The organism is Shewanella sp. T24-MNA-CIBAN-0130, from assembly GCF_040310185.1.
Lineage (GTDB): Bacteria > Pseudomonadota > Gammaproteobacteria > Enterobacterales > Shewanellaceae > Shewanella > Shewanella psychromarinicola.
The window spans coordinates 57672-102640 of record NZ_JBEOPP010000013.1; the positions used below are offsets into that span (position 1 = coordinate 57672).

The 44969-nt window shown below is 43.9% G+C and carries 62 protein-coding genes and 1 pseudogene (1 of these 63 only partly in view); 31 read left to right on the plus strand and 32 right to left on the minus strand.

The window, feature by feature from the left end; genetic code table 11:
* From AAEZ02_RS07740 to AAEZ02_RS07855, 25 genes are all read right to left on the minus strand, one after another.
* On the minus strand, window positions 1–813 hold the 5' portion of the coding sequence (locus AAEZ02_RS07740; RefSeq protein WP_351122566.1) for a N4-gp56 family major capsid protein. 198 nt of this gene lie to the left of the window's left edge; 813 of the gene's 1011 nt are visible here — the first part of the coding sequence; the start codon lies at window positions 811–813; the stop codon falls past the left edge of the window.
* Window positions 814–824: 11 nt separating this feature from the next.
* Window positions 825–1718, minus strand: coding sequence for a hypothetical protein (locus AAEZ02_RS07745; protein WP_351122569.1), 894 nt, complete (start codon window positions 1716–1718; stop codon window positions 825–827).
* 69 nt (window positions 1719–1787) lie between these two features.
* A complete protein-coding gene (locus tag AAEZ02_RS07750) occupies window positions 1788–1985 on the minus strand; it encodes a hypothetical protein (protein WP_351122572.1) in 198 nt (65 codons plus the stop codon).
* A complete protein-coding gene (locus tag AAEZ02_RS07755; protein WP_351122575.1) occupies window positions 1985–4192 on the minus strand; it encodes a portal protein in 2208 nt (735 codons plus the stop codon). The genes AAEZ02_RS07750 and AAEZ02_RS07755 overlap by 1 nt, the downstream gene beginning before the upstream one ends.
* 5 nt (window positions 4193–4197) lie before the next feature.
* Window positions 4198–5700 (minus strand): hypothetical protein, encoded by a 1503-nt coding sequence (locus AAEZ02_RS07760; RefSeq protein WP_351122578.1) that lies wholly within the window; start codon window positions 5698–5700, stop codon window positions 4198–4200.
* Window positions 5701–5704: 4 nt separating this feature from the next.
* Window positions 5705–6256 (minus strand): terminase small subunit, encoded by a 552-nt coding sequence (locus AAEZ02_RS07765; RefSeq protein WP_351122581.1) that lies wholly within the window; start codon window positions 6254–6256, stop codon window positions 5705–5707.
* On the minus strand, window positions 6246–6554 hold the full coding sequence (locus tag AAEZ02_RS07770) for an HP1 family phage holin (RefSeq protein ID WP_351122584.1): 309 nt from the start codon (window positions 6552–6554) through the stop codon (window positions 6246–6248). Before AAEZ02_RS07770 ends, AAEZ02_RS07765 begins: the two co-directional genes overlap by 11 nt.
* Window positions 6538–6789, minus strand: a complete 252-nt coding sequence (gene lysC, locus AAEZ02_RS23725) for an Rz1-like lysis system protein LysC (protein ID WP_502959587.1) — start codon at window positions 6787–6789, stop codon at window positions 6538–6540. Before lysC ends, AAEZ02_RS07770 begins: the two co-directional genes overlap by 17 nt.
* Window positions 6692–7117: a hypothetical protein gene (locus tag AAEZ02_RS07775; RefSeq protein ID WP_351122587.1), complete on the minus strand. Its 426-nt coding sequence runs from the start codon at window positions 7115–7117 to the stop codon at window positions 6692–6694. The genes lysC and AAEZ02_RS07775 overlap by 98 nt, the downstream gene beginning before the upstream one ends.
* Window positions 7107–7586 (minus strand): lysozyme, encoded by a 480-nt coding sequence (locus AAEZ02_RS07780; RefSeq protein ID WP_351122590.1) that lies wholly within the window; start codon window positions 7584–7586, stop codon window positions 7107–7109. The genes AAEZ02_RS07775 and AAEZ02_RS07780 overlap by 11 nt, the downstream gene beginning before the upstream one ends.
* Window positions 7586–8158, minus strand: a complete 573-nt coding sequence (locus tag AAEZ02_RS07785) for a DUF2829 domain-containing protein (protein WP_351122593.1) — start codon at window positions 8156–8158, stop codon at window positions 7586–7588. The genes AAEZ02_RS07780 and AAEZ02_RS07785 overlap by 1 nt, the downstream gene beginning before the upstream one ends.
* A gap of 143 nt (window positions 8159–8301) precedes the next feature.
* Window positions 8302–8835 carry a hypothetical protein gene (locus AAEZ02_RS07790; protein WP_351122596.1) on the minus strand — a complete coding sequence of 178 codons (534 nt, stop codon included), beginning with the start codon at window positions 8833–8835 and terminating at the stop codon, window positions 8302–8304.
* A gap of 19 nt (window positions 8836–8854) precedes the next feature.
* Window positions 8855–9061, minus strand: a complete 207-nt coding sequence (locus tag AAEZ02_RS07795; RefSeq protein WP_351122599.1) for a hypothetical protein — start codon at window positions 9059–9061, stop codon at window positions 8855–8857.
* 2 nt (window positions 9062–9063) lie between these two features.
* On the minus strand, window positions 9064–9360 hold the full coding sequence (locus tag AAEZ02_RS07800; protein ID WP_351122602.1) for a DUF3850 domain-containing protein: 297 nt from the start codon (window positions 9358–9360) through the stop codon (window positions 9064–9066).
* 409 nt (window positions 9361–9769) lie between these two features.
* Entirely contained in the window at window positions 9770–10342 is a 573-nt protein-coding gene (locus AAEZ02_RS07805) for a hypothetical protein (protein ID WP_351122605.1), read from the minus strand.
* Window positions 10339–11001: a hypothetical protein gene (locus AAEZ02_RS07810; RefSeq protein WP_351122608.1), complete on the minus strand. Its 663-nt coding sequence runs from the start codon at window positions 10999–11001 to the stop codon at window positions 10339–10341. Before AAEZ02_RS07810 ends, AAEZ02_RS07805 begins: the two co-directional genes overlap by 4 nt.
* Before the next feature lie 105 nt (window positions 11002–11106).
* Window positions 11107–11694, minus strand: a complete 588-nt coding sequence (locus AAEZ02_RS07815) for a hypothetical protein (RefSeq protein ID WP_351122611.1) — start codon at window positions 11692–11694, stop codon at window positions 11107–11109.
* Entirely contained in the window at window positions 11688–12188 is a 501-nt protein-coding gene (locus tag AAEZ02_RS07820) for a hypothetical protein (protein ID WP_351122614.1), read from the minus strand. Before AAEZ02_RS07820 ends, AAEZ02_RS07815 begins: the two co-directional genes overlap by 7 nt.
* On the minus strand, window positions 12178–12630 hold the full coding sequence (locus tag AAEZ02_RS07825) for a hypothetical protein (RefSeq protein ID WP_351122617.1): 453 nt from the start codon (window positions 12628–12630) through the stop codon (window positions 12178–12180). Before AAEZ02_RS07825 ends, AAEZ02_RS07820 begins: the two co-directional genes overlap by 11 nt.
* On the minus strand, window positions 12627–12911 hold the full coding sequence (locus AAEZ02_RS07830) for a hypothetical protein (protein WP_351122620.1): 285 nt from the start codon (window positions 12909–12911) through the stop codon (window positions 12627–12629). Before AAEZ02_RS07830 ends, AAEZ02_RS07825 begins: the two co-directional genes overlap by 4 nt.
* On the minus strand, window positions 12889–13596 hold the full coding sequence (locus AAEZ02_RS07835; protein WP_351122623.1) for a replication protein P: 708 nt from the start codon (window positions 13594–13596) through the stop codon (window positions 12889–12891). The genes AAEZ02_RS07830 and AAEZ02_RS07835 overlap by 23 nt, the downstream gene beginning before the upstream one ends.
* Window positions 13586–14401, minus strand: a complete 816-nt coding sequence (locus tag AAEZ02_RS07840) for a hypothetical protein (RefSeq protein WP_351122625.1) — start codon at window positions 14399–14401, stop codon at window positions 13586–13588. Before AAEZ02_RS07840 ends, AAEZ02_RS07835 begins: the two co-directional genes overlap by 11 nt.
* Before the next feature lie 72 nt (window positions 14402–14473).
* Entirely contained in the window at window positions 14474–14683 is a 210-nt protein-coding gene (locus AAEZ02_RS07845) for a hypothetical protein (protein ID WP_351122628.1), read from the minus strand.
* 236 nt (window positions 14684–14919) lie between these two features.
* Window positions 14920–15402 carry a phage regulatory CII family protein gene (locus AAEZ02_RS07850; RefSeq protein ID WP_351122631.1) on the minus strand — a complete coding sequence of 161 codons (483 nt, stop codon included), beginning with the start codon at window positions 15400–15402 and terminating at the stop codon, window positions 14920–14922.
* 16 nt (window positions 15403–15418) lie between these two features.
* Window positions 15419–15598 carry a Cro/CI family transcriptional regulator gene (locus AAEZ02_RS07855; protein ID WP_351122634.1) on the minus strand — a complete coding sequence of 60 codons (180 nt, stop codon included), beginning with the start codon at window positions 15596–15598 and terminating at the stop codon, window positions 15419–15421.
* A 124-nt stretch (window positions 15599–15722) separates the two neighbouring features.
* On the opposite strand from AAEZ02_RS07855, the gene AAEZ02_RS07860 reads away from it, so the two are divergent.
* The 23 genes from AAEZ02_RS07860 (at window position 15723) to AAEZ02_RS07970 (ending at window position 27161) form a co-directional block, all read left to right on the plus strand.
* Window positions 15723–16598, plus strand: coding sequence for a S24 family peptidase (locus AAEZ02_RS07860; RefSeq protein ID WP_351122637.1), 876 nt, complete (start codon window positions 15723–15725; stop codon window positions 16596–16598).
* Between the two features lie 21 nt (window positions 16599–16619).
* Window positions 16620–16874 (plus strand): hypothetical protein, encoded by a 255-nt coding sequence (locus AAEZ02_RS07865; RefSeq protein ID WP_351122640.1) that lies wholly within the window; start codon window positions 16620–16622, stop codon window positions 16872–16874.
* 174 nt (window positions 16875–17048) lie between these two features.
* Entirely contained in the window at window positions 17049–17381 is a 333-nt protein-coding gene (locus AAEZ02_RS07870) for a hypothetical protein (RefSeq protein WP_351122643.1), read from the plus strand.
* Window positions 17345–17668 (plus strand): hypothetical protein, encoded by a 324-nt coding sequence (locus AAEZ02_RS07875; protein ID WP_351122646.1) that lies wholly within the window; start codon window positions 17345–17347, stop codon window positions 17666–17668. The genes AAEZ02_RS07870 and AAEZ02_RS07875 overlap by 37 nt, the downstream gene beginning before the upstream one ends.
* Before the next feature lie 2 nt (window positions 17669–17670).
* The gene (locus AAEZ02_RS07880; protein WP_351122649.1) at window positions 17671–18918 is read left to right on the plus strand and encodes a PD-(D/E)XK nuclease-like domain-containing protein; all 1248 of its coding nucleotides are present in this window, start codon (window positions 17671–17673) and stop codon (window positions 18916–18918) included.
* A gap of 10 nt (window positions 18919–18928) precedes the next feature.
* Window positions 18929–19330, plus strand: coding sequence for a hypothetical protein (locus tag AAEZ02_RS07885; protein ID WP_351122652.1), 402 nt, complete (start codon window positions 18929–18931; stop codon window positions 19328–19330).
* Window positions 19320–20177, plus strand: a complete 858-nt coding sequence (locus AAEZ02_RS07890; RefSeq protein WP_351122655.1) for a hypothetical protein — start codon at window positions 19320–19322, stop codon at window positions 20175–20177. The genes AAEZ02_RS07885 and AAEZ02_RS07890 overlap by 11 nt, the downstream gene beginning before the upstream one ends.
* 44 nt (window positions 20178–20221) lie before the next feature.
* On the plus strand, window positions 20222–21304 hold the full coding sequence (locus tag AAEZ02_RS07895) for a hypothetical protein (RefSeq protein WP_351122658.1): 1083 nt from the start codon (window positions 20222–20224) through the stop codon (window positions 21302–21304).
* A 14-nt stretch (window positions 21305–21318) separates the two neighbouring features.
* Window positions 21319–21540, plus strand: a complete 222-nt coding sequence (locus AAEZ02_RS07900; RefSeq protein ID WP_351122661.1) for a helix-turn-helix transcriptional regulator — start codon at window positions 21319–21321, stop codon at window positions 21538–21540.
* A gap of 27 nt (window positions 21541–21567) precedes the next feature.
* Entirely contained in the window at window positions 21568–21774 is a 207-nt protein-coding gene (locus AAEZ02_RS07905; protein ID WP_351122664.1) for a hypothetical protein, read from the plus strand.
* 87 nt (window positions 21775–21861) lie between these two features.
* Complete coding sequence (locus AAEZ02_RS07910) at window positions 21862–22320, plus strand: hypothetical protein (RefSeq protein ID WP_351122667.1); 459 nt, start codon at window positions 21862–21864, stop codon at window positions 22318–22320.
* A 127-nt stretch (window positions 22321–22447) separates the two neighbouring features.
* Entirely contained in the window at window positions 22448–22747 is a 300-nt protein-coding gene (locus tag AAEZ02_RS07915) for a hypothetical protein (protein WP_351122670.1), read from the plus strand.
* Between the two features lie 2 nt (window positions 22748–22749).
* Window positions 22750–23172, plus strand: a complete 423-nt coding sequence (locus AAEZ02_RS07920) for a zinc-finger-containing protein (protein ID WP_351122673.1) — start codon at window positions 22750–22752, stop codon at window positions 23170–23172.
* Window positions 23169–23732 (plus strand): ead/Ea22-like family protein, encoded by a 564-nt coding sequence (locus AAEZ02_RS07925; RefSeq protein ID WP_351122676.1) that lies wholly within the window; start codon window positions 23169–23171, stop codon window positions 23730–23732. The genes AAEZ02_RS07920 and AAEZ02_RS07925 overlap by 4 nt, the downstream gene beginning before the upstream one ends.
* The gene (locus AAEZ02_RS07930) at window positions 23729–24097 is read left to right on the plus strand and encodes a hypothetical protein (protein WP_351122679.1); all 369 of its coding nucleotides are present in this window, start codon (window positions 23729–23731) and stop codon (window positions 24095–24097) included. The genes AAEZ02_RS07925 and AAEZ02_RS07930 overlap by 4 nt, the downstream gene beginning before the upstream one ends.
* Window positions 24094–24444, plus strand: a complete 351-nt coding sequence (locus AAEZ02_RS07935) for a hypothetical protein (RefSeq protein WP_351122682.1) — start codon at window positions 24094–24096, stop codon at window positions 24442–24444. The genes AAEZ02_RS07930 and AAEZ02_RS07935 overlap by 4 nt, the downstream gene beginning before the upstream one ends.
* A 12-nt stretch (window positions 24445–24456) precedes the next feature.
* Entirely contained in the window at window positions 24457–24750 is a 294-nt protein-coding gene (locus tag AAEZ02_RS07940; protein WP_351122685.1) for a hypothetical protein, read from the plus strand.
* A gap of 8 nt (window positions 24751–24758) precedes the next feature.
* The gene (locus AAEZ02_RS07945; RefSeq protein WP_351122688.1) at window positions 24759–25109 is read left to right on the plus strand and encodes a hypothetical protein; all 351 of its coding nucleotides are present in this window, start codon (window positions 24759–24761) and stop codon (window positions 25107–25109) included.
* Window positions 25106–25384, plus strand: coding sequence for a PapB/FocB family fimbrial expression transcriptional regulator (locus AAEZ02_RS07950; RefSeq protein ID WP_351122691.1), 279 nt, complete (start codon window positions 25106–25108; stop codon window positions 25382–25384). Before AAEZ02_RS07945 ends, AAEZ02_RS07950 begins: the two co-directional genes overlap by 4 nt.
* On the plus strand, window positions 25384–26322 hold the full coding sequence (locus AAEZ02_RS07955; RefSeq protein ID WP_351122694.1) for a phage N-6-adenine-methyltransferase: 939 nt from the start codon (window positions 25384–25386) through the stop codon (window positions 26320–26322). Before AAEZ02_RS07950 ends, AAEZ02_RS07955 begins: the two co-directional genes overlap by 1 nt.
* Entirely contained in the window at window positions 26319–26561 is a 243-nt protein-coding gene (locus AAEZ02_RS07960; protein ID WP_351122697.1) for a hypothetical protein, read from the plus strand. Before AAEZ02_RS07955 ends, AAEZ02_RS07960 begins: the two co-directional genes overlap by 4 nt.
* Window positions 26562–26595: 34 nt before the next feature.
* The gene (locus AAEZ02_RS07965; RefSeq protein ID WP_351122700.1) at window positions 26596–26949 is read left to right on the plus strand and encodes a hypothetical protein; all 354 of its coding nucleotides are present in this window, start codon (window positions 26596–26598) and stop codon (window positions 26947–26949) included.
* Complete coding sequence (locus tag AAEZ02_RS07970; protein ID WP_351122703.1) at window positions 26946–27161, plus strand: hypothetical protein; 216 nt, start codon at window positions 26946–26948, stop codon at window positions 27159–27161. The genes AAEZ02_RS07965 and AAEZ02_RS07970 overlap by 4 nt, the downstream gene beginning before the upstream one ends.
* Before the next feature lie 10 nt (window positions 27162–27171).
* Here AAEZ02_RS07970 and AAEZ02_RS07975 read toward each other — a convergent pair whose 3' ends face one another.
* The 6 genes and pseudogenes from AAEZ02_RS07975 to rnm form a co-directional block, all read right to left on the minus strand.
* Entirely contained in the window at window positions 27172–28434 is a 1263-nt protein-coding gene (locus AAEZ02_RS07975) for a tyrosine-type recombinase/integrase (RefSeq protein ID WP_351122706.1), read from the minus strand.
* Window positions 28435–28902: 468 nt separating this feature from the next.
* A pseudogene (locus tag AAEZ02_RS07980) lies at window positions 28903–29338 on the minus strand (efflux RND transporter permease subunit); the annotation flags it as partial.
* A gap of 427 nt (window positions 29339–29765) precedes the next feature.
* A complete protein-coding gene (gene scpB, locus AAEZ02_RS07985) occupies window positions 29766–30521 on the minus strand; it encodes an SMC-Scp complex subunit ScpB (RefSeq protein ID WP_351088580.1) in 756 nt (251 codons plus the stop codon).
* Window positions 30522–30543: 22 nt separating this feature from the next.
* Window positions 30544–31332 carry a segregation and condensation protein A gene (locus tag AAEZ02_RS07990; RefSeq protein WP_351122709.1) on the minus strand — a complete coding sequence of 263 codons (789 nt, stop codon included), beginning with the start codon at window positions 31330–31332 and terminating at the stop codon, window positions 30544–30546.
* Between the two features lie 42 nt (window positions 31333–31374).
* Window positions 31375–31992 (minus strand): L-threonylcarbamoyladenylate synthase, encoded by a 618-nt coding sequence (locus AAEZ02_RS07995; protein ID WP_101030476.1) that lies wholly within the window; start codon window positions 31990–31992, stop codon window positions 31375–31377.
* The gene (gene rnm, locus AAEZ02_RS08000; protein WP_124014168.1) at window positions 31989–32849 is read right to left on the minus strand and encodes an RNase RNM; all 861 of its coding nucleotides are present in this window, start codon (window positions 32847–32849) and stop codon (window positions 31989–31991) included. Before rnm ends, AAEZ02_RS07995 begins: the two co-directional genes overlap by 4 nt.
* Before the next feature lie 448 nt (window positions 32850–33297).
* Between rnm and AAEZ02_RS08005 the strand changes: the two genes are divergently transcribed.
* From AAEZ02_RS08005 to trpA, 6 genes are read left to right on the plus strand one after another with little or no spacing between them, the layout of a single operon-like run.
* Window positions 33298–34869: an anthranilate synthase component 1 gene (locus tag AAEZ02_RS08005; RefSeq protein WP_502959322.1), complete on the plus strand. Its 1572-nt coding sequence runs from the start codon at window positions 33298–33300 to the stop codon at window positions 34867–34869.
* Between the two features lie 29 nt (window positions 34870–34898).
* Window positions 34899–35501: an aminodeoxychorismate/anthranilate synthase component II gene (locus AAEZ02_RS08010; protein WP_101034639.1), complete on the plus strand. Its 603-nt coding sequence runs from the start codon at window positions 34899–34901 to the stop codon at window positions 35499–35501.
* Window positions 35501–36544: an anthranilate phosphoribosyltransferase gene (trpD, locus tag AAEZ02_RS08015; protein ID WP_351088578.1), complete on the plus strand. Its 1044-nt coding sequence runs from the start codon at window positions 35501–35503 to the stop codon at window positions 36542–36544. Before AAEZ02_RS08010 ends, trpD begins: the two co-directional genes overlap by 1 nt.
* A complete protein-coding gene (gene trpCF / locus AAEZ02_RS08020) occupies window positions 36537–37940 on the plus strand; it encodes a bifunctional indole-3-glycerol-phosphate synthase TrpC/phosphoribosylanthranilate isomerase TrpF (RefSeq protein ID WP_351122712.1) in 1404 nt (467 codons plus the stop codon). Before trpD ends, trpCF begins: the two co-directional genes overlap by 8 nt.
* A 57-nt stretch (window positions 37941–37997) precedes the next feature.
* Window positions 37998–39209: a tryptophan synthase subunit beta gene (gene trpB / locus AAEZ02_RS08025; protein WP_101030461.1), complete on the plus strand. Its 1212-nt coding sequence runs from the start codon at window positions 37998–38000 to the stop codon at window positions 39207–39209.
* Entirely contained in the window at window positions 39202–40005 is an 804-nt protein-coding gene (trpA, locus tag AAEZ02_RS08030; protein WP_101030455.1) for a tryptophan synthase subunit alpha, read from the plus strand. Before trpB ends, trpA begins: the two co-directional genes overlap by 8 nt.
* A 103-nt stretch (window positions 40006–40108) precedes the next feature.
* Here trpA and AAEZ02_RS08035 read toward each other — a convergent pair whose 3' ends face one another.
* On the minus strand, window positions 40109–42565 hold the full coding sequence (locus AAEZ02_RS08035) for a hypothetical protein (protein ID WP_335686303.1): 2457 nt from the start codon (window positions 42563–42565) through the stop codon (window positions 40109–40111).
* Between the two features lie 224 nt (window positions 42566–42789).
* Here AAEZ02_RS08035 and AAEZ02_RS08040 point away from each other — a divergent pair, with 224 nt between their 5' ends.
* Window positions 42790–44091, plus strand: coding sequence for a dicarboxylate/amino acid:cation symporter (locus tag AAEZ02_RS08040; RefSeq protein WP_101030450.1), 1302 nt, complete (start codon window positions 42790–42792; stop codon window positions 44089–44091).
* A gap of 347 nt (window positions 44092–44438) precedes the next feature.
* Window positions 44439–44852: a LysE family translocator gene (locus tag AAEZ02_RS08045; RefSeq protein WP_351122715.1), complete on the plus strand. Its 414-nt coding sequence runs from the start codon at window positions 44439–44441 to the stop codon at window positions 44850–44852.
* The last annotated feature ends 117 nt before the right edge of the window (window positions 44853–44969 follow it).

The window sequence follows — 44969 nt, forward strand, 5'->3', positions numbered from 1 at the left end:
AAACGCTTTGGCACCAAGGAACAATACCGGATAGATATCAGCGCTTGTGCCGCCAGTTGAAATCGCAGTACCACCATGAGCGCCACCGGCGTTAACCCATGAGTTAAACAATGGTGAAGCGATGTAGCGTACATCTTCAACACTGCCGACTTCTTCTGCACAGATTGGCTGACGATTGCCGTACTTTGCCACAGGCACAAAATCGGGCATCTTACGAATACTCGATACAATGTCAGTGTGACAAACAGCAACATAAGCCGCTTCAATAGGCGCAGTGCCTACCATAGTGCTACCAGACAATACCGAAGTAATGCGCTTAGCGCGTTGGCCCATTAGTGAACGCACCGCTAAACGCTGCATGCGAATATTAAGCGGCGTATTAACCTGGTTACGAGCCGTACCGTTAGCGTAGATAACGTTAGTACCCGCAATCAGCTTGCCATGAGTCACTAACTCAATGGTTTCAGCCGCTTGCTCGCCTGCCATCATTGCCATATCAGATCCCACAGGATCTTCATGCAAGTCGGCAACCTTATCGGTTAACTCCATCCATGCGCCGTGCTGCTGCAATGTCGCATTAACATCAACATAGCGGAAGTTAGTCGCTGCAGGGCGAACGCCCTCAGTCAACGGCGTTAACGCTGCAGCTAATGGTACCGGACGGCGAAACTTAATAGTTTCACCTTTGTTTTTAGGCATTGGCTTGTGATCGCCAAGTTTGTTTAGAACCAAGATTGGTTCAGCGTGTTCAAGCATTTTTGTCTCAGCGTGTGCGCCAAGACGCGATGTAATATCGCCATAGCCATTAGACATAATGGACCCCTTTATTTACTGTTGATTTGATTAAAATATGCGATAGGATCAACATCATCAGGATCGGCTGAGGCTTTCCCTGCGCCTTTGCGCGGGATTTCTGCGTAGTCTGATAATGAGTTTTTGCCCTTAGCCTTTGGCGCTGGCGCGCTAGGGTTTTGGACTTTGAACAACGTAAGCAAGGCGATGTTGTCATCTGCCATATCGCTGCGAGCCATTTCTTGCACTGAGCTAGGTTGTGTTTTTAGCCACTGAGCAAGCTTTGGTGATTGAGCGATCTGCACATAGTCAGGATGGGCGCTTTCGAGTCGCTGAAATTGCGAGTCGATATAGCTGCGTTCTTCTGCCTGGGCCTTTTGTTGTTCTAGTTCTCTAAGCGGGGTGAGCTTTTCATCAAAGCTACTCGTTGCTTTTTGAACTGAGTCGCGAACGTACTGAGCAATCTCCGGCCATTCTTCTTCGACTTCGGCAAATGATTTGCCTTTCAAGTCGTCTGCTGATGGCATTCCACTGTTAGTGTTCGCATCAGTACCTTGGCTCTCTTCTTTTACCTGCATTCCTTTCTGCACTTCGTTGAGCTTTTTGGTCAACGCAGATACACGGCCAGAATTTGCACGGTGATTAGATTCAAGCTGTTCGTACTGTTGTTTGAGCTTTAGATGGTCATTACGCAGTGATTCAGGCGCGCTAGCCCAAGGGTCTGCATCTGCGCTTGATGCTGGCTCTTGCTCTTGCGGTTCATCGTCATCGGTATTGCCATCGTCTTGCTCATGATCCAACTCGTTTACTTCATCATCATTCGAGTCTTTAGAGTCGCTGTTGATTTCGTTAAAAAAGTTGATTGCTTCATCGTCATGATCATGTTGATCAACTGACTCAGCATTTTCATTGCTAGGGTTTTCCATTGTTGAGTGCCTCTTGCAGTCATAAAAAAACCCACTGCAATGAGTGGGTTCGTTAAAAATTCGGTTTGTTTATTCGGGTTCGTCTGCGGGTTTGCGTAAATCCCTTGGGTATGTCAGTAGGATTTCATCTATCATCGCAATCTTGCCGCGCAGTAATGCGGTATCAGCTTCATTTGCTGGCGTAGCCAATTGTTCTAAAATGTCCTGACGGTCCTTGATCAGCTTGCGCTGAATCGCTTTCCAGCTATCGCTCGTGATGTTAAACATTAATCAAGTCCATAGTTTGCGGTGATGCCAGCTTTCGCTTTAATGTTCATTTCCGCTTCAAACTTATCCCACACCAGCGATGCTTTTTGTCTAACCTTCTCGATTTCGACCAGTAATTTTTCACTGTTTATCTTGTCGTTTTGCGCAAGCTTCATTATTTCGATGCGTTCTTGTCGCTCACTGTTCTGCATATCAGCGCCAATCTGTTGCATCTTGATTTGATTGTTAGCCTGTAATTCTTGCTGTTTAATCGATGCTCTGAACTGTTCAATCTGCATATCAAATTCATTCTTTTGCTGTACACCTTGTTGGCGCATTTGCTCAATTTGTAATGCGGGATCTTGTGGCTCATTACCTTTGTTGGCTTCCATATCGGCTTGATACTTTGTGAGCTCTGCATCAGTTGGGATAATAGAAGCTGGTAGTTGTTGGGTTTTAGCCCATTCACGCATTAACTGAACTGATTTGATTTGTAGCACTGGGGCGAATATAGGCGAGTTACCCGCGATACTAAGGAAGTTAGTTAGCGCCATACCCACTTGCTCTTTAATGAGTAATGCCGAGGTGCCACGAGCATCAACCTGATAATCACCTTTGATCTCGTTGTCGTCAGACTTCATCATATTGAAGTGATAGAAATCGCTAATCATCGGCTCTGTTATAAAGTCGTCCCACTGCTTGACTTGATTGCGGCGCACTGTATTGGCAGCATTCATCAGCATTGACATACCGCCAAGCGTTTGAGTTGATTGGCCTTGCTCGCCTTGCTGCAGCATTGGCACACCGGATACTTCATCAAACAACACTCGAGCCGTGTTATAGATAGCGCTTAGCTCATCGATGTGACTGTTAAACTCAAACGTGGTGAACGCTTGCTTAATATCTTGTGTTGTACCGGCTACGTTCCAAAACTTTCCTGGCCTAAGATCCCACTTACCATCTTGAGGTTCGACAAGCTTTTTGTTGACCCCAATTTGAGGACCAGAAGTAAGCGCGCCATTGTCTAAAATCATGCGCCAAGTAGTATTGATAATCGCCTGTTCGTCACGCACCATTCGCGGTATGCCATAACCGAATATGCTAGAATCATCTAGCTCCCAGTTGTAAACGCGATAAGGCATATCTTGTGTGTAGTCCATCAGCGTTAGCCGCGCACCAAGCACTATGCCGCCGCAATAAAATACAACGGCTTCATGTTCATCAACATAATCGTCATCACTTGGGTCTAGCTCATCAATGATCCCTAATTCAGCCAATACCCTTTCCGCTATTGGCCCGTGATATTCCCACGTTTCATAACGTGTATCGTTTAGCGTGTCAGACAAACCAGCCAGAATGCGCACATCATCCATATACGTGCTTCTGTGCTGCGTTTGATTACTGGTCATGGCCAACACTTTGTTGATCTGTTCTTTCTTAAAACCTTTTTTATTCGCTAAGCCGCGCACTTGCTTCTTGCTTAAATAGCGGCGCTCGAATACGAACTCAGCTTCTTCAATACTGGACGCCGACATATCAGGGTAAAAGTCCCAAGGGCGCACCACTTCACAACCAGGCGTAAATAATTGCTTAATAACGGTGATGAACTCGCCAGACTCTTTATCTTGCACGTAAGCCCTATCAGTTTTACCCAAAACAACCGGACCTTTGATAATGCCGGTACCAATTACTGCAGCATCGTGAATAACTTCACGGCACTTAGCGTTGTACTTGGTTTCAACTAACTGGTCCTCGATAGTCTTTTCCATCTTGTCGCAGGCTTTATTGATGATCTCTTGTTTACGCTCAGCAACATCTGAGTTAGTGATCACGTTACCTTGCTCATCCTGGTACTGCGTATCACCCACGCTAAATGCCGTGTCTTTATCATCCAGCATATCGACAAGCTGTGGCATTGGTGTTGCTTTAATACCCCAGTTCTTATCGTCATTTGGAAAGAGCAGATCAACTAACTGAGCTTCACCCGCATTTGTTTTAGCGCGAGTTAATTTAATGAATGTCTTAGCTTTACCCTCCATGGCTTTAAGCGTGTCAGGGTCATACTGGCCATGATAGTTACGCAAATCTTCAACCATGCGGGTATCGATATTGCCACGTTGATAAATGTTCTCGGCTAACTTTTGTTCAAGCTCCATCGCCAGCACATCGAGATCTGACTTGGGATCGTATTCATGCCCGTAGTCTTTAGATTTTGCGGTATCTGACATGCTAATTAATATCCTGTAGTTGAATCTGCAGCGGCGGTTTGCTGTGCGGTTTGTCTAATCTTTTCAGTTGATTCGTAATCAATCTCACCTTGCGCGCCCTGCGCTAAGTATTGAAGCCCATCGTGTGGGTGACTGAACTTGTTCTTGTTTGCTGCAGTGGTGAACCTGGCATCACCGGCAACTTGAATACGGCGCAATTGATAGCCACCGTTAAAACCTTTGCGCAATGTCTTGCACTCATTACCGAGAATGAATGCACACACGTTGTCTATTTTGCTTTTTAAGAAGAAACGCACAGCCTCCCATCGGTTATCGGGCTTGTTGCTCGTTGTACCGTAGGCGTTAATGCCGTATTCCATATTAAGAATTTCAATCGGGCTGTTTTCGTCATTGCCTGATTTAGCGATACCGGACGGATCGCAGTAAGCTTCATACTCTGATTTTGAGAATGTCGGATAGTCACGGCGTAGAATAGGCATTAGATCATCCATGAATGAGCGGATACCCATATTCTCACTGATAAACTCTCGAATGACTCGCAATTGACCTTGTGGAGTGAGCTGACCAATGATGCAAGCCGGTGTTCGCCCGAAGTCGAACCCCATTAATAACTTGCCGTGTTTCTTTATTGGCAGTAAGCGCAGCGATGTAGTGTGTAAAACATCGTTCCATTGCCCTTGGTATATCGCCATGCCCGTTGACACTGAGCCATATTGATTGGCTAGGTTGACCTTGATCCAATCATCACCTTTACCCTGAACCTGCTTGATGTAATAACCATCAGGTAAGTTAACTAGGTTTTCAGCGTTCGGGTTAGGTTTCCACTTGGTGACTATCTGATCCTTTATTGTGATCTGGTAATCAATCACGCCGCCAGGTTGACGTAAGAACAGCCAATCTTTCGGGTGAGTTTCCTCGGCTAGTGCGTAATACCAGTGATCATCGTCTGGTGCGTTAGTATCACCAATCATTCCATGCCAACTAGCGCCGCCATCAATAGCAGACGGGTAACGCCCATGGCGACCATCACACATATCGACAACCGGCTTTGCTAGCTCTTTTACTTCATTAAGCCAAAATCCTGTTGCCTGTAAACCCCTGAGTTTTCTAACTGCATCAGGCCTATCAAGTGCCAGGAACACCAGTTCAGCCTTGACCCTGGTGCCATCATCTAAATCAAAGTCCAGGTAATGTGTTGGCGGGAAGTCCTGATTAAACTTTCCAAGCTGACAATTATCGTTGTGGTACAAGTCGCACCAATCTTTAATTGTGGTGCCTTTTAAATCTGGGTAAGTGTTACGTACCGCAATGAAGCGGGTTTTGCGAATACCAAACGCATTAGGCTTTTGCTCGCACATCTGATTGAATACGCGCATCGCTGAGCCATACGTTTTACCTGAGCCAATAGGTCCCATGATAAAAGTGTTACGGCAGCGCGAACTAATATACTGATCAAGCACATCGCCTTGAGCGGCAACATAGAATTCGTAAGTCGTTTGCTCTGACACACTATTACGACTCCTCTGTATCTGCTGCTTTGGCTTTTTTGGTTCCGGTGTAATCATGTACGATTACTTTAGCGCGCTGTGAAATCTCCACTTTTTCAGTAAACATCTTGAGATTTTTACCGAGCAACTCTAAGCCTTTCAATTTTGGGTTAAACTGAATGTTATGAACTATGTCACCATTCTCTAAGTAAGTGATTTTGATGCTATCAATAGCCCTTGCCACTTGCTCAGGAAGCTTATCTATATCTATATTTGTGTTGCCTTTAAACGCCAGCCGCGGATCTAAAAACGCCGTGGCCGCAATCTCTTGCAGTATCCGGTCTGAGGTGATCTCAATCTTTGCGAACGCACGAGCCATGTGCCAATCAATTGCGTGTTTAACTCTTGGCGTGTTGTACATGCGCGAACCTGCCGACTCTGATGATTTCTCACTGAGGCCAGCGCGAACGGCTGCGGCTTTCATGCACTTATCAACAAGGTATTCCATTACGAATAGACGCTCTCTATCTGTGAATTTAAACTGCGTCCAATCGTAATGCTCCTTATTAGCGCTCATCTTCTAAACCCTCAAGCTGTCTAAGTAGTACCTGTGCTTGCAGCTTTTTAATCTTATCGTCCAGTGCTGCACTGCGTTCTTTTATTCTGTCGTCAATCTCTGCGCTGCGTTCTTCTCGTAAACTTTTACGCTTTTGATAGAACCAGTTAACAAACGCAGTGGCTAGCGCACAAGCAATACCGACAATTAACCCAACATCCATTTGTGTAATGAACCCACCAAGCGCCGTAAAGAATGAAGCAATGTAAGAAACTGCAGGTATCAATTTGTTTGCTCCTAGCTCAGTCGTCACGCTCATGTTTTAGCCGCCATTGTTGAAGTCGCTGTAAATGCGCATTGCATTTATCAATCGAGTTCGTTTGTTTAAGTGAATGGTTAAGTAAGTCGAGATTTGAAGTCCCGATAAAAATAGGTTTGTCGCAGTAATCAAGCCAATCAATCGGTGGCAGTACATAAACCGTTTTGGTCTGTGTTACCACTTTGACAATTGGTTGACTTGAGCAACCGCAAAGCGTCACCAGGCAACAAAGCATTAGCCCAATCTTTAGTAGGTTCATCGTCTGAGGTCCTTAATTGAGCGGCTTCTTGCAACCGGCTTTCGTGAGTCGCTTCTAAGTCGGCAACTCGTTTACGGTTTTGTGTATTCAGTTCGGTAATAACTCGATAATCACGTTCAAGCGTTTTAATGTGTTCTGCCTGGTTATCGTTACTGCTCGATAAGGCGCTAATGCTCACTGCAGATTGCAGCAAGTCGTTATCTTTATGGGCTATCTTTGTCTTTAGGCTTTCATTGCTCACCAGTAGTAATGCGATGATGGCTATCACTGCAACGCCTAGCGCTATTTTAAGGTTAGCTAACATGCTGTAAGTCCCTTAAACAATAACGCCGTTCATCAGAACGGCGATTGATTAACCCTTGAACTCGCTTACCTTTGACGTATACCCAACGAGATAGCTCATTGCATGCGCCTACTCTGTCATTGGCTAACAACTTCTTGCGAAGCGTAGAGGCCCCAAAAGCCTCTGCTCCAACGTTATAGATAAAACTCAGGTAAGCGATGTGTTCGCCATCGGTTAGCGGTGGTGCCAAGTCAAGAAGTTGGTTATTGAACTTGTGTAGGCTGTCAGCAAACATATCGATGCACTGGTTAGCGCTAAACTCCATGCCTGCTTTAATGTGTGGTCCAGTTTGACCGAAGCAAGCAGTTTCAATACCTGCCAGGTCATAGTAGGTATTGCGAACCTCACCCTCTTGCGTAGCAATGAAAGTGCCACCAACTGCGAGCGAACCTATCAGGCCAACAGCGAGTAAGCGCGCTTTGATGCTCATTACACGATGACCCAATCTTCTGAAATCATATCGGTCTGAGAAGCGAGCCACCCTGCTAGCATAGCTCTGCGACCATCAGCATTAACCGTGTACATATCAAGGTGCGGTAATATCTCACAGGTATCTACACCATGATTTTTATACACGCTACCCTCAAACATAGAATGGGTTTGACCTTGGCTACCTGCATTGTAGATAACCCACATACCTTTACCGTTCCAACCTTTGCGAGCAACTTTACTTCCCGCCTTTGCTGCTTCAATCGCTTGGCCGAAGGTCAGTAATTCACCGCCAGGCTTGACCGCTTCATACGTCTTTTCAAAAATGTCAGGCTTACACGGATAGAACTCACCATTCACGCCTTTGATAATCCAATCACCAATGTTTGCAGTCATTACGCCCTCAAGCGTTAAAATCATCACATCATTAGCATTGCAACTGGTCAGGCTTTCAACGTTAAAACTAAACTCTTGACCCTCATTCATCAGCCGCATAAGTTCAATTACAGGTTCTTTATCGCCAGTAAACTGCACAGCTTCAACAATGACGGGTTTCTTTTTGAATTTAGGCATGTTCGGAGTTCTCCATGAAGTCCAACAAAAAAGCCCCTGCATTTCTGCAAGGGCCGGAAACAAAAAAGGCCACCGGTTAAGGTAGCCTTTGAATTAGATTGTGGTTTTCTGCCACGATGGGGAAATAATAAGCTTTTTAAGAGTTAAGTCAAGGATTGGTACGCTTTCAATTCACTCTCAAGCAGCATCACCTGGCCATTCAACTTAAACACCATCCCTTGCGCCGTGTCGAGCTCATCTTCTAGCTGAGCGATGTGAGTTTCTAGTGCTTCAACATACCGAACGGCTGCAGTTAGTACGTCTGCACTCATTTCTTCTTCGTTAGCGTTCGCCGCAGCTTCGGCATGAAATTCGCTTGCCAGCTCATCAATAGTTAGCGGTTCATCTTCAACAGACTCACCCGACTCTTGTCGCTGCATATCCGCTATCTGCAAGCCTATTGGTAAATCATTCAAGCGAGTAACTGCTTCATCAAGCGTCATAGTGCCGCGACCAACACGACTAAACAAACCGTTAGCCACAAGAGTACGCTTGTTCTTATCATCAAGCGGCAGTCCAATAAGCTCATGCGCTGCGATGTAGCAATCCTTTTTACTGTAGCCGTCAGCCATTCCAATACCAAGAACGCAAACTCTAAGTTCTTTAGCTCTCATGCTAATCAATTCTTCAATATCCATACCAACCTCACTATTTAATTTAAATTATTGCAGACACAATCAAAAGCATCATCCCGCCGATAACAGCGGATATAGCTGATATTGGAATTAGCACTTTTTCAACAATAAACGTAATCACCTGACTTACTTCTTTTTGGTAGCATACAACCTCATAATACATAACCAATAGCACAACAATAATGCTAAAAACTGCAGGTGAAATAAAAGCAAATGCAATAATATCCATACCTACTCCTTATCACTAACTAATTTAAAAGAAAACACCACGTAGTCATCTTTCTGTTCATAATTCGTAACATAAGTAATTACGGCTGAAAGCGACTCGCCAGTTAAAAGACTGCTACCAGTAGATTTAGATTGTTTTAGTTCGTTAAGAGTAATCAAATCACCTTTCTGAAAGCCTCTATCACTATTTTTTCTTATTTCAAAAGTTTTGCAGCCGCTTTTTACCGCATCGAAGTAGCAACTAAGTATCTTTAAATCATGCGATTGAGAATAGTCAGTTAACAATTTACCAGCATTCATACCTATCTCCATCTGTTTGCCCTATCGCGTTTGCGGTCTGATTTGTTAGTTCTGTTCCTTTGCGCTTTATTAATGTCATTACTCAATTCTGACTTGCTCAATGTTGCCTTACCATAATCAACGTGACCAACCCCGCCGCCTTTGACGACTTCCTTTCTGCCTGCTTGAAATACTGCGTACATTGATTCCCCTTTTAAATTCACCCTATTAAGTTTGTAGCCTGCACTTCATAATCGTATAGCCTAGTAGGGTTATTCATTCTTTTATTTACTATGCTGGTGCATAAGGATTTACTCTTATACGCAGATACAACGTGCTTAAATCCGTAAGCGTCAACCCTGACTAATAGAAATGCTTTAACAGCCATCATTCCACCCTTAAAAGTTATCAGTTAAGTGATTTTGTTCACTCATGCCACCTGGTATTTATTTGCAAAATTATTTAACTCAACGCCTTTATCAAGCGCTCTACGCATAATCTCAACAGTTATAATCAATTCGCTTCGACAATTTTTATTTCTAACATCTTGCTCGAAATGTCGATACTCAGCTAAATCGCAATTCAAATACTCAGGAACAGAAGTAGCCCAAGGCGATGATGAGTCTTGCTTGCTCACCATCTTCTTGCCTTTTATTATTTTTATTACAGGCTTGCTCTTGCCGTGAACCTCCCAAAGCATCCACCCGTAAGGAATTTCACTTGGTTTAAGCAAGCCTTTTGGTGTTACATAAACCCTAAAGTCTCCCATCCCAGAACCAGGCTTACGCCAAGGCTTCTTTTTGTCAGCCAGAAAATCGCTTCTTGACACCTTAACCTCTGCAAGCAAGCTCTGTCCGCAAAGAGAAACCCCTAATACATCAGGCTGTTCACCGATATTGACCGATGTGATATTAGAAAACGAAAGCGGGTAATTCATTTTTCGCAATCTTAAAGCAACAAAGTCGGCTATTTCATCATGAGTCATATTATCTACAGCACTCATAGCTCACCACCAAAGCTACAATCCGCATCGTATAAGTCACCAAGGACTTGCTTTATTGCGTCATGATTTATCGGAGCCAATCTCCCGCCATAAACATGGTCGTAAGCAGCATCAATCGCCTTTTCGCGTTCTGTCACTATTGGCTTAGCAAGCCCAACAGGTATAACGCATAGGAAATCATTTTCATCAGCAAAGCATATCGATTTAAGATTAACCATTTCAGCTTTGTACTTGCCGCATTCGGTAGCAAACATCATTCCGACCTTGACACTAGCGCCGGAATCAAACATTTCTTGTGTGTAGGTTGTCGGTTCGCTTTGGCCCGCAGTAGGTCCGGACTTAGCAATGCACTTCTGCTTCAATGCTGGTCGCCAAAACTTATTGTCAGCACTCAATAAAACGTACTTAGCCGCTACGTCATTCGACCACTTTACGCCATCGCTTGACACGTTAACCATCACATCACTGGGAACTGGCTTAGTTTCCGTGATTATGCGTGGTGCGAAATAGCTTACACAATGCCCCATATAGACACCTTTGTTCGCGCTATCAACCTCGCGACCAGCACTTAACGGCATGCCGCCAATAACATCACCCTCAACAAACTTAATCCCACACGCTATAAAATATAGGCTACCCCCCTCCTTAAATTCATTCATCATCACTCTCCTTGCAGAAGCTAAACACATACGAAAGATACAGCGCGCAAAGTAATGACATTACCGAACCAAGCGCACCCACTAACAACCAATCAGTTAAATTCATCATGCAATCCCCAAGTCTATTTCTAACGCCGTTTGATCTAACGTTCTGCGCGCTAACGTTGCCGCTCTTTGTTCATCGCCGTACATGAGATCAACCGCCTGCATGTAATCATCGTAATAAACCGTGTTAAATACGTGATTGCTGATTGTCTTGTTGCACAGCACACTTAACTGATTAGCTAAATGGTTCTTGGTTAACAGTATCTTTCCAGTGCCGTGACATACCTGGCATTCAAACAACTGGTTAAACTTCTTGCTGTATCGCTCACCAACACCGTTGCAGCTTGAACAAATTGGCACCTGGCACACTTCACGAACGACCATAAAACCCATCGCGGCAGCTATCGATTGCTCATAACCCTTGCCAACAAAGAAGCGCGTGACCGCCTTACCCAGTATTCGCATGGCGTATTCGCTGCCCGATATTTTGGCCTCAAGAATTTTAACGCCGAGTGGATGCGACAACTGGACCACTGCAACAACACCCAATGCATCTTCTGATGAAAATAGGCCTTTGCCGCCGGTAATAGCACCGATGTTTAATGACTTGATATTGGTCATCGTAAAAAGGCGCTCAATTGTTAGCATATTGTTGATTCTCCACAATTCTTGACAGCTTCACGCCTTGGCGCAAATGCGCGCATGGCTGTTGTAAACACGTTTTTCGCTTTAATATCAATAGGTTTGCTACTTGCGCTGCATTCTGACTTATCAGTAATTTCAATAGGCTCTCGTGTTAAGCCTTTTCCCCTTAATGCCTGGCCCAATGTCACGGTATCTAGTGAAAACAAATGACAGCATCTAGCGATTGAAACAACGTTATTTTTGTAGCATTCCACCGCTGATTTAATGCGTTGATTTTTATCTATTCTGTGATGCATTAAAATCTCACCGGTTGGTGCTAAATGGTCGCCGGTATAACGATTTGTTTTAGCGCAGTGAACACAACTACCTGTTCGCGTATATCTCAATGTATGGCCACACGGTATTCCTGTGCTGCGCGGTATGTGCGGAACGTTGGACTCATACGTTGGCAGATTGTGTAATTCTGCAAATATTCTGGCTTGTTCTTTAGCTCGCATCCTTAATTCCCCCAAACAAAGCCAGAAGCCCTGCATCGCGTTTATCTTCGTTGCTGCTACCTTTCCACCCCGTGAGGCGATTAAATAGCGCTGCGTTAGTTTTTGCGGCCTTAACGGTTCCTTTAAGCGGCTTAATCATCACGACATTGACGCCCATATCCTCTAAAAAGGCTTTTAGGTGTCTTGCGGTGGCTTTCACTCGACCAATGTCTTGGGCTATCTTGAGTTTTGCTTTTGGGCCAACTTTGTATTTCTTCGAGAACACCGATTTATTCGCTTCAACATCCTCAATGATTACAATCAAACTAGCTTCACGCTTTTGCACAACTGCGATGAACTTCACCAGTTCAACAAATGATTTAGTGCATAGGTCCAATATCTGACCTTTTTCGGTGATGGCTACACCGCTCTTTTCAACATCTGGGTCTATTGCAATAATCATTTGTATTTCACCGCCGTATTGTGCAAGTAGGTATTGGCTTTCTTTCGTCCATCGTCTTGAAAAAATAACCGTTCGTATTCGTTTGAAACTTCTTGCTTTAGGTTTTCCGGTATCACCCGCATTCGACTCATAACAAACTTCACATCACTTTCGCCGCGCCTTGCATACCAAAACTTGGGGTATCCGTGAAACTTAGCTGTTGGCTTCATAGGCTTTTCGACTTTCTGAATGCCCGAGTAGAAATCCGGTGCGTCATCTTCAAGCTGTTTGCGTATGGCCATATCTACGCTTCCTTGCTGCTAACCTCAGTGATTGCATTCTTGCTTCGAGTGCCGTTCTTGGTTGGCGCTGCTCGACTTGTTGGTCATGTTCGGCCCAACGGCTATTCGCTTTGTTTTCTAGCAGTGGCGTATCGCGTCTTGGTATGTATTCGCCACGCGCTTGCTTTACTGCAAAGGTTTTCATGTAGCTAGCGAATAACTTGAACGCTCTGTCTTGCGGCAAGCTCTTGCACTGAAAACCACACTTCAAACGTGCTGCGTGTTCAATGTCGCTAGCAGGCTTCTTGCGCTCAACCATGCGAGTGAACGCTTCGATTAATTCAACTTCGCTTAGCGTTCCTGGGTTACACCATTCGATAAACTGGCCGATGCTTGGAAAAAATGGGCTCGTGTCTTTTTGTGCCTGGGCAATGCCTTGGTTTATCTGTTCGCTGGTCACAATGCCATGCGATGCAAACGCTTTGGTCCAGGCCTGTTTAAACGATTCAAACTCAGCTTGAGATTTAAACGCTTGCTTGTACGCAGGCTTAGCAGCAATCAAATGCTTGAATACTTCGTTAACAATCCCTGTCGCTGCGCTTTCGCTATTCAGTGAAGTACCGTTAGCATTGTGAGGCTTAACGCTTTGCTGCTCGATGTACTCGATTGCGTTGTTCGCGGTTTGACTCAGTGATTTAATTGCCATGACTTGCACCTCCAAATTCAACGACCAGACCCTCAGCCCAGCTCGTGCTATTCCAATCAAGTTCCTCAGAAGCTTGCTTTGCACTGTCACGCTTTCGATTGGCTAGCCAGTTATTCACAAACTGCATCAGCGTTGTTCGAGTGCGTAAGCTTTCAGGATTAGCATCAAACCAACCAATCATGTTGCGTAGCTCTTGGCTGATATCAATGTCTGGGTAAAGCTCTGTGAAACGCTCAATCTGCTTTGCATCGATTTTCATCACGCCGTTGTTTTGCAGAGGTAACCCAATTGATTTTTTTTCAGGTTCGTAAGCTTTCTTGTTCCCTTCCTTGTTCCCTTCCCTTCCCTTCCCCTCGTTCTTTTCTAAGCCGCGTGATTGACGCGTGGTTGACGCGTGGTTGACGCGTGAATCATCACCACTTAACTCATTGATATTATTGGCATCATTAATTACTGTCGCGTTATCTTCGCTTGGCACAGGGTATTCACTCGCTCTTTCCCTGTTATTTATCACTTGGTGACGGCCAAAAGATGGAATACAGCCGTAATCCACGCCTGAAACGTTGTACTTGACGATAAATCCACGCGTGACCAACGCGTCAAGCACGCGTGGAAAGTCAACTTCATCGTATGGAAGTACATCCAATTTTATTGACCTAGGCGTCCACTTGAATCGCCCCTCTCTGTCGCAAACAGTAAATAGCCCAACAAAAACTAGGCGCAGTGGAAATCCCGTTTCTATCTCTGCTTCAAACAACATTTCATGCCTGAATAGCTCTGGTTTTACAGTTCTAATTCGTGCCATATCGATTCGCCTTTTACCTTGTTTGAGTCATCAGTGAGTCATCAGTGAGTCTTCACTGAGCCCTCAAACGCCCTACAAACTTTTCCCTATGTTCATTCGTTTACGTTTTTCAAAATCAATGCAGCAGTCATCGTCACAAAACAGCTTTGGCTTTGCGATAGGCTCATAGCAGTTGTGACAGTTACCCATAACCGGTAATGCATACTTAGTGCTGCGGTGATTGTTGATAGTCGCGCTCAAGTGCGCATCAGCTTCTTTAGCTGCAATATCGCCCTCATTCATGTGACGACTCCTTTAAATTTTCCGACTGTAAAGCCTGAATAAGTCGAACAACTTTGGCGTGAGAAACACTTGCTATTCCACGTTTGGCAAATTTGTAAGTGTTGTTATATGGAATGCCATGAGCCTTGCAGAATCTAAACAGCATCCCTCTGGTTCGCAGCATCGTTATAAGCCGAGTTCTAACAGGCTCAATTCCAATGATGTGATGTGAAATTTCTTCTGACTTATCCATGCTATTAGCCTCGGATCTGCGAACGTAAAGCGGTATCAATCTGAAACACCAACTGAACAGAGCGAATAGCAGTAGCGTGAATGTCTGCGTACTCATCAGTTGTGATCACGCCATCTTCACGAGCTTTAAGAATGGTGCGGCTTAAATCACCCAGTTGAGACTGAAAAGACAAAAGGAGATCTGAAAAATCTTCATCTGTTACGCCGTCAGGATCTGGCTCATTAACTAAGATGCAATTTAATGACTTAGCCCAGGCGCCTAAAATACGGTTATCACCTGTCATGTTGGTGATTGCTATTGCTTCGCCGAGGTTTAGCTGATGGAAATCGCTATCGTTATTTAGCTTGGCCAGTAACGTCTTAGGGTTCTTGCCTAGCTGTCTAGCCAAGTCAGATATGTTGTGAACATCAATGAGTGACGCCGCAGCTAAAAGCGGGTCTTGCGAAAAGTCATTCCCTTTTCGCGTGTCTTTCTTACTAAAGAACATATAATTTCCTTATCGATTACTTAGAACAGGCCGGATCTTCAACCCGTAACTTCTTCTTAGTGATTTTTTCAATTTGATGGGCGCGCAGTAATGGCACTCTTTCGCCCCACATCGATACAGATGCGTGAGAAATGCCTAACGCTTTAGCTGTAGCGGTTACGCCACCAAAAAAACTAATGACTTCTGACTTATTCATATTGGCTCCAAAGCGCAAAATGTATGTAAAGTTACAAACATAATCCGAATAGTAAGCCCGCTTACTATTTACGTCAAGTAAAACTACGGTGCGAAATCCACTATTGAGGTGTAAGATTACTTACATGGAAAATATGAAAATGAATGAGCGCATTCGTGCGCGCAGAAAAAAGCTGAAGCTCTCTCAGGAAAACGTCGCCAATCACATTGGGGTTAATCGCGTGTCTGTTAGTAATTGGGAAACTGATGAAAACGCGATGCCTAAAGGTGAAAACCTATTGAAACTTGCTGAGGTTTTAAGAGTGGCACCACAATGGTTAATATCTGGTGCAGCTATTGACGATACAGACCAATTGCTTGATGAGGTGACATCTGAGGCTAGCAAGTTGCTTTACGAATCAATGAGAGAGTTAAGAGAAATTAAAGGTGAGGGTTTTGACCCGCGATTTTATTTCCCATCTACCGGAAGCGGTAAGACGTCAACACTTTTAAATACTCTTATTGATTTAGCAACAAAAGACAAAGGCGAGAACGTTGAACAAATTGTGCTTGGCGGCTTTGACTTATGGGATAGCGGCACACCACTTAACGATGATGAAGTGGCTTTGCCATTTTATAGGGAAATAGAATTGTCAGCAGGAAGCGGATCAACGTTAGTCAAAGAAGATACAACATTTAAACTGCGCTTTGCTAAGTCCACGCTGAGAAAGCTTAGCGTTAATGCTAGTGATGCTGCTTGCGTCACTGTAGCGGGCAACAGTATGGAGCCAGCGCTAAACAACGGCGCGACAGTTGGCATAGACACATCAAAGAAAAATATTGTTGATGGTAAAATGTATGCCGTTGATCATGGTGGAATGCTACGAGTCAAGATGCTTTACCGACTACCTGGTGGCGTAAAGCTAAGAAGCTTTAACATGGAAGAACACCCTGACGAAGTAGTCGCATTTAGCGAAATAAGAATTATCGGCCGCGTATTTTGGTCGTCAAATTTCCATTAATATCAACCGCAAAGGATCTGCATGGATAATAACAAACCTGAGCCACCTGAATTTATAACAAAAAAGCGAGTAGAGTCGGAAGAAGATATATATGCTGAATTAAAAAAAGCTCAATATGAAAGCAAAGTAAAATCCGAAAGAAGCCAACTGTTCATTATCTTATGGATAGGTCTTGGCGTAATGTTTTCCGCGCTTTCCGACAAACTGAGTGTCATGCACTGGATTATTGCTCTAATCATCTCAGGCGTTTACTCATTCGGGTTCTACAAAAAGTAACCTAACCAGACACGCCAAAACCACAACCCGCTAATAGCGGGTTTTTTTATGCCTAAAATTTACCTCCCCAATAAATCCTCAAAATTTAATGTAAATAAACTTACAAACTTATTGACACGATAAAGTAAGCTGACTTACTATTTGTGTAACCCAACACTACAAAGCGACTTTGAAATGTCAAAAGCAATCAAAAGCAAAAGCCAAATAGAACGCGAGTTACTGCACATGCTTGCTATTGCATGTTACCGCGCACCATCTGGTCCTCTAATGAACTGCCCTAACGTCATTAGTCGCATTAAGGATCTTGAGCGTCACATCACGCTAGCGCTTCACAGCGACAAGTTTGATAGCGAGTTCTGTCAACGCACTGGCTTCATTAACAAAGACTTTTCAATGTCAGTTAATTGTCACGGCAAAGTTAATTTATATCGCAGAACGCACCAGTTAACCCCAACACAGGAGCAAACAGAATGCGTATTACCTCAAATCAAGTTGGTGACATGCTAACTAACCGTATCGCAAACATGATCGCTAATGATGAATTGCGTGAAGAAGCGATAGAAATGAAAGCTGAATACATTGAAAAAATGTTGATGGACGGTGAAAACGTCATGGGCTACACGCTTGAAAGTATTGCCGACACTGTGTTGTCACACGATTTAGCCACTAAAGCCGTGACCGCATTGTTTTTGTATGACCGGACAGTGTTTTTTAAAAACGAAATGCAAGCTGAGCTTAGTCGTGTTGCGTTAGAAATCGCGCCAAAGCTAGTTGCAGCAGAACAGGAGTATTAACCATGCAAACCTATTACTTACAATTCAATCCTAAAGCTAATGCGCCAGGCGGCACGTTTAAGCAGTTAATGGCCATCGATGCCAAATCGCTTGATAGCGCAATGGCGTTAGCTGAAAAGCAATTGCGTGAAGATGGAATAAAACGCAAGCACTTCATGCTTCGTGTTGCTGTACTAACTAAAGATGATTACGAGTTTGCCACTGCGAGCGAGCCTGTTGAAGATACTGTTGCTGTTGAAGCGGTTGAAGCAGTTGAACCAAAGAAACAAGCTGCCCCTAAAGTATCTCCAGCAGCAAAAGCCGAGCCAGCTAATGATGATAGCGATCCGTTTGCGCAATTTGTTGAAGCCGCAAAGTGGACCGTTGAAAAGTTAAATACCAAATTAGAAATGCTGCCACCTGGCGAACGCTTAGTTATCGATAACTTGGACGATGAAATCTATCACTCATGCATCGGTGTCAGTACCAGCAAGTTAAAAATGTTTATCCAATGCCCTAAGAAATTCAAAGCGCATTACATCGACTGCATTATCCCGCGCACGGAAAAAGCCTACTTTGATATGGGTAAGGCTATTCACACACTAACGTTACAGCCATGGTTGTTTGCTAGCTCTTACATCGAGCAAGCCGAAGATATCAAAGTCCGTAACGGTAAGAAGTGGGATGAATTTAAAGCCGCAGCCGGTAACAAGGTTGTACTCACTAAAGCGCAGTGGGCTGAAATGCCAATCATGCGTCAATCACTTGAAAACGAACCTACCGCCCTAGCGCTAACCAAAGGTGGCGTAGCAGAACAAAGCTACTTCATGCGTGATGTTGAAACCGGCCTTATCGTTAAGTGCCGTCCTGATTACAAAATCGGTGACTTGATTATCGATTTAAAGTCAGCAGCTAGCGCAGCAGTAAAAGACATTCGCTGGAACTTCAAAAAACTGGGCTACCACATTCAAGACGCGCTTTACACCGAAGTATCACAAGCCAAAGAGTTTGCGTTCCTGGTTGTTGAGTCTAGCGCGCCGTTCGTGTGGGTTGGTCCTGTTGCATTCGATGAAGAAGCCAAGCGCTTTGGCTATTTGAAATACCGCAAAGCATTGCGCGAACTCAAGCAGTGTATGGAAACTGATATCTGGCCAGGTTACACAGATGAAATGGTCACTATCGAATTAAACAAGTTTGAAAGCGATGAACTCGAAGCGCTTGAAACTGAACAAGCACAAGCTGAATACGAACAGCACAGCCACGCAGCATAAGGAGCAGGCTATGAGTAAGTTATCTTTTCCAATGTTTACACCAGTATTTGAACATGACGGACGCGATGACGGCGAGCAGATTTGTTTTGAGTCTTACCTAATGGACGCAGTTCAATGTCAGCAAAAAATCGAGTTATTCAATGGCAAATATGGTGCAGCTGCAGTTGGCATGGTTATGCCGTTTAGTAACCGCATTGAGGTGATCAGTCATTACAGCTCTGGAGTACACCTCACCACTACAACCATCGAAGCCACATTCTTAAAGTTCGGTGTTGATTACGAAGAATTTGAAGATGGCCCAGGCAATTTTAGCACTGTCATTTATTTAAAAGATGACGGGCAAATCAGCAGCACAGCAGTTCACAACGTTAAGTTTATCAGCAGCATTAAGGAACAAGAAGATGTCAAATAATCAGCCAGCCATAACCAAAGAAGAAAGCAAGCCTAGCCGCTTCTTGGTTCCCGCTAACTTTCAAGAAGCGTTCCAAATCGCTGAAATGCTAGCCGGCTCAGATATGGTGCCTAAAAACTATCAGCGCAAACCTAGTGACATTGTTATCGCTATGGCAATGGGTGCAGAACTTGGCTTTCAACCGCTTCAATCGTTGCAGAACATCGCAGTGATTAACGGTCGCCCATCAGTCTGGGGTGATGCATTCCGCGCAATGATTATCGGTTCGCCTGACTTAGTTGATTTTAAAGAGTGGTACGAAAATAACACAGCTTATTGCGTCATTAAGCGCCGTCTTGCGTCTGGTGCCATCGTTGAGTTTACCGGCTCTTTTAGTCTTGATGATGCTAAAGCAGCCGGCTTGTTAGGTAAGCAAGGCCCGTGGACACAATATCAAAAGCGCATGCAGCAATGGCGCGCACTGGGTTTTGCTGGTCGTGATGCTTATGCCGACCGCTTACGTGGCATTTGGATTGATGCAGAGGCTCAGGATATGCCGCCTGAAAAAGAAGTAAACCCAACAAAGCCAAAAGAGGGATCGCTTTTAAACCGCAAAATGGCGGCAGCAGAACAAGAAACCGTCAGAGAACCAGATCCAGAACCCGTTAACGACAAGTTTGAAATGTTGGGAATGGCCTTGCGTGATTGTTCTTGCATTGAAGAACTTGATGAAGTGGGTGCAGAAATCGGCAAGGCCCTTAACAGCAAGGCCATTAACGAAAATGCGCGCAAGTCGCTTGGTGTGGTTTACAACCGCTTAAAGCGCGAGCTTTCTGCAGTAGATAACGAAACTGGCGAAATCGCTTAACTGATAATTAATCGCGGCAGCAATGCCGCTCAATGGAGTAATACATGAACGCTAAAACCCAAGAAATTGAAACCCAAGTGATCAACTTGCCTATCGAAATCGAGAAGTTAAGCGCAGATGTTGGCGCAAAGGTTTATTTGCCAGTTGATGGCCTGGCGCCTTACCTGAACTTTATTAAGTCAGAAGCTTTGTGTGAAATACCGGAGCTCACCACTAAAAAAGGTCGTGACCGTGTGGCATCACTGGCAGCCCAAGTATCACGCAGCAAAACGGCTATCGAGAAGCCAGGCCGCGAATATCTAAAAGCGTTAAAGGCACAACCTAAGTTTATTGAAGCCAATTTAAAAACGTTTGTCGATGCCTGTGACGCTATACGCGATGAAACCCGTCAGCCGCTAACTAACTGGGAAGCAGAGCAAAAGCTAAAAACAGAAATGCTAGAAGCAAAGGTAAGCTTTTTCACTACCACGATTGAGCAGGTTTATTGTGAGCTCAATGAAATGGCAGCAACAGAGTTTGCTGAGCACCGCGAGTATGTGAACGAAGTCTTTGCTGAAATAAAAGAAACTGCCATCGATGACAGTTATGAAGATTACCAGGATAAAGCCGCAGCCGCTAAGTTGCGTTGTCTTGAAACGTTAGAGCAAATGCTAACTCAAATCGATACCGCTGAAACAGCTCACAAAGCAGAGCTAACCCGCTTAGCAGCAGAGCAGCAAGAACGTGAAACCCGCATTGCGCAAGAAGCCGCAGCCAAAGCGACAGCAGACGCAGAAGCCGCCGCCCAAGTGAAGATTGATGAAGCCAATGCAAAAGTAAAAAAGGCCGAGTTTGATACTCAAGCAGCAAAAGACATTGCCGAACATGAAGCTAATGCCAACTTAAAACAAGCCGAACTAGATGCACAAACAGCAAAAGAAGTTGATCAGCCGCTAGAAAATGATAGCCCTATTGGATTTACAAGACAATCCGCAAATATAAGCGAAGAAAGACGCCGCCAGGGTTTAATTAACCGCGATATAGCCGCTCGCTTAGTGGAAACGTTAAACATAGGTGAGTTGTTAGCGATTGAAATCGTCAAAGCCGCTGCGCGTGGACAGCTTGGCGCATTGACTATCAAGTATTAAGCAAGGGGGAAGCCATGTTTAACCAGGAAATCGCAGCAATGAAAGATGTGCCAGTTGACCAGGTGTTTTACACGCCGACTCAATTAGCCAAGTTGCTAGGTGTGGGAAAAACAAAACTGTATGAGTTGATTAAAGCAGACGGGTTCCCCAAACCATCGAGTCACCCGCTCTTTAACAACCGTTATAACTATCAAGATGTGATGAGCTGGCTGTATCAGAGCCAGAACGCCGCATAACCCTAAATAGAAATAAGGAATACTAATATGACTGAATATAACAACGGAGCTATAACAGCCCTGTCTTACATGGCAGAGCAAGGCGCAAGCAAGTCAGATGTGCAGCTCGTGGCCGATGTTATGAATATTTCGTTTAATAACATAGATGATAGTGATAAAAAACGCTTTATGGATGCTTATGGCGATTTTCCTTTTGTACAATATAGTGAGTGCGGTGAGCGTTGTGAACCATAAACTTCAATCGATTAGCGACCAAAGCAAAGTGAACGCAGAAGATATGCAGTTGACCCTTGAACTGGGTCTTAGCTTGGAGGATTTAGCATGAGCGTAATCAGATTTAAAGCAGCAAAAACATGGCGAGTAGATTTATATGGCCCGCTTGTTAAATTCGTTGGCTATCAACAACTTGAGCTTAAAATAAAGTCGCTTAAACCCGATTGGCAACCACCAGAATCGATTCCACGAGTCGAAATCGGCGCTGAAAATGAATTTTGGATAGCTGTTCACAGCAAGCTCGCAAATAAGAATTATGTGTACTTAGCTATTTACCAAAATAGACCTCTTCTTTTAAATGAAAATGGCGACCCGCTTAATGATGACTTTTTAGTAAATGTTGACGGTGATCCGCATGAGTCTATCGGTTGGGTGACCAATAAAAACCATTATGAATTTGATGATTTCTATGAAGCAATTGATTTCAACGATGATTACCATTTATTAGCCTGGGCCGAATATCAACCACCTGCATTTACTGGTTTAGATAACGGCGGTGCAGCATGATCCAACTCACCCAAAAGCATCGAGTCACCCGCTCTTTAACAACCGTTATAACTATCAAGATGTGATGAACTGGCTGTATCAGAGCCAGGACGCCGCATAACCCTAAATAGAAATAAGGAATACTAACATGACGCACATTAACGCAATTCAAACGCCACCACAAGTGAAGCTAACTCGCAGCATCAAGCGCAACATTTCAACCGGCAAAGAGACTGAAAACTTTTTGCGCACTCAAGAAGCCCTTAGTCGCATCGCTGCAGCCGAGTTATTGCCAGAACGCCGCAACACTCATGGCGATATTATTTATGGTACTGGACGCACCGCAGCGCATAAAGATGGCTGGTCATTAATTGGTAACCGCTTCACTACCAACAAGCTAGAAGCTATCGAGCATGCAAAGCGACTTGATCGCATGTTGCGGGGTTAACGATGGAATACACCCCAATGGACCCATGCAAAGAAGCGGTAAAGCGTGTCACTGACCGACTAGAAATACCGTGTATTTGCAACAACTGCGGGGGATTAGTTGAGGTGGCGCACCATTGCGCCATCTATGGCCACAAGCTTGGCAATTGGCCTTGGGTATATGCCTGCAATGATTGTGATTCATACGTTGGCATGCACCCAAGAACTAATCTACCCCTTGGCACGTTAGCGAATAAAGAGTTACGCGCACTGAGAATTAGAGCTAAGAACGCCTTTAACTACGCCTGGCAAATGCAAGGCATGAACCGAACCGATGGCTACACATGGTTAGCCAGCAAATTAGGCATTAAAAAATCAAAGTGTCACATCGGTTGGTCCGATGAAGCGCAATGCAAACAAATTATTGAGATATGTGAGGGATTATGAACAACGTACCCGCTTTCCTGCTTGAAATGTCTAAGCAAATGCATGAGCAGAATAACCGCTGTACTGCCGAGCCAGTGTGGCAAGTTCGCTGTAAAAGGTGGCGTATAACCATGAGTGGTTACTCTGATACTTTTGAGTTTGTAGATAGAGAGAACGAACACAGTGTCGCAGCAACTAACAAAAATGATGCTGAAATTAATCAGCAGATAATTGATTATCTTGATTGTGATCCTGATGACTTACCAGAAATGCTAGAGACATGGGTTGATGGTGAAATTGATGAAGATCTATCGGGTGAAGATAAGATTAACTACTTTCTTGAACATTTCGATCATGAATATAGTGAGCTAGAAGGCTTTGAACTATTTTGGATGGAAGAATATGAAGATGTTGTTAAAGGTGCGTTTTTAACCGAAGCGGATGCCAATTGGTTTATTCAACGCAAGCAGCATGATTACCCCAAGCTTTATACCTATGTAGAGTCAATGTACCACTGCCCTCAAATGATTGAATTGCGCAACTGGATAATGTCATTGACCAAAGCAGAGGTGGCAGCATGAGCCAACTCACCCAAAAACAAATCAAAGCGCGTGCCTACTATCAGGCGAACCGCGAACGGATCCTCGAACAAAAACGGGGTGACTATCAACCAGCCAGCGCAAAGCCTGCGGTGATGAAAGTAACCCGTAGCAAAACGGCTGAACAACCCAAGCAACCCACCAAAGCAGATATTGAATGGGATGGCATGCGAACGGCGCAGCACCAATTTAACAGTGTTATTAATGTTGATGCTGAATTTAAAGACCGTAAAGCCATCAATCAAGCAATTAGCGACCAAGGAAAAGTGAAAGCAGCTGCACGCCGCAAAGCAGAAGATATGAAGTTGGCACGTGAACTGGGTCTTAGCTTGGAGGATTTAGCATGAGCCAACGTTATAGATATGCTGATTACGTAACTGAAGATGGAGTGCTACTGCAGTTAGAGGTGTTCGACGAAGTAAGGCAAACGCCAAAAGGCGCTTGGGTTATGCGCGACAGATGGTCAAAAAAGCGCTTTGTATTGAATGGTTCTGGTAAGCGTCATTGCCATCAAACAAAAGAGTTGGCATGGGAGGCTTATCATAAGCGAAAACTTACGCAACGCAGACTAGCAGAACAAGCCTTAGAAAAAGCTGAATATGCGTTAGAACAAATAGCCCTGATGGATTCACCACCAGAAGAAAGCGCAATTCTAGGCAAGCCAGAATTCTGGTTTACCTACACTTTTGATTAAAGGCGGTGAGATATGAATTTACCACAAGCACTATCTATGTCAGCAAGCCACAAACTGACGGTTTTACTTCCGGTGAAAATGGGTTTCTTTCTTATCATTAGAACAACTAAAAGCCTTTACTCCAAGCCATCTATCAGTAGAAGACTCATGGAAAAATACCAAATAAATGGCCTTGACACATTCGAGTGCAACATCGTTGAAGTTGATGCAAATGGTAGAAAGATCATTAAAGAAATTCAGAAGGACTGGCTTCAATGGGCAGTGACTGAAAATGATATCAACAACCCTAATTTTTTAGTGATGTGAGGTGAGATATGAGCAAATTAGAATCTATCGCAAAACGAATTAGCGAGATAAGCACTGAAATACATGCAGCACAAACCCAAAGGTCTACAAACCTAGAAAAATGCCATGGTGACGAAGATTTTTTAGAGTTTGACAAATACGGCTATGGGGACTGCCTAACTACTGTATTCGGCATAATTAAAAGTGAACGCACAGAAGATGATTTTACAGATAGCCGAAGATATTACGATGAAATTCTTGATGAACATGGATGTAAAAATTGCATATCAGCGCGCAAGTTAAAAAAAGCGATAGGCAAGCTAAAACAAGAACGTGGTCGATTGGTCGGTAATATATCAAAAATTGGATCATCACTATGAAATACCTAATCCCAGGCGGCGAACCTGCCGAACGCATGGCCCTACTTTTACAGTTAACCCGCATTGATTCAGTTGAAGTGATTGAAGCGCTAAAACACCACTATGTTGACGGGATAAGCGCTAAAAATGCCGCACAAGTTAACGGTATCACAGAATCAAACCTATCCAGAGCAATAACGCGCATCAATGAAGTTGCAGAAGTTATCGAAAAGGTTAAGGCGATTGATTGGTACAAGTTCGGTTATAAGTTTGTACTACCTAGCGAGGTGGCGTGATGAGTGAATATCTACAAAGCTTGAATGCATTAAAAGCAAAGTCAGCTCACTATCTAAAAGAGGTTGGCGATCAGTGGCAAACACCACCTGCCTTATTGTGGGGTGTGTTTGCTAAATTTGGCCCATTTGTACTAGACCTTTTTAGTGATGGCGAAAATAACAAATTTGCTAACTACTACACAGTTGAAGATAACGCCCTAATTCAAGACTGGGCAGGTGACTTGAACGGGGCTAAAGCCTTTGCTAACCCGCCATATTCACGCTCAAGTTACGATGACAAGCAAGCCATTACAGGCATGCGCAACATCATAAATAAAACTAGAATCGAGCGCGATAAAGGTGCCAAAGTCGTTTATCTAATTAAGTCAGCGACTAGTGAAGTTTGGTGGCCAGAAGATGCGGATCATGTTTGCTTCATCCGCGGTCGAATTAGTTTTGACTTGCCGACCTGGTTTAAACCAGCAAATAAAAAACAGTCCGCATCAAGTGCTGGTTTTGCGTGTGCCATAGCCATATTCGACAAAGATTGGCAAGGCGAACGTATGGGCTACATCAATAGAGCAGATCTATTGCGTGATGGCCAAGTGATGCTAGATATCATCAATGCAGCTGCTACTCATACACCTACAGCTATCAAAGCCAAGGATGATATAAAAATCACCCAAGCAGATCCAGAGCTAGGTAAGCAAATCGACATAGAGCAGCTTATTTCCAATGATGATGACCAAGAATTGACATCAACAAAGTGGCCTAGCGAAGTTAATTATGTTGTAGAACAAGCATTCAATGCTAATCCAAATAAGTTTAATGAGTACCGTAAAACCGTACTGTGTGAAAAAGCTAACGAGCGGCTATTAGAAAAGATTCGCCCCAGCAAAATAATAGAAGAGCTAAGTAGCATGTTAGATAAGTGCGAACCAATGGGAGAAGTGGCATGAGCAAACCCACTAAAACATTTAGCGTTAAACAAGGTGTCGTGACCTTATCCGCATCGTTCTTCACCATTATGCATGACCAGAAACAAGTTGAAGTGACTTATAAGCCAGACAATTACAGCGATTGGGGCATATGTAAAACGTGCAATGCTATTGAAGTTAGCGACTTCACCCAAGCAGATGCAGAGTTATTTGCCATCACTGCCGATTCAAAACTACGTTTACAGGGGTATGTAGCATGAATGGTTTAATTATTGATAAGTTTAAGGGGGCTGCATGAATGTTAAATTAGCACCTGAACCAAAATACAAAAAACTTTATTCAATTTCGCTTCAAAGTATAAAGGCTCTTGAACTAGAAAACGCAGCGTTAAAAGATAAAGTTTACACGCTTAGCGGAATGGTACTTAGCGGAAAAGTTGGCAGCGTAGTTGTTCAGGATGGGATACTCGATATCGATGTGCCAAAGCATGTTGCGGAGTGGATGCTTGAATACGGCATGCCTTGGCAAGTTTTTAGATGTGATGATCATGGTTTGTGGGTAACTGATTTAGACTGTAGCTTCCCTTATCATATGGAACAAAGTAAGTGTAATAAATGTGAACGTAATGAGTTTGAGGAGTCCTTATGAGTATTGAATACTATAAAGATGGAAAGATGAAGTATCACCCTGAATTTCACTTTAACCATAAGCGGGCATGGATGACCAGCGAGCTTAAATATTTAATAGAGCGATACGGTAAAGATAAAATTGAAGATATTAGCCTAGCGCTTGGCCGAACTTATAAAACAATTGCCAACATGATTTATGAATTAAAAAAACAAGGCAGAATAAACAAATAAAACAAAGGCCCTACTGGGCCTTTTTCAATTCTACGACATTCTGATACGCATCGGGATCTTTCAATCGCTGTAACTTATTCCACCAAATTTTATAAGCCTTAGCTTGTTCCTCTAAATAATCGTGATGATCATAAATAGATTGAATACCTGGCAGCTTATGGCCCAACATCGTTTCGGCAACATCAGTCGTGGCTATCTTACTCATATTAGTGCGCTGCGTTCGGCGCAAGTCGTGAACGGTGAAATGCTCAACTTGCTTTTCATTCGCTTTAAGCCATGTATTAATAGGGCTAAGCATGCGCGTGGCCACACTGTTATCGTATGGCCCACCGGTCTTAGTCGGGAAAACATATTTCTTACTTACAGGCTTACCTAAGCTCATTGCTAATTCAATGATTGGCACAATCTCAGGGATGATAGGACGCTTTAACGGTTTGTCCGTCTTTGAGCCCATCTTGTGATTTTCAATAGGCACAGTCCACACCATCTTATCAAAATCAAAATGCTGATATTCAGATAAGCGCAGTTCACCAATACGGCACCCAAAGAACACGGCCAAAAATAACATTAGCCGGTTACCTAGCTTTTGCCTTTTCGCGCCATCGAGCGCTTGCAAAAAGCTGGTTAACTCATCATTGCTTAATACTCGAGTGCGGCTTTTGCTAGTGATGTTCAAATCTTCTTTCGATTCAATACCGGCTAACTCATTAGTTTGGATCAGTCTACGCCTAACCGCCCACTTTAATGCGCGGCGACTAACCGTTAATACTAGGTTGGCCATGGTTGGCTTTTTAGCTGCAAGCGGTTCAAGCAGATCAAGCCATTGATGCAACGTGACCTTAGAAACAATCTTACTGCCAATTTTCGGGAATACATGAAGCTCAAGCGACTTGATGTAATCGTTAGCGGTTTTGTTTTTTACAGACGAACGGCCATCAACAAACTGGGAGTTATGCCACGATCTAAACATTGCTTCAATAGTCGAGGCATCTTCGGTTTGTTTTTTCTCGCGCAGCGCATCGCGGGGATCAATATCATCGAGTAGCCATCGGCGGTATTTATTACAAGTGTCACGGGCATCTTTCAATGATGCGATTGGATAAGGACCAATATCAATGCGAGCAGCTTTGCCATTGAGCTTATAGCGCATCTGAAAAATGATAACGCCTTTTTTAGTTACTCGAACACTGAGGCCATCGCGATCAGCTTTTTCGAATATCTTCTCTGGCACTTTGCCAGTATTAGCGCGCAGCCAAGAATCATTTAACGACATAAACCACCATTCCTTGTAGCAACTGAAACCATGTACACGCTCATGTACAATATAGTTGCGGTTACATACGAATAGATCCGAATGAAAAAATATATAAAAGCAGAGTTTTCTCTTTGTTCGCTAATACCTTACGAGCAAAAACGAATGTAAACGAACACATTCGAAGTCGATGTAATGTAATCACTCATTAGCGGACTCTTTAAAGGATTAAATATGAAAAACAAGATGTTAATAACTCTTGTTCCATTATCTTTTTAGGATTGTACCCGCAAGGAGCGCATACAATTTAGAAAAGTGCATCGATTATACGCTGAATGGAGCTGGTGAGCAAAAAATACCAGTGTTTCTCAACTATATCAGTCATGCTTACGCAAAATTGCTGCTTTAAGTGACTTATTAACGAAGAAATGCCGCTGTTAACGAGTCACTTTAATATTAAACACTAGGGCCTAGGCTATACCTGACTAGCTACACCACTAAAGTAACTCGCGACGCAAAACCTAAACCCCAAATGATGGTTATCACCATAGAGCCCAAAAAGGCATCACTGATTAATGGGATCATCCCTAACATAGTGGTGATAGCTGCCATCATCACAGGACGAACACGGCTTACACACGGATCAAGCAGTGCAAATCCAGCGTCCTTACCTTCTTCGCGTTCAAATTGATTTGAACAACCAATACAATGCCATTTTGATGACCATGCCAGATAGATTCGATAACTCAAACAACACCCTAAAGCTAAACGGCGCATCCAATATCAATAATCCTGCTGATACGCCAGTAATAGCCAATGGTACAGTGAACCGGGTAATTAGTGGTTGTCGCACCACATTAAACAGGAACAAGGTGCTTAAAAATATCGCTAAATAGCCTATTGGGATCAAGCTAGAGACAGCCGTTATAGAACAACACAATTCGATTTTATTTCGCTTCGCTAATGGTAAATCGTTTAGCGAAGTGCCACAGGCCTATGATGCTATGCGAGCGGTTAAGGATGATTATGTACTAACGAGTATTAAATGAGCTTACGAGGCTTCGCTTTTTGGACGAGGTATAGGTTATTTACCGCTGCGTATTTGTCAGCAAGAATTTAAACATGCCAAACGGGTGCGTTTGTTTGCTAAGTGACCACCATATATTAGCGTGTCATTTTTTGTGTATCCATCAAGATGATTTTTAAGCCTCATCGATCAGCGATTTATCGATTATATAGTAAATAATCTACCCGAAAGTGGCCGTTATCAATCACCATAGACACAGCAAAAAGTGTGTCTGTCGCCCACCGGCAATTGATAATAAAATATTATCAGAAGAGACAGCTATTGATTAATGTTGAGTAGCATTATCAGCATCGCGGGAGTTTGGTTCAGCTTGTGCCTCAACCGTATCGCTATTGCCATGATGCTTGTCAGTATGACTGTCCGTTGCAACATGCTTTTCACCTAGGTCCTCCATCTGGACTAGATCAACCGCTTCATTTAGATCAACCGTCTCATCAAGCTCAACAATATCATCCATGGCTAACTGGGCTTTTTTAAATAATGAATGTAAAGAATCAACATCCGTTAACGCAGGTAAATCGGCAAGTTTTGTTACATTAAAATAATCAAGAAATGCACTGGTAGTGGCATATAACGCTGGCTTACCGGGCACTTCTTTATGGCCAACCACTTTAATCCACTGGCGATCGACCAAGCTTTTAATAATCTGACTGCTAATAGCAACGCCTCTAATGTATTCAATATCACCACGAGTCACGGGTTGCCGATACGCAATAACGGCCAAGGTTTCAAGTGTAGCCCGCGAATATTTAGGGGCTTTGTCTTGCCACAGTGGTTGTAGATAAGGACTGAGTATTTCTTGAGTTTGGAAGCGATAGCCGCTAGCTACTTTAACCAGTTGTACACCACGTTCTTGATAATCTTGTTGTAATTCATCGAGCGTTTCCTGAATACGCGTCCTCGACACACTAAAATCAGCGAGTACGGTTTCTTTGATGGCTTTTACCGACAACGGCTTAGCTAAGACAAATAAACTGGCTTCTATGAGTTGTTTTAGTTGAATAGGATTAATTGGCTTCATGGATCTCTTCGAATATCGTTAATTAATACGCTTTTACATAAATTGGCGAAAACGGTTCATTTTGCACTAACTCAACTAATAATTCTTTAACCAGCTCCATTAATGCCAAAAAACTCACCACCACACCGGCTCGACCTTCACTCACATCGAACAAGCACTCAAAACCAATGTATTCCGTACTGGATAACTTGGTTAAAATTTGACTCATACGTTCGCGCGTGGATAAGTGTTCGCGCTTAACATGGTGATCTTCGTTGGCATCAATCCGTTTGAGCACTTCCCCAAAGGCACGAGCAATGTCTACAAGTGAAACCTCTGGTGGCACCGTCACCGGTTTAATATCGGGAGCTGCGCTAACAGATGCCTGAAACACATCTCGTTCAATACGCGGTAGCACATCAATATCGACTGCCGCTTGCTTAATCACCTCATAAGCCTTTAATTGCCTAATAAGTACCACACGGGGATCTTCTTCCTCATCGTCTTCCGTCGCCATTTTGGGCAACAGCAAACGTGACTTAATTTCAGCCAACGTTGCGGCCATGACCAGGTAATCGGCTGCCAGCTCAATCCGCGCTTCGGTGAGGATCTCAATATAGAGTAAATATTGTTGGGTAATTTGTTGGATGGGTAAATCAACCACATCCAATTTTTGTTTGCGGATCAAATAGAGTAACAAATCCAGTGGGCCTTCGAAGGTTTCAAGAAACACTTCTAGGGCTTCCGGCGGAATAAACAAGTCCAATGGCATGCTATCAAGAACTTGACCACGAACCACTGCCAATGGCAGGCTTTGCTGACTGCCTTGCATGTTTATCCTTGACGATTCATCAACGGGGGTTTCCCTCGTTTATTAAAATGTGCTGGTATCGCCAGCGCCTTGACGTAAAATAACCATCTCATCTTCAGACATATCAATTACTGTCGTTTGATTTTCAGGTAAATAACCACCGTGAATAATGCCATCGACTAGATGATCTAAAATATCACGAATATGCTCAGGATCTGACTCGGCAATTTGCTCATTGGGCATCACCAAACTCGTGGTCATCATAGGTTCATCTAATGCCTCAAGCAACGCCAGCGCAATGACATTATTAGGAACACGAATACCTATGGTGCGTTTTTTGTCACATTGTAAACGACGAGGTACTTCTTTGGTCGCTTTAAAGATAAACGTGTAAGGGCCAGGCGTACAACTTTTCAATAAACGATATGCTTGATTATCAACACGGGCAAAATTGGCCAGTTCAGATAAATCACGGCACATTAATGAAAAGTTTGTATCGTTTTCAATCTGGCGAATACGCGCCATACGCGTCATGGCGTTTTTCTCACCAATCATACAACCTAATGCATAACCCGAGTCTGTTGGATAAACAATGACCCCACCTTGTTTAAGAATCGCTACCACTTGATTAATTAACCGTGCTTGTGGGTTTTCGTCATGGATATAAAAAAATTGACTCATGCTCTTTCCGTCCAATATTGTGATTGCCAAACCCATTCCACACCTTGTGGTTGGAATAAGTTTTTACCTAGCTCGATCCAATTGCTGGGGAAATGAAAGTCGCTCCCCACTGAAGCAAGTAGGTTATTTTGCTTACTTAATGCGATAAGATTATTACGGTCGTCCAACGTTTGTTGGCCTAAAATAACTTCAATCGCATCGCCACCGGCCTCTGCAAATTCACGCACTAAGCGCTTAAGCCATTTGGCCGATAATTTGTAACCGCTAGGGTGAGCTAATACAGCAACGCCACCCGCTTGATGAATATGCTCTATGGCATTGGCCATGTCGCCCCAATTATTGGGTACATAACCTGTTTTACCGCGTGCTAAGAAGCGTTTGAACACGCTCGGCATATCTGATGCGTGGCCATTGTCGGCTAACCATCTAGCATAATGGCCACGACTCAACGCCGCATCGCCAGCAATAGCTTTTGCACCGTCATAGGCGCCTTCTATCCCAGCCTTAGCTAAACGTTCGCCAATTTCTTGGGCGCGCACTTCACGCAATTGCCGTTGGTGAGTTAAAAAACCCAACAATCCAGAGTGAGTAATGTCCAAGTTTAATCCGACGATATGAATATCAAAACTATTCCAACGAGTCGAAATTTCACAACCATTAATTAATAATAATGGTGTGGCATGGCTTTGATTAGCAAGATGCGCTTCTGCTAACCCTGCGACAGTATCATGATCAGTAATTGCAAACATCTCAACGCCTTTTTCAATAGCGCGAGTGAGTAATTCTGTTGGTGTTAATTGACCGTCTGATGCGGTCGTGTGGCTGTGAAGATCGGCCAAGAGAGTCTCTGTAATCATGTGCTTATTGTACAAGAATAGCGATAAGAATACTGCTTGGATTTATGAATAAATAATACCAATTGATGAATTCTTTAAGTATAAGTTAGCTGAAGTGCTCAATAAATAAACGAGATTTATCCTGATTGTCATTTTTTGACGACTTTTGAGAAATATTCAATTGACATTAATCTCCAGTTGGGTTTTCCTATAGACATTAAACACAGTTACAACACAGCGATTAACAATGACATACTCTTTAGCTTCATTAAACATTACTTGGTGGTGGCACTTCCCAAATTAACGGGTGGTGTGAAGCTTTGAGCTCATTTTTAAGAGACAAGATTTTACCAGAAAGCCCGCAGAGATGTGGGCTTTTTTGTTATTTGGCTCATTCGATTTTATCACTCGGGTTACACAAGATTAAAGGCCAACAGATGATAAACACAATGACACAGGGAGCGGCCACATAGTGACTACAATCGTGACGACACCAAACCAACTCGCTCAGGTTACGACGCAAAAGCAGACGTTAACCTACCATACGGATCCACTAAAACTTTATCAGCAAGTGACCCATAACGCGCCGCATACCATGCTATTAGAGTCAGCTGAGGTCGAAAGTAAAGACCATTTAAAAAGTATTGTGTTAACCCATGCCGCGATGATGATCCGTTGCGATGGTTATCAACTCACCTTTAGTGCATTGACTCACAATGGCGCCGCGCTGTTAACGCCCATTGCCGGTTTTTTTGGTGATGCACAGCAACAACGCGACAATGAGACACTAATAGTCACGCTGCAAAAGGCCACCGAGTTACAAGACGAAGATGCGCGCTTAAAGTCAACATCTCCGCTTGATGGCTTAAGAATGTTTATCAAACACATTCAAACCAATAATCCGCTACAGTTTGAAGATTTATTTTTAGGGGGCGTATTAGCATATGACTTAATTGATACCGTCGAGCCACTCCCCGCGGCGCCCAACGCAAATAATGACTGTCCCGACTACTTATTCTATCTTGCGGAAACACTTATTTTAATTGACCATCAAACCCAACAAGCGGAGATTGTCAGTCATCAATTTGGTCAAGATAACATCATTGCACAACAGCTCGCTCAGCAACTGCAACACGTCATACAACAATGCGCCGAATTAGACGATATTGCTCCCTTTGCGCCAGTAGCAGCCGACGCAGAAGTCAACATCACCGACCAACAATTTAAGCAAACCGTTAATGATTTAAAAGAACACATTGTCGCCGGTGATATTTTCCAAGTAGTGCCATCTCGATGCTTTAGCTTACCTTGTCCTAATACATTAGGGGCTTATCGGGCTTTACGCTTAACCAATCCAAGTCCGTATATGTTCTATTTTAGAGGCCCAGACTTCACTTTATTTGGCGCCTCGCCAGAAAGTGCCTTGAAATATGATGCTGCCAGTAATCAAGTTGAAGTGTATCCCATAGCCGGCACTCGTCAGCGCGGTAAAAATGCCCAAGGTGAGATTGATGTTGACTTAGACAGCCGCATAGAACTTGAGCTGCGTTTAGATAAGAAAGAATTGTCAGAACATTTAATGCTGGTCGATTTAGCCCGTAATGACATCGCCCGCATCAGTCAAAGCGGAAGCCGTAAAGTCACCGAACTATTAAAAGTCGATCGTTACTCGCACGTTATGCATTTAGTTAGCCGCGTCACTGGCCAATTACGTGAGGATTTAGATGCCTTACATGCTTATCAAGCGTGTATGAACATGGGCACCTTAGTGGGTGCGCCAAAAGTGCGTGCATCACAATTAGTGCGTCAAGCAGAACAAGCTCGTCGTGGCAGTTATGGTGGCGCGGTCGGTTACCTCAATGGTCTGGGCGACATGGACACCTGCATTGTTATCCGCTCCGCCTTTGTTAAACATAATATTGCCCATATACAAGCAGGTGCCGGGGTGGTGTTTGATTCAGATCCACAAGCAGAAGCCGATGAAACGCGTCAAAAAGCCCAAGCGGTGATTTCGGCGATCAAAATGGGAGGTGGACTATGAGCACTGCAACCCCACAAGCGACTATGCGGATGAAGTTATATTTACTCGATAATTTTGACTCATTCACCTACAACTTAGTGGATCAATTCCGCAGCCTTGGCTGTGAGGTGATCATTTATCGTAATGATGTTAGTGCCGATTATGTTGCAGAAAAACTGATCAATGAAACCGGTAAAGCCGCATTAGTGCTATCGCCTGGCCCTGGCGCGCCTCACGAAGCAGGCTGCATGATGGAACTCATTGGTAAAGTCGCCGGTAAAGTCCCGATGCTTGGCATTTGTTTAGGTCATCAAGCCATGGTCGAATATTATGGCGGCAAAGTTGAACGCGCGCCGTTTGTGGTCCACGGCAAAGCCAGTCCAACCTTCCATAATGGTGAAGGCGTATTTGCTAATTTACCCTCACCTTTGCCCGTTGCCCGTTACCACAGTTTAGTGGCAACAAAGGTGCCAGACTGCTTGAAAATCATTGCTACCACCGATGAGATGCCAATGGCAATATTGCACCCACAACATCAAGCAATCGGATTTCAATTTCATCCAGAATCGATTTTAACCACTTTAGGTAGCCAGTTACTGACGCAAACATTGGCGTATTTAACCCAAGAGCATACTTTTACCGGAGGCGCATAGTGGATAACCTACAAGCTTTATTCGACCGCCTTTACCAAGGTAGCGCGTTAACTCGCGAACAAATGGCGCAAGTTTTTAGCGCTCTTATCCAAGGTGAGATGCAGCCAGCAGCTATGGCAGGTATGTTGGTGGCGCTGAAAATGCGCGGCGAAACCATTGACGAAATAGCCGGAGCCGCTGATGCTTTACGACAAGCAGCCAAACCATTCCCGCGCAGTGACGCCTCTAAACACAGCGGCATTGTTGATATTGTCGGTACCGGTGGTGATGGCCATAACACCATTAATATTTCAACCACTGCCGCTTTTGTTGCAGCAGCAGCAGGCGCTAAGGTAGCAAAACACGGTAACCGTAGCGTATCAAGTAAGTCTGGTTCATCTGACTTATTGTCCCATTGCGGTATTACGCTCACCATGGCGCCAGATGCGGCAAGCCAGTGTTTAGATAAGCTTGGCTTATGTTTCTTATTTGCGCCCCATTACCATGGCGGAGTTAAACATGCCGTGCCCGTTAGACAAGCCTTAAAAACCCGTACCATTTTTAATGTGCTCGGCCCGTTAATTAACCCTGCAAACCCAGAGTTTATGTTGCTAGGAGTTTACAAACTTGAACTGATCGAGCCTATCGCACACGTGCTTCATGCCCTAGGGGTTAAACGCGCCATGGTGGTGTATGGCAGTGGCTTAGATGAAGTCGCATTGCATGACAATACTCATGTGGCAGAACTAAAAGACGGCGTGGTGCGTACTTACCAACTTAGCCCTGAAGATCTTGGTGTTAACCGCGCAGGTATAGCGCAGTTAGCCGGTGGCGAACCGGCTGAAAATGCCTTAATCACCCAAACCATTTTACAAGGCAAGGGTCTACCCGCTCATCGAGATGCTGTCGCTATTAACGCTGGTTGTGCTTTGTACATCAGCGGCATTTGCGACTCAGTTCAAGCGGGCACTCAGCTAGCACTAGCGACACTTGCCAGTGGTGCAGCCTTTACCTTATTAATCGAACTAGCTGCCGCGAGCCAAGCTGGAGAAAACCATGAGTAAGCCAGAAAGTAATGTGTTAACCCGCATCATTGAAACTAAAGTGGCGCATATCGCCGCGCTTAAACTGCGTTTCCCAGAAGCCAGTTTACAGCCTAAAATATCTGACCGTAGTTTATATGACGCCCTCAAAGCGCCTAATGCTCAGTTCATTTTTGAATGTAAAAAGGCCAGTCCCTCAAAAGGACTGATCCGTCAAGACTTTGATGTTGAAGCCATCGCAGATATTTATACTCACTACGCCGCTGGCATCTCAGTGCTCACCGATGAACAGTTTTTCCAAGGTGACATGGACTACATTCCTAAAGTCCGCGCCAGAGTGACTCAGCCGATTATCTGTAAAGACTTCTTTGTCGACCCTTATCAAGTAAAATTGGCTGCCCACCAAGGTGCTGATGCCATTTTACTCATGCTGTCAGTGCTTGATGATGGGCAATATCGTTTATTAGCTAACGAAGCGGCAAAGTATCAATTAGATACCTTAACCGAAGTGAGTAACCAAGCTGAATTGGTCAGAGCCATTGATCTAAATGCACCGATCATTGGTATTAACAACCGTAATTTACGCGACTTAAGCACTGATCTTGCAACCACCGAATTATTAGCCCCGCAGATCCCTGCCGACAGAGTGGTGATTAGCGAATCAGGTATTTATAACCACCAACAAGTCCGCCGCCTAAATCCCTTGGTTGACGGCTACCTTGTTGGTAGTTCAATTATGGCGCAAGACGATATTGATTTAGCTTGCAGACAGCTTATTTTTGGTCACAATAAAGTCTGCGGTTTGACCCAAATTGACGATATTGAAGCAGCCGCCAAAGCAGGTGCAGTATTGGGTGGATTAATTTTTCATTCCAAATCACCAAGAGCGGTTACCCCGGCTCAAGCCAATCATTTAGTAGAACAAATGCAACAGCGTAATATTGGATTAAATATGGTGGGTGTGTTTGTTAATCATCCCATTGCTGATATCGCCTTGTTAGCTCATACACTGGGTCTTTATGCGGTGCAATTGCACGGCAATGAAACAGAACTTGAAATCAACGAGCTAAGGGTATTACTTAATCATCAGCAACTGAATACTCAAATTTGGAAAGCGGTCTCTATTGACAGTAACACCGGCGAGATGAGTGCAAAGCCTGCTGGCGCCGATCGTTATTTATACGACAGCAAGTCAGCACAACAATTTGGCGGTACAGGTCAAACATTCAATTGGCAAACCAGCATCATAGATAAACAACAGGCGATGTTGGCGGGAGGATTAACCCCAAACAATGTTTATCTCGCCAGCCAGCAAGGATTTTATGGGGTCGACCTAAATTCAGGAGTAGAATCTACCCCTGGCCATAAAGCCCACCAACAACTGATTGCCGCCTTTGCACAATTACGCCTTAATTAGCGAGCAGTTGCGAACAATTTATTGACATTATTACACTATGATTCACTGGGAAATTTTATGACCAAGCTCAAGCTTAACCCTTATTTCGGCGAATATGGCGGTATGTACGTACCACAAATTTTAGTCCCTGCATTAAAACAACTTGAAACAGCCTTTATCGAAGCGCAACAAGATGAAAGCTTTATCGCTGAATTTACCGACTTGTTAAAAAACTACGCCGGACGCCCAACGGCGCTAACACTTACCCGTAACTTAAGTCCGAACCCTTTGGTGAAAATTTACCTGAAGCGTGAGGATTTGCTTCACGGTGGCGCCCATAAAACCAACCAGGTATTGGGTCAAGCGCTGTTAGCTAAGCGTATGGGCAAAAAAGAAATCATCGCTGAAACAGGCGCAGGACAACACGGCGTAGCCACTGCCCTAGCCTGTGCCCTTTTAGGCTTAAAATGTAGAGTCTATATGGGCGCCAAGGACATTGAACGTCAATCGCCGAATGTATTTCGGATGAAATTAATGGGCGCTGAAGTTATTCCGGTTACCTCAGGTTCATCAACCCTAAAAGATGCTTGCAACGAAGCCATGCGCGATTGGTCAGGCAGCTATGATAAAGCGCATTACTTGCTGGGTACTGCAGCCGGGCCGCATCCATTCCCGACAATTGTGCGAGAATTCCAACGTATGATCGGTGAAGAAACTAAAAAACAAATTCTTGAAAAAGAAGGACGCTTACCCGATGCCGTTATTGCTTGCGTCGGCGGCGGTTCAAATGCTATTGGCATGTTTGCCGATTTTATTGATGAACCGTCAGTAGAATTGATTGGTGTGGAACCCGCTGGTAAAGGTCTCGATACCGCTATGCACGGCGCGCCGCTTAAACACGGTAAAACCGGTATTTTCTTTGGGATGAAGTCACCCTTAATGCAAAACAGCGACGGTCAAGTTGAAGAGTCTTATTCTGTTTCTGCTGGGCTTGATTTCCCATCGGTTGGTCCACAACATGCACATTTGAATGCCATTGGTCGTGCACGCTATGAATCAGCAACTGATGATGAAGCACTGGATATGTTCCAAAAACTCGCGCGATGCGAAGGGATTATCCCCGCATTAGAATCTGCCCACGCTCTTGCCTATGCGGTACGCATGGCCGAAGAAGCCACTAAAGAAACGATTTTAGTGGTTAATCTATCTGGGCGTGGCGACAAGGATATATTCACTGTGGCAGATATTTTAGAGGCCAAACAAAAACAACAGGAGAGCGGCAATGAGTAACCGTTATCAAGCAACATTTGCTGCACTAAAAAAACAACACAGAGGCGCGTTTGTTCCTTTTGTCACCATTGGCGATCCGAGCCCTGAATTATCGTTGAAAATTATCCAGACCTTAGTTGATAATGGCGCTGATGCGCTTGAATTAGGCTTTCCTTTTTCAGATCCATTAGCCGATGGCCCCGTGATACAAGGCGCAAATTTACGCTCATTGGCTGCAGGCACTAAACAAAGTGATTGTTTTGACATCATCACTAAAGTGCGGGCGCAATACCCAGATCTGCCTATCGGATTATTGTTGTATGCCAACTTAGTTTTTGCCAATGGTATCGATGCATTTTATGCCAAAGCACAAGCTGCCGGTGTGGATTCAGTGTTAATTGCCGACGTGCCAGTTGAAGAATCTGAACCCTTTAGTCAAGCCGCAAAAGCACATGCTATTGCGCCAATCTTTATCGCTCCGCCAAATGCTGACTCTGACACCCTAAAGCTGGTCAGTGAACAAGGTGAAGGTTATACCTATCTATTATCACGTGCCGGCGTCACGGGTACTGAGTCAAAAGCCGGTGAGCCAATTGAAAATATTCTCACACAACTCGTCGAGTTTAATGCCCCACCGCCACTATTAGGGTTTGGTATTGCCGAACCAGAGCAAGTGCGCGCCGCCATCAAGGCTGGCGCCGCGGGGGCAATTTCAGGTTCTGCGGTGGTTAAAATCATTGCCGCTCATCAACACGATGAAGTCACATTACTAGCAAAAATGGCTGAATTTACCGTTGCAATGAAAGCGGCAACCTAGAAGTATTTATAATTGGTGTTATCAACAAAAACAAAAAAGGCGCTTTAAGCGCCTTTTTTAATGGGTGTTCCCTAACGCAATGGTTAGAGTCACTATCAATCGATTATAGAATAGTCACACCGATTGATACCACTTGGGTGATTAAACCATTTGGTGATTCCACTTCAACAATAAAGACCCCTGTATTAGGTTCATCTTCACCTTTTAGCGTTGTGCTGAACTGACGTCCACCATTGTAGTTAGAACTTGGCCAAGTAAATTCGCTGGTGCTGACAACAGAACCGGCAGAGGTCTTGAATCTCACAATCGAACCGGCGGGCATTTGCTGATTATGTAAATCAGAAATCGTGAACATTGCCGTAGCAGAACCTTTACCCTCGATAGTGATACTACCGCCAGTATGCGTTCCAGTGCTATCTGCAATGACAATGTTACTTGAGTCCGTGGCAAAAGCAGTACTACCAGACATCACCATGACTAAACTACGACGCACAAATACAGACCGAGAGTCTGATGCAGTAGCACAAGCTGAATGAACAGGTTCAGAGCAAAGCACACCATTATATTTGCGGTCTTTGAGGTCAAATACTCCATTAGCGTTAAAATCAACTAACTCTTCTAACGTACCACCATCCTGACCACCAGTCTGTTGCGGATTAAACACACCATCTTCGTTATAGTCATTAAAGGCATCATTTAAATCAAATAGCTGACCAGTTACATCTTTACCGGTTAAAAACGTATCGGCTTCAGTGGCATCAAAACGACCATTACCATTGAGGTCAGGGAATGACTCTTCACCAATAGCCGATGCAGTAATCGTTGCACGGCCACCGTATTTTTGACCGTAAATATTACCATAAACCTCAAGAGTCGAATCATATGCTAACAGCGCACTTGGATTACGGAACATTGCACCCGCACCATTGAGTAACATTTCACCTTCAGGTCGAGGAAGCTGACTTGTCCAAGAGACCGAACACGCACCTTTTACTGTTTGACATGCATCTTCAATAGAGCCACCTTCAGTGGTAAAAGATACTGTCGTCCCATCGGGTACAGGGTTGTTAAACGCATCGGCCATCCGAGCAGTAACCTTGACAATCGTCCCGTCTAGATCCCAACCTTCAGCATTAAGTACTTCAGCCGATAACGAAAAACTGTCTTGGTCAGGAATACCCGTTGATATAATTAACTGACTTGATTGGCTAGAAATAGCAGGGATTGAGCCATTATCTACCGTCGCGGTAACACGCAGTGATGTTGCAACAGTACCGGTAGTGACGACAGTTTGTACCACACCGCTGTTATCGGTTGTGGCTTGCAATGGATCAATTTTGACGCCACCAATAGTAGTGTTGAGTTTAAAAATCACATTTTGGTTGGTAACCACATTGCTATTTTTATCGAGTACTTTAAATTTAACCACTGATGATTCATCACCTCCAGTGCCTAAAATACTAATGTTTTGAGGAGCGGCTGATACAAACACAATACTACCGACATCAGCCTGCAGTACATTAATAGTCCCAGCAGCAGATAAACTTATTCCACCCGCATTGGCTGTTACATTGATTTGATCTTCACCAACACAACCTTGAGCACGATACGTTGAGGTTGCAACCCCATTGCTTGATGAAACTGGAGAACTAATCACGGCTTGCGCTGGACTTTTTGTCGCACATGTTGAAGAGAAGTTCACATCAACAGGTTGGGTAAAAGGATTGCCTTGATCATCTTGAATCAGCACTGAAATCGTTGCAGTCCCACCCGCAGAAAGATCTGTTGCACTAACCGCCGCCACACCTTGAACAAAAGGTGTTCCACTGCCCATGACAACATCGGTCGCACCAACGACAACAATTGTTGAACCGATTTCATTAGTCGAGAGCGATGCCGTGGCTTCTCCAGCGCCTAAAGAACTGCCTGCATAGATATCGACTGTCGCTTTGCCTTGTGCATTGGTGACGGCCGTTTTAACCGGTAAATCACCTATCGGGCTATCAAAGGTCACAATTACCGCCTTAGAAAGCCCACTAACGGTCGCCGTTAATTTGCCTGGTGATAATGTGTTAATCGATTGTATTGCGTTACCGTCTTCATCGGTTAGTACCAATGAGACTTGGGCACCACCACCTGCTACGCCACCGTCACCGGCCATAGTCACGTTAAGCGAATTAGTCTCGCCAGATGTAATGGTCGCACTAATGGTTGCGCCAGTGTTTATTGCCGCAGAATTTAACTGTACAGTAGCAACACCATCAGCATTAGTTGCGACTTCACCCGTACCGGGAGAAAAGGTGCCGTATTCAGCATTATTTAATGAAAAAGAAACTAAAGTGCTAATAGCTGCACCCGTTGAGTCTTTCACTATTGCGGTAATAATCGCAGGTTCAGCAACTGAAATTTGATCATTGTCGATACTTAACGCAATAGATATAGTCGGATCAGGAGTTGTCCCACCTCCGGTTCCATCATCGGTTATACCGCCACCGCCGCCACATGCGACGATAAAAAATGTACATAAAAGTGCTAAATAAACTTTATATGCTGACTTCATTGTCAGGCTCCCTGTTACATTAAGGTAAAACTTAAGAATTATTATAGTTTGTTATAGATTAACAATACGCAGACATCGTGTAACCTTAGCATAACTCTACTATTTTCTTCGCTACTTATCCGCTAAAACTTTCACTTTAAGACCATTTCCTAAGTTATCAATTCCTGCTAGTCTTTAGCGCATTAAATAAAGGCATAAAATAATATGATTAGAAGGAACACTCTGTGAGTAAACAACTTAAGCTCGGGCTCACGAGCAAAATTTTAATAGGTATGGCTGCAGGCATTATTTTAGGCCTGTTGTTAAGGAATGTGTTTCCAGATAGTCAATTCATTGAAGAATACATTACTAATGGTTTTTTACATGTGATCGGCACGATCTTTATTTCGAGTTTAAAAATGCTCGTTGTTCCATTAGTGTTCGTTTCACTAGTGTGTGGAACAAGTTCGTTAAGTGATCCCTCTAAATTAGGTCGCTTAGGAGGCAAAACCATTGCCTTTTATTTATTCACCACAGCAATCGCGCTCTCCATCGCGATTTTAGCCGCGGTAATTATTCACCCTGGTAATGCAAGTCTGGCAAATAATGCGCTAGAATTTACGGTTAAAGATGCACCTAGTTTGTCTGAGGTACTGATTAATATCGTCCCCACAAACCCAATGCGAGCCATGAGCGAAGGCAATATGCTGCAGATCATCATCTTTGCGGTAATTTTTGGATTTGCTATCGCGCATATCGGTGATAAAGGCTCTCGTGTTGCATCATTTTTTAACGATTTAAATGATGTGATCATGCGAGTCGTGACATTAATTATGCAATTGGCGCCTTATGGTGTTTTCGCATTAATGGCCAAACTGAGTTTAACCCTAGGATTAGAAACCTTCGGCAGCGTAGTCAAATACTTCTTCTTAGTGGTAGCAGTGCTATTTATACAAGGGCTTGTTGTTTACCCTACTCTACTAAAACTATTTTCAGGCCTCAGTCCGTTAATGTTTTTGCGTAAAATTCGCAATGTGCAACTGTTTGCATTTAGTACTGCAAGTTCTAATGCAACATTACCCGTTACCATTGAAACCGCCGAACACCGAATGGGTGTCGACAATAAAATTGCCTCTTTTACGCTGCCACTAGGTGCCACACTCAACATGGATGGCACCGCCATTATGCAAGGTGTTGCAACGGTATTTATTGCCCAAGTATATGGTATTGACCTTAGCATCATGGATTATGCCACGGTCGTGCTCACGGCTACACTGGCCTCTATCGGTACGGCGGGTGTGCCTGGTGTAGGCCTTATTATGCTGGCATTGGTATTAAACCAAGTAGGTTTGCCGGTTGAAGGTATTGCCTTGATTATTGGTGTCGACAGAATGCTAGACATGATCCGCACTGCGGTGAATGTAACGGGTGATGCTGTGGCTACCGTCATCATTGCTAAATCTGAGGGTGAATTTAACGAAGAAATATTCAATAATTCACAAGCAGGTAAAAAGTTTGAAGAGCAAGTGCTTAATGACAAAAATTAACGCATAGCTTTCGTTATATAAAAAAGCGCTAATTTAGCGCTTTTTTATTATCTTTTTTCAGCATAAATATGCCATTATCATCAACTTACATTGATATAACGACTAGTGTCGCCTGTTTTAGTTAACCTCAGTTCGAGATAATAGATGGGACATGAGATAAATCAGCAAAAGCGAATTTATCTCAAGTCCACTCTATCAAACTTGTCATTTGTTTTACTAATAAGGCCTACTGCAAGTCAATCGCGGAACGATTTCAAGTCAATGTCACACAAATAGCAGGACAACAAGTTGTTTGATTACCAATTATTGTCCCGAGCTAAGGTTAATTAACAACAAACGGAATAAATATGGACATGACTTTATTGGCAAGTTTAGCGGTTATTCACATTGTGGCATTAATGAGCCCCGGACCTGATTTTGCCATTATCGTCAAAATGGCCACACAGCAAACACGCTTAACCGCGCTTTATTGCGCCCTAGGCATTGCCGTCGCCATCTTAGTTCACACCTTTCTATCTTTGATGGGCATAAGTGTGATGATCCAGCAATCCCATGTTGCCTTTATGGCAGTACAACTGATCGGTAGTAGCTATTTAGCATGGATGGGGTATGGAGCACTCAAATCAGCCCTAACCAGTATCATCAGCAAACGACGTACTGCAGACATATCCATATCTCCGACTCAACATAATATGGCGAAGAATACTCTGATGTCGTCGTTAACAGGATTTAAAGTCGGCCTATATACCCGTGATCATTGAAAATGCTTGATTTTGTCCCAAATGGGATCATCATAGCCCTATGAAACAAATTACACTCTCGCCAGAACAAAAAGTAGCATTGGAAACTCGACATAAAAGCTCGAGTGATAGGCGTGA

What these genes read in the sequence shown, in the direction of transcription:
- AAEZ02_RS07745 (WP_351122569.1), bottom strand. Translation starts at nt 1,718, where the DNA reads ATGGAAAACCCTAGCAATGAAAATGCTGAGTCAGTTGATCAACATGAT.
- AAEZ02_RS07750 (WP_351122572.1), bottom strand. Translation starts at nt 1,985, where the DNA reads ATGTTTAACATCACGAGCGATAGCTGGAAAGCGATTCAGCGCAAGCTG.
- AAEZ02_RS07755 (WP_351122575.1), bottom strand. Translation starts at nt 4,192, where the DNA reads ATGTCAGATACCGCAAAATCTAAAGACTACGGGCATGAATACGATCCC.
- AAEZ02_RS07765 (WP_351122581.1), bottom strand. Translation starts at nt 6,256, where the DNA reads ATGAGCGCTAATAAGGAGCATTACGATTGGACGCAGTTTAAATTCACA.
- AAEZ02_RS07770 (WP_351122584.1), bottom strand. Translation starts at nt 6,554, where the DNA reads ATGAGCGTGACGACTGAGCTAGGAGCAAACAAATTGATACCTGCAGTT.
- lysC (WP_502959587.1), bottom strand. Translation starts at nt 6,789, where the DNA reads ATGCTTTGTTGCCTGGTGACGCTTTGCGGTTGCTCAAGTCAACCAATT.
- AAEZ02_RS07775 (WP_351122587.1), bottom strand. Translation starts at nt 7,117, where the DNA reads ATGTTAGCTAACCTTAAAATAGCGCTAGGCGTTGCAGTGATAGCCATC.
- AAEZ02_RS07780 (WP_351122590.1), bottom strand. Translation starts at nt 7,586, where the DNA reads ATGAGCATCAAAGCGCGCTTACTCGCTGTTGGCCTGATAGGTTCGCTC.
- AAEZ02_RS07785 (WP_351122593.1), bottom strand. Translation starts at nt 8,158, where the DNA reads ATGCCTAAATTCAAAAAGAAACCCGTCATTGTTGAAGCTGTGCAGTTT.
- AAEZ02_RS07790 (WP_351122596.1), bottom strand. Translation starts at nt 8,835, where the DNA reads ATGGATATTGAAGAATTGATTAGCATGAGAGCTAAAGAACTTAGAGTT.
- AAEZ02_RS07795 (WP_351122599.1), bottom strand. Translation starts at nt 9,061, where the DNA reads ATGGATATTATTGCATTTGCTTTTATTTCACCTGCAGTTTTTAGCATT.
- AAEZ02_RS07800 (WP_351122602.1), bottom strand. Translation starts at nt 9,360, where the DNA reads ATGAATGCTGGTAAATTGTTAACTGACTATTCTCAATCGCATGATTTA.
- AAEZ02_RS07805 (WP_351122605.1), bottom strand. Translation starts at nt 10,342, where the DNA reads ATGAGTGCTGTAGATAATATGACTCATGATGAAATAGCCGACTTTGTT.
- AAEZ02_RS07810 (WP_351122608.1), bottom strand. Translation starts at nt 11,001, where the DNA reads ATGAATGAATTTAAGGAGGGGGGTAGCCTATATTTTATAGCGTGTGGG.
- AAEZ02_RS07815 (WP_351122611.1), bottom strand. Translation starts at nt 11,694, where the DNA reads ATGCTAACAATTGAGCGCCTTTTTACGATGACCAATATCAAGTCATTA.
- AAEZ02_RS07820 (WP_351122614.1), bottom strand. Translation starts at nt 12,188, where the DNA reads ATGCGAGCTAAAGAACAAGCCAGAATATTTGCAGAATTACACAATCTG.
- AAEZ02_RS07825 (WP_351122617.1), bottom strand. Translation starts at nt 12,630, where the DNA reads ATGATTATTGCAATAGACCCAGATGTTGAAAAGAGCGGTGTAGCCATC.
- AAEZ02_RS07830 (WP_351122620.1), bottom strand. Translation starts at nt 12,911, where the DNA reads ATGGCCATACGCAAACAGCTTGAAGATGACGCACCGGATTTCTACTCG.
- AAEZ02_RS07835 (WP_351122623.1), bottom strand. Translation starts at nt 13,596, where the DNA reads ATGGCAATTAAATCACTGAGTCAAACCGCGAACAACGCAATCGAGTAC.
- AAEZ02_RS07840 (WP_351122625.1), bottom strand. Translation starts at nt 14,401, where the DNA reads ATGGCACGAATTAGAACTGTAAAACCAGAGCTATTCAGGCATGAAATG.
- AAEZ02_RS07845 (WP_351122628.1), bottom strand. Translation starts at nt 14,683, where the DNA reads ATGAATGAGGGCGATATTGCAGCTAAAGAAGCTGATGCGCACTTGAGC.
- AAEZ02_RS07850 (WP_351122631.1), bottom strand. Translation starts at nt 15,402, where the DNA reads ATGTTCTTTAGTAAGAAAGACACGCGAAAAGGGAATGACTTTTCGCAA.
- AAEZ02_RS07855 (WP_351122634.1), bottom strand. Translation starts at nt 15,598, where the DNA reads ATGAATAAGTCAGAAGTCATTAGTTTTTTTGGTGGCGTAACCGCTACA.
- AAEZ02_RS07860 (WP_351122637.1), top strand. Translation starts at nt 15,723, where the DNA reads ATGGAAAATATGAAAATGAATGAGCGCATTCGTGCGCGCAGAAAAAAG.
- AAEZ02_RS07865 (WP_351122640.1), top strand. Translation starts at nt 16,620, where the DNA reads ATGGATAATAACAAACCTGAGCCACCTGAATTTATAACAAAAAAGCGA.
- AAEZ02_RS07870 (WP_351122643.1), top strand. Translation starts at nt 17,049, where the DNA reads ATGTCAAAAGCAATCAAAAGCAAAAGCCAAATAGAACGCGAGTTACTG.
- AAEZ02_RS07875 (WP_351122646.1), top strand. Translation starts at nt 17,345, where the DNA reads ATGCGTATTACCTCAAATCAAGTTGGTGACATGCTAACTAACCGTATC.
- AAEZ02_RS07880 (WP_351122649.1), top strand. Translation starts at nt 17,671, where the DNA reads ATGCAAACCTATTACTTACAATTCAATCCTAAAGCTAATGCGCCAGGC.
- AAEZ02_RS07885 (WP_351122652.1), top strand. Translation starts at nt 18,929, where the DNA reads ATGAGTAAGTTATCTTTTCCAATGTTTACACCAGTATTTGAACATGAC.
- AAEZ02_RS07890 (WP_351122655.1), top strand. Translation starts at nt 19,320, where the DNA reads ATGTCAAATAATCAGCCAGCCATAACCAAAGAAGAAAGCAAGCCTAGC.
- AAEZ02_RS07895 (WP_351122658.1), top strand. Translation starts at nt 20,222, where the DNA reads ATGAACGCTAAAACCCAAGAAATTGAAACCCAAGTGATCAACTTGCCT.
- AAEZ02_RS07900 (WP_351122661.1), top strand. Translation starts at nt 21,319, where the DNA reads ATGTTTAACCAGGAAATCGCAGCAATGAAAGATGTGCCAGTTGACCAG.
- AAEZ02_RS07905 (WP_351122664.1), top strand. Translation starts at nt 21,568, where the DNA reads ATGACTGAATATAACAACGGAGCTATAACAGCCCTGTCTTACATGGCA.
- AAEZ02_RS07910 (WP_351122667.1), top strand. Translation starts at nt 21,862, where the DNA reads ATGAGCGTAATCAGATTTAAAGCAGCAAAAACATGGCGAGTAGATTTA.
- AAEZ02_RS07915 (WP_351122670.1), top strand. Translation starts at nt 22,448, where the DNA reads ATGACGCACATTAACGCAATTCAAACGCCACCACAAGTGAAGCTAACT.
- AAEZ02_RS07920 (WP_351122673.1), top strand. Translation starts at nt 22,750, where the DNA reads ATGGAATACACCCCAATGGACCCATGCAAAGAAGCGGTAAAGCGTGTC.
- AAEZ02_RS07925 (WP_351122676.1), top strand. Translation starts at nt 23,169, where the DNA reads ATGAACAACGTACCCGCTTTCCTGCTTGAAATGTCTAAGCAAATGCAT.
- AAEZ02_RS07930 (WP_351122679.1), top strand. Translation starts at nt 23,729, where the DNA reads ATGAGCCAACTCACCCAAAAACAAATCAAAGCGCGTGCCTACTATCAG.
- AAEZ02_RS07935 (WP_351122682.1), top strand. Translation starts at nt 24,094, where the DNA reads ATGAGCCAACGTTATAGATATGCTGATTACGTAACTGAAGATGGAGTG.
- AAEZ02_RS07940 (WP_351122685.1), top strand. Translation starts at nt 24,457, where the DNA reads ATGAATTTACCACAAGCACTATCTATGTCAGCAAGCCACAAACTGACG.
- AAEZ02_RS07945 (WP_351122688.1), top strand. Translation starts at nt 24,759, where the DNA reads ATGAGCAAATTAGAATCTATCGCAAAACGAATTAGCGAGATAAGCACT.
- AAEZ02_RS07950 (WP_351122691.1), top strand. Translation starts at nt 25,106, where the DNA reads ATGAAATACCTAATCCCAGGCGGCGAACCTGCCGAACGCATGGCCCTA.
- AAEZ02_RS07955 (WP_351122694.1), top strand. Translation starts at nt 25,384, where the DNA reads ATGAGTGAATATCTACAAAGCTTGAATGCATTAAAAGCAAAGTCAGCT.
- AAEZ02_RS07960 (WP_351122697.1), top strand. Translation starts at nt 26,319, where the DNA reads ATGAGCAAACCCACTAAAACATTTAGCGTTAAACAAGGTGTCGTGACC.
- AAEZ02_RS07965 (WP_351122700.1), top strand. Translation starts at nt 26,596, where the DNA reads ATGAATGTTAAATTAGCACCTGAACCAAAATACAAAAAACTTTATTCA.
- AAEZ02_RS07970 (WP_351122703.1), top strand. Translation starts at nt 26,946, where the DNA reads ATGAGTATTGAATACTATAAAGATGGAAAGATGAAGTATCACCCTGAA.
- AAEZ02_RS07975 (WP_351122706.1), bottom strand. Translation starts at nt 28,434, where the DNA reads ATGTCGTTAAATGATTCTTGGCTGCGCGCTAATACTGGCAAAGTGCCA.
- scpB (WP_351088580.1), bottom strand. Translation starts at nt 30,521, where the DNA reads ATGAAGCCAATTAATCCTATTCAACTAAAACAACTCATAGAAGCCAGT.
- AAEZ02_RS07990 (WP_351122709.1), bottom strand. Translation starts at nt 31,332, where the DNA reads ATGCAAGGCAGTCAGCAAAGCCTGCCATTGGCAGTGGTTCGTGGTCAA.
- AAEZ02_RS07995 (WP_101030476.1), bottom strand. Translation starts at nt 31,992, where the DNA reads ATGAGTCAATTTTTTTATATCCATGACGAAAACCCACAAGCACGGTTA.
- rnm (WP_124014168.1), bottom strand. Translation starts at nt 32,849, where the DNA reads ATGATTACAGAGACTCTCTTGGCCGATCTTCACAGCCACACGACCGCA.
- AAEZ02_RS08010 (WP_101034639.1), top strand. Translation starts at nt 34,899, where the DNA reads ATGAAGTTATATTTACTCGATAATTTTGACTCATTCACCTACAACTTA.
- trpCF (WP_351122712.1), top strand. Translation starts at nt 36,537, where the DNA reads ATGAGTAAGCCAGAAAGTAATGTGTTAACCCGCATCATTGAAACTAAA.
- trpB (WP_101030461.1), top strand. Translation starts at nt 37,998, where the DNA reads ATGACCAAGCTCAAGCTTAACCCTTATTTCGGCGAATATGGCGGTATG.
- trpA (WP_101030455.1), top strand. Translation starts at nt 39,202, where the DNA reads ATGAGTAACCGTTATCAAGCAACATTTGCTGCACTAAAAAAACAACAC.
- AAEZ02_RS08035 (WP_335686303.1), bottom strand. Translation starts at nt 42,565, where the DNA reads ATGAAGTCAGCATATAAAGTTTATTTAGCACTTTTATGTACATTTTTT.
- AAEZ02_RS08045 (WP_351122715.1), top strand. Translation starts at nt 44,439, where the DNA reads ATGGACATGACTTTATTGGCAAGTTTAGCGGTTATTCACATTGTGGCA.